The sequence below is a fragment of the Acinetobacter sp. SwsAc4 genome (assembly GCF_013391535.1).
Lineage (GTDB): Bacteria > Pseudomonadota > Gammaproteobacteria > Pseudomonadales > Moraxellaceae > Acinetobacter.
The window spans coordinates 1-57671 of record NZ_JACAXC010000002.1; the positions used below are offsets into that span (position 1 = coordinate 1).

The 57671-nt window shown below is 41.1% G+C and carries 54 protein-coding genes, 2 rRNA genes and 3 pseudogenes; 32 read left to right on the top strand and 27 right to left on the bottom strand.

What is annotated here, in order from left to right:
* The 4 genes from HYG88_RS01310 to HYG88_RS01325 all read left to right on the top strand — a co-directional run.
* A 23S ribosomal RNA gene (locus tag HYG88_RS01310) occupies positions 1 to 84 on the top strand; the annotation flags it as partial.
* Positions 85 to 279: 195 nt separating this feature from the next.
* A 5S ribosomal RNA gene (rrf, locus tag HYG88_RS01315) occupies positions 280 to 394 on the top strand.
* A 252-nt stretch (positions 395 to 646) separates the two neighbouring features.
* Positions 647 to 982, top strand: coding sequence for a hypothetical protein (locus HYG88_RS01320; protein ID WP_256730983.1), 336 nt, complete (start codon positions 647 to 649; stop codon positions 980 to 982).
* Positions 983 to 1015: 33 nt separating this feature from the next.
* On the top strand, positions 1016 to 1327 hold the full coding sequence (locus tag HYG88_RS01325; protein ID WP_178882432.1) for an ankyrin repeat domain-containing protein: 312 nt from the start codon (positions 1016 to 1018) through the stop codon (positions 1325 to 1327).
* A gap of 292 nt (positions 1328 to 1619) precedes the next feature.
* Here HYG88_RS01325 and HYG88_RS01330 read toward each other — a convergent pair whose 3' ends face one another.
* Positions 1620 to 2315 carry a TIGR04219 family outer membrane beta-barrel protein gene (locus HYG88_RS01330; RefSeq protein WP_178882433.1) on the bottom strand — a complete coding sequence of 232 codons (696 nt, stop codon included), beginning with the start codon at positions 2313 to 2315 and terminating at the stop codon, positions 1620 to 1622.
* A 132-nt stretch (positions 2316 to 2447) separates the two neighbouring features.
* Here HYG88_RS01330 and HYG88_RS01335 point away from each other — a divergent pair, with 132 nt between their 5' ends.
* The 3 genes from HYG88_RS01335 (at position 2448) to HYG88_RS01345 (ending at position 5896) form a co-directional block, all read left to right on the top strand.
* On the top strand, positions 2448 to 3890 hold the full coding sequence (locus tag HYG88_RS01335; RefSeq protein WP_178882434.1) for an aldehyde dehydrogenase family protein: 1443 nt from the start codon (positions 2448 to 2450) through the stop codon (positions 3888 to 3890).
* 373 nt (positions 3891 to 4263) lie between these two features.
* Positions 4264 to 5742: a sodium-dependent transporter gene (locus tag HYG88_RS01340; protein ID WP_178882435.1), complete on the top strand. Its 1479-nt coding sequence runs from the start codon at positions 4264 to 4266 to the stop codon at positions 5740 to 5742.
* Positions 5743 to 5752: 10 nt separating this feature from the next.
* The gene (locus tag HYG88_RS01345) at positions 5753 to 5896 is read left to right on the top strand and encodes a methionine/alanine import family NSS transporter small subunit (RefSeq protein WP_087537379.1); all 144 of its coding nucleotides are present in this window, start codon (positions 5753 to 5755) and stop codon (positions 5894 to 5896) included.
* A 55-nt stretch (positions 5897 to 5951) separates the two neighbouring features.
* Here the strand turns inward: HYG88_RS01345 and rsmB are convergent, their stop codons facing one another.
* Both rsmB and fmt read right to left on the bottom strand, forming a co-directional pair.
* Positions 5952 to 7259, bottom strand: coding sequence for a 16S rRNA (cytosine(967)-C(5))-methyltransferase RsmB (rsmB, locus tag HYG88_RS01350; RefSeq protein WP_178882436.1), 1308 nt, complete (start codon positions 7257 to 7259; stop codon positions 5952 to 5954).
* Entirely contained in the window at positions 7256 to 8218 is a 963-nt protein-coding gene (gene fmt, locus HYG88_RS01355; protein WP_178882437.1) for a methionyl-tRNA formyltransferase, read from the bottom strand. Before fmt ends, rsmB begins: the two co-directional genes overlap by 4 nt.
* A 210-nt stretch (positions 8219 to 8428) precedes the next feature.
* On the opposite strand from fmt, the gene ilvD reads away from it, so the two are divergent.
* Together ilvD and HYG88_RS01365 are read left to right on the top strand one after the other, a co-directional pair.
* Positions 8429 to 10258: a dihydroxy-acid dehydratase gene (gene ilvD, locus HYG88_RS01360; protein ID WP_005157126.1), complete on the top strand. Its 1830-nt coding sequence runs from the start codon at positions 8429 to 8431 to the stop codon at positions 10256 to 10258.
* Between the two features lie 164 nt (positions 10259 to 10422).
* On the top strand, positions 10423 to 11709 hold the full coding sequence (locus HYG88_RS01365; RefSeq protein ID WP_178882438.1) for a hypothetical protein: 1287 nt from the start codon (positions 10423 to 10425) through the stop codon (positions 11707 to 11709).
* 30 nt (positions 11710 to 11739) lie between these two features.
* Here HYG88_RS01365 and HYG88_RS01370 read toward each other — a convergent pair whose 3' ends face one another.
* The 3 genes from HYG88_RS01370 to HYG88_RS01380 all read right to left on the bottom strand — a co-directional run bounded on the left by HYG88_RS01370 (position 11740) and on the right by HYG88_RS01380 (position 16719).
* Positions 11740 to 13035 carry a solute carrier family 23 protein gene (locus HYG88_RS01370; protein WP_178882439.1) on the bottom strand — a complete coding sequence of 432 codons (1296 nt, stop codon included), beginning with the start codon at positions 13033 to 13035 and terminating at the stop codon, positions 11740 to 11742.
* Positions 13036 to 13329: 294 nt separating this feature from the next.
* Complete coding sequence (gene ppc, locus HYG88_RS01375; RefSeq protein ID WP_178882440.1) at positions 13330 to 16011, bottom strand: phosphoenolpyruvate carboxylase; 2682 nt, start codon at positions 16009 to 16011, stop codon at positions 13330 to 13332.
* An 84-nt stretch (positions 16012 to 16095) separates the two neighbouring features.
* Positions 16096 to 16719, bottom strand: coding sequence for a TetR/AcrR family transcriptional regulator (locus HYG88_RS01380; RefSeq protein WP_178882441.1), 624 nt, complete (start codon positions 16717 to 16719; stop codon positions 16096 to 16098).
* A gap of 153 nt (positions 16720 to 16872) precedes the next feature.
* On the opposite strand from HYG88_RS01380, the gene HYG88_RS01385 reads away from it, so the two are divergent.
* The 7 genes from HYG88_RS01385 (at position 16873) to HYG88_RS01415 (ending at position 25755) form a co-directional block, all read left to right on the top strand.
* The gene (locus HYG88_RS01385) at positions 16873 to 17973 is read left to right on the top strand and encodes an efflux RND transporter periplasmic adaptor subunit (protein WP_178882442.1); all 1101 of its coding nucleotides are present in this window, start codon (positions 16873 to 16875) and stop codon (positions 17971 to 17973) included.
* 2 nt (positions 17974 to 17975) lie between these two features.
* Positions 17976 to 21104 carry an efflux RND transporter permease subunit gene (locus HYG88_RS01390; protein WP_178882443.1) on the top strand — a complete coding sequence of 1043 codons (3129 nt, stop codon included), beginning with the start codon at positions 17976 to 17978 and terminating at the stop codon, positions 21102 to 21104.
* Between the two features lie 132 nt (positions 21105 to 21236).
* Complete coding sequence (locus tag HYG88_RS01395; protein WP_178882444.1) at positions 21237 to 21614, top strand: hypothetical protein; 378 nt, start codon at positions 21237 to 21239, stop codon at positions 21612 to 21614.
* 143 nt (positions 21615 to 21757) lie between these two features.
* Entirely contained in the window at positions 21758 to 22876 is a 1119-nt protein-coding gene (dnaJ, locus tag HYG88_RS01400) for a molecular chaperone DnaJ (RefSeq protein WP_005219116.1), read from the top strand.
* A gap of 113 nt (positions 22877 to 22989) precedes the next feature.
* On the top strand, positions 22990 to 23811 hold the full coding sequence (dapB, locus tag HYG88_RS01405) for a 4-hydroxy-tetrahydrodipicolinate reductase (RefSeq protein WP_004659711.1): 822 nt from the start codon (positions 22990 to 22992) through the stop codon (positions 23809 to 23811).
* A 95-nt stretch (positions 23812 to 23906) separates the two neighbouring features.
* A complete protein-coding gene (locus HYG88_RS01410) occupies positions 23907 to 24554 on the top strand; it encodes an START domain-containing protein (protein WP_005157093.1) in 648 nt (215 codons plus the stop codon).
* A 298-nt stretch (positions 24555 to 24852) separates the two neighbouring features.
* A complete protein-coding gene (locus HYG88_RS01415) occupies positions 24853 to 25755 on the top strand; it encodes a LysR substrate-binding domain-containing protein (RefSeq protein WP_005157090.1) in 903 nt (300 codons plus the stop codon).
* Here HYG88_RS01415 and HYG88_RS01420 read toward each other — a convergent pair.
* The gene (locus HYG88_RS01420) at positions 25703 to 26113 is read right to left on the bottom strand and encodes a hypothetical protein (protein WP_034602572.1); all 411 of its coding nucleotides are present in this window, start codon (positions 26111 to 26113) and stop codon (positions 25703 to 25705) included. The genes HYG88_RS01415 and HYG88_RS01420 overlap by 53 nt on opposite strands.
* A gap of 90 nt (positions 26114 to 26203) precedes the next feature.
* On the opposite strand from HYG88_RS01420, the gene HYG88_RS01425 reads away from it, so the two are divergent.
* Positions 26204 to 27631 (top strand): PLP-dependent aminotransferase family protein, encoded by a 1428-nt coding sequence (locus HYG88_RS01425; RefSeq protein ID WP_005157084.1) that lies wholly within the window; start codon positions 26204 to 26206, stop codon positions 27629 to 27631.
* Here HYG88_RS01425 and HYG88_RS01430 read toward each other — a convergent pair.
* From HYG88_RS01430 to HYG88_RS01460, 7 genes are all read right to left on the bottom strand, one after another.
* Positions 27628 to 28653: an NAD(P)-dependent alcohol dehydrogenase gene (locus HYG88_RS01430; protein WP_005157081.1), complete on the bottom strand. Its 1026-nt coding sequence runs from the start codon at positions 28651 to 28653 to the stop codon at positions 27628 to 27630. The genes HYG88_RS01425 and HYG88_RS01430 overlap by 4 nt on opposite strands.
* Before the next feature lie 34 nt (positions 28654 to 28687).
* Positions 28688 to 29242: a DNA-3-methyladenine glycosylase I gene (locus HYG88_RS01435; protein WP_005157077.1), complete on the bottom strand. Its 555-nt coding sequence runs from the start codon at positions 29240 to 29242 to the stop codon at positions 28688 to 28690.
* A gap of 32 nt (positions 29243 to 29274) precedes the next feature.
* Positions 29275 to 29523: a hypothetical protein gene (locus HYG88_RS01440; protein WP_005157074.1), complete on the bottom strand. Its 249-nt coding sequence runs from the start codon at positions 29521 to 29523 to the stop codon at positions 29275 to 29277.
* A 9-nt stretch (positions 29524 to 29532) separates the two neighbouring features.
* Complete coding sequence (locus HYG88_RS01445; RefSeq protein WP_218647818.1) at positions 29533 to 30030, bottom strand: M23 family metallopeptidase; 498 nt, start codon at positions 30028 to 30030, stop codon at positions 29533 to 29535.
* Between the two features lie 76 nt (positions 30031 to 30106).
* Positions 30107 to 31144 (bottom strand): A/G-specific adenine glycosylase, encoded by a 1038-nt coding sequence (mutY, locus tag HYG88_RS01450; protein ID WP_005157068.1) that lies wholly within the window; start codon positions 31142 to 31144, stop codon positions 30107 to 30109.
* Positions 31145 to 31295: 151 nt separating this feature from the next.
* Entirely contained in the window at positions 31296 to 32033 is a 738-nt protein-coding gene (locus tag HYG88_RS01455) for a dienelactone hydrolase family protein (protein WP_005157062.1), read from the bottom strand.
* Positions 32034 to 32202: 169 nt separating this feature from the next.
* A complete protein-coding gene (locus HYG88_RS01460) occupies positions 32203 to 32361 on the bottom strand; it encodes a DUF1328 domain-containing protein (protein ID WP_004878181.1) in 159 nt (52 codons plus the stop codon).
* Positions 32362 to 32550: 189 nt separating this feature from the next.
* Between HYG88_RS01460 and HYG88_RS01465 the strand changes: the two genes are divergently transcribed.
* The 6 genes and pseudogenes from HYG88_RS01465 to HYG88_RS01490 all read left to right on the top strand — a co-directional run.
* On the top strand, positions 32551 to 33003 hold the full coding sequence (locus HYG88_RS01465) for a YcgN family cysteine cluster protein (protein WP_034602613.1): 453 nt from the start codon (positions 32551 to 32553) through the stop codon (positions 33001 to 33003).
* A 130-nt stretch (positions 33004 to 33133) separates the two neighbouring features.
* Positions 33134 to 34067 (top strand): annotated as a pseudogene (locus HYG88_RS01470) (serine hydrolase).
* An 82-nt stretch (positions 34068 to 34149) separates the two neighbouring features.
* Positions 34150 to 35424 (top strand): replication-associated recombination protein A, encoded by a 1275-nt coding sequence (locus tag HYG88_RS01475; protein ID WP_162620846.1) that lies wholly within the window; start codon positions 34150 to 34152, stop codon positions 35422 to 35424.
* Between the two features lie 81 nt (positions 35425 to 35505).
* Positions 35506 to 35910 (top strand): annotated as a pseudogene (locus tag HYG88_RS01480) (EamA family transporter); the annotation flags it as partial.
* A 126-nt stretch (positions 35911 to 36036) separates the two neighbouring features.
* Positions 36037 to 37155, top strand: coding sequence for an acyltransferase (locus tag HYG88_RS01485; protein WP_005157052.1), 1119 nt, complete (start codon positions 36037 to 36039; stop codon positions 37153 to 37155).
* Positions 37156 to 37178: 23 nt separating this feature from the next.
* Positions 37179 to 37545: pseudogene (locus HYG88_RS01490) on the top strand (amidohydrolase family protein); the annotation flags it as partial.
* 97 nt (positions 37546 to 37642) lie between these two features.
* Here the strand turns inward: HYG88_RS01490 and purC are convergent.
* Genes purC through dapA form a run of 3 tightly spaced genes read right to left on the bottom strand, consistent with a single transcriptional unit; the run spans position 37643 to position 39910 of the window.
* The gene (gene purC, locus HYG88_RS01495; protein ID WP_004659747.1) at positions 37643 to 38362 is read right to left on the bottom strand and encodes a phosphoribosylaminoimidazolesuccinocarboxamide synthase; all 720 of its coding nucleotides are present in this window, start codon (positions 38360 to 38362) and stop codon (positions 37643 to 37645) included.
* A 36-nt stretch (positions 38363 to 38398) separates the two neighbouring features.
* Positions 38399 to 39001, bottom strand: a complete 603-nt coding sequence (locus tag HYG88_RS01500; protein ID WP_034602567.1) for a hypothetical protein — start codon at positions 38999 to 39001, stop codon at positions 38399 to 38401.
* 15 nt (positions 39002 to 39016) lie between these two features.
* Positions 39017 to 39910: a 4-hydroxy-tetrahydrodipicolinate synthase gene (gene dapA, locus HYG88_RS01505; RefSeq protein ID WP_005157049.1), complete on the bottom strand. Its 894-nt coding sequence runs from the start codon at positions 39908 to 39910 to the stop codon at positions 39017 to 39019.
* Positions 39911 to 40200: 290 nt separating this feature from the next.
* Between dapA and pncA the strand changes: the two genes are divergently transcribed.
* The 3 genes from pncA to HYG88_RS01520 all read left to right on the top strand — a co-directional run bounded on the left by pncA (position 40201) and on the right by HYG88_RS01520 (position 42242).
* Positions 40201 to 40833, top strand: coding sequence for a bifunctional nicotinamidase/pyrazinamidase (gene pncA, locus HYG88_RS01510; RefSeq protein ID WP_005157046.1), 633 nt, complete (start codon positions 40201 to 40203; stop codon positions 40831 to 40833).
* A 91-nt stretch (positions 40834 to 40924) separates the two neighbouring features.
* A complete protein-coding gene (locus HYG88_RS01515) occupies positions 40925 to 41389 on the top strand; it encodes an Lrp/AsnC family transcriptional regulator (RefSeq protein WP_005157045.1) in 465 nt (154 codons plus the stop codon).
* 214 nt (positions 41390 to 41603) lie between these two features.
* A complete protein-coding gene (locus HYG88_RS01520; RefSeq protein ID WP_005157043.1) occupies positions 41604 to 42242 on the top strand; it encodes a YitT family protein in 639 nt (212 codons plus the stop codon).
* 58 nt (positions 42243 to 42300) lie between these two features.
* Here the strand turns inward: HYG88_RS01520 and glmS are convergent, their stop codons facing one another.
* The 8 genes from glmS to HYG88_RS01560 form a co-directional block, all read right to left on the bottom strand.
* Positions 42301 to 44139, bottom strand: a complete 1839-nt coding sequence (gene glmS / locus HYG88_RS01525; RefSeq protein WP_178882445.1) for a glutamine--fructose-6-phosphate transaminase (isomerizing) — start codon at positions 44137 to 44139, stop codon at positions 42301 to 42303.
* A 12-nt stretch (positions 44140 to 44151) separates the two neighbouring features.
* A complete protein-coding gene (glmU, locus tag HYG88_RS01530) occupies positions 44152 to 45516 on the bottom strand; it encodes a bifunctional UDP-N-acetylglucosamine diphosphorylase/glucosamine-1-phosphate N-acetyltransferase GlmU (protein WP_178882446.1) in 1365 nt (454 codons plus the stop codon).
* 21 nt (positions 45517 to 45537) lie between these two features.
* Entirely contained in the window at positions 45538 to 46059 is a 522-nt protein-coding gene (locus HYG88_RS01535; protein ID WP_178882447.1) for a phosphatidylglycerophosphatase A, read from the bottom strand.
* Positions 46037 to 46954 (bottom strand): thiamine-phosphate kinase, encoded by a 918-nt coding sequence (thiL, locus tag HYG88_RS01540; protein WP_005157036.1) that lies wholly within the window; start codon positions 46952 to 46954, stop codon positions 46037 to 46039. Before thiL ends, HYG88_RS01535 begins: the two co-directional genes overlap by 23 nt.
* 15 nt (positions 46955 to 46969) lie before the next feature.
* Positions 46970 to 47419 carry a transcription antitermination factor NusB gene (gene nusB / locus HYG88_RS01545; protein WP_004659763.1) on the bottom strand — a complete coding sequence of 150 codons (450 nt, stop codon included), beginning with the start codon at positions 47417 to 47419 and terminating at the stop codon, positions 46970 to 46972.
* 3 nt (positions 47420 to 47422) lie between these two features.
* Complete coding sequence (ribE, locus tag HYG88_RS01550; RefSeq protein WP_004659764.1) at positions 47423 to 47893, bottom strand: 6,7-dimethyl-8-ribityllumazine synthase; 471 nt, start codon at positions 47891 to 47893, stop codon at positions 47423 to 47425.
* Positions 47894 to 47904: 11 nt separating this feature from the next.
* Positions 47905 to 49026 carry a bifunctional 3,4-dihydroxy-2-butanone-4-phosphate synthase/GTP cyclohydrolase II gene (gene ribBA, locus HYG88_RS01555; RefSeq protein ID WP_005157033.1) on the bottom strand — a complete coding sequence of 374 codons (1122 nt, stop codon included), beginning with the start codon at positions 49024 to 49026 and terminating at the stop codon, positions 47905 to 47907.
* A 210-nt stretch (positions 49027 to 49236) separates the two neighbouring features.
* Entirely contained in the window at positions 49237 to 50517 is a 1281-nt protein-coding gene (locus HYG88_RS01560) for a hypothetical protein (RefSeq protein ID WP_005157031.1), read from the bottom strand.
* Between the two features lie 97 nt (positions 50518 to 50614).
* Between HYG88_RS01560 and serB the strand changes: the two genes are divergently transcribed.
* The 3 genes from serB to HYG88_RS01575 all read left to right on the top strand — a co-directional run bounded on the left by serB (position 50615) and on the right by HYG88_RS01575 (position 53225).
* On the top strand, positions 50615 to 51835 hold the full coding sequence (gene serB / locus HYG88_RS01565; protein ID WP_178882448.1) for a phosphoserine phosphatase SerB: 1221 nt from the start codon (positions 50615 to 50617) through the stop codon (positions 51833 to 51835).
* Positions 51836 to 52261: 426 nt separating this feature from the next.
* Entirely contained in the window at positions 52262 to 52597 is a 336-nt protein-coding gene (gene aciT, locus HYG88_RS01570) for a ciprofloxacin tolerance protein AciT (protein ID WP_005157022.1), read from the top strand.
* Between the two features lie 148 nt (positions 52598 to 52745).
* Complete coding sequence (locus tag HYG88_RS01575; RefSeq protein WP_004659770.1) at positions 52746 to 53225, top strand: hypothetical protein; 480 nt, start codon at positions 52746 to 52748, stop codon at positions 53223 to 53225.
* Positions 53226 to 53272: 47 nt separating this feature from the next.
* Here HYG88_RS01575 and dtd read toward each other — a convergent pair whose 3' ends face one another.
* Positions 53273 to 53713: a D-aminoacyl-tRNA deacylase gene (gene dtd / locus HYG88_RS01580; RefSeq protein ID WP_178882449.1), complete on the bottom strand. Its 441-nt coding sequence runs from the start codon at positions 53711 to 53713 to the stop codon at positions 53273 to 53275.
* A gap of 149 nt (positions 53714 to 53862) precedes the next feature.
* Between dtd and pncB the strand changes: the two genes are divergently transcribed.
* The 3 genes from pncB (at position 53863) to asd (ending at position 56866) form a co-directional block, all read left to right on the top strand.
* A complete protein-coding gene (pncB, locus tag HYG88_RS01585; RefSeq protein ID WP_178882450.1) occupies positions 53863 to 55068 on the top strand; it encodes a nicotinate phosphoribosyltransferase in 1206 nt (401 codons plus the stop codon).
* A gap of 101 nt (positions 55069 to 55169) precedes the next feature.
* A complete protein-coding gene (locus HYG88_RS01590; protein ID WP_178882451.1) occupies positions 55170 to 56018 on the top strand; it encodes a sulfurtransferase in 849 nt (282 codons plus the stop codon).
* Positions 56015 to 56866 (top strand): archaetidylserine decarboxylase, encoded by an 852-nt coding sequence (gene asd, locus HYG88_RS01595; RefSeq protein WP_005157005.1) that lies wholly within the window; start codon positions 56015 to 56017, stop codon positions 56864 to 56866. The genes HYG88_RS01590 and asd overlap by 4 nt, the downstream gene beginning before the upstream one ends.
* An 89-nt stretch (positions 56867 to 56955) precedes the next feature.
* On the opposite strand, the gene HYG88_RS01600 is transcribed toward asd, so the two are convergent.
* On the bottom strand, positions 56956 to 57633 hold the full coding sequence (locus tag HYG88_RS01600) for a hypothetical protein (RefSeq protein WP_178882452.1): 678 nt from the start codon (positions 57631 to 57633) through the stop codon (positions 56956 to 56958).
* Positions 57634 to 57671: the final 38 nt, after the last annotated feature.

Below are 57671 nucleotides of genomic sequence, written 5' to 3' on the forward strand. Positions count from 1 at the left end.
AGACTAGGACGTTGATAGGTTGGGTGTGGAAGCACGGTGACGTGTGAAGCTGACCAATACTAATTGCTCGTGAGGCTTGACTATACAACACCCAAACAGTTGTTGTATTCAAGATAAATTCAATACACAACTTGATTTAGTGTAGAAACTAGTTAAAATGCTGAACACAAAGTTAGACTCAATATCTAATCCGTTAATAACTCTTTGGTTCGTAAGTAAGGCAGACATGAAGTGAAAACACAACATGATCAATAAGACCCCAAAACACCACAACAGTTTGCTGGCGACAATAGCAAGAGTGAACCACCTGATCCCTTCCCGAACTCAGAAGTGAAACCTCTTAGCGCTGATGGTAGTGTGGCACTTGCCATGTGAGAGTAAGTCATCGCCAGCTTTTAAATACGAACACCCCCTACTCAAAAGAGCAGGGGGTGTTTTTTATGGCAAAGAGTTTTATATACTGCTCTTTTATTAAAATTATTATTCAAATTCTATGAAACAATTAGATTGGATATGTAAGAACTAAATATAGATTAGGAAATTATATTCAAGTATGTTGGACATCACGTACAGCATGTTTTGATGCTGAAATTAAAGTAATGGAGGAAAGTTATTTCCTAGAAGTAACTTGTGCTGTAAAGAATATTTGGTAAGAGAATTATTAAATAAGCAGGGGTATTGTTATGCAGCTGATGGAGTTAAGAAGATTGGTAAGGATATAAATACAGAATGTATTAGCTATGATAATCCTAGTTTTATTGAACATTTTGTAGATTTAATTGCTCTAAGAATCCATAAGAAAATGAGAAAAAATTATCCAGAAAACAGAATTTTAGTTATTTGTTGCGAGTTAGATATAGGCTATTTTTCAAAAGAATGGAATATTTTAGAAGAAAAAGTTAGAGCTTTAAATATTGAACATAATTTCAAAGAGATTTTTATATATGATAGCTCTACTGAAAAATCATTTACTATGAGTTAAATTGAGTCAATTTACAGTTTTAGGAAAATGATTATGAAACTCAACTCTTTTTCTCCACTGCCTGAAGATGATGAAGAACTGCATCTCCCTGAACTAGTGTATTGGGCATCCCTTGGTGATGTGGAACAAGTCGAGCAATTATTGGTAGAGGGAATAGATCCAAACCAGACCGATGATGAAGGTTATAGCGCGCTTCAAGCTGCTGCCGAGAATGATCATTTAGCTGTGGTGAAACTACTAATGAGTAAAGGAGCAAATGTCGCTTATAAAGGCGAATATACTGCGCTGCAGCTTGCAGAAATGGCAGAGCATGACGAAGTGGTTGTCTATCTAAAAACTCTTTAAATCACGCATAAAATGATAAATAAAAAGAAGCCCCATCATCCTGACGGGGCTTCTTAGTATTCAACTTCTTGTCGTTTATATTCCTTATGAACGACCGCTTCCTGCGTATCTTGTTATTTTCAATGAGACTTCTTGTCTCTCTATAATTTATATGATATGTGAAAACTTTAGAATGGGATATTCGCCAATCGCTGAGATTGTTGTAGGTTTTGGCGTACATCAATCGGGAATGATGAAATGATAAGCGATAAAAAACGGAATCCATAGATTCCGTTTCTCAGCTTATTAGGATTTAGAAATGAACATCTAAACCGATATAAGGACCTTTAAAATTAAATTTAAGATCGTTTTTTTCGTAGTCATCTAATTTAATGTCTAAGATACGGTAGCCAGCTTTCAAGCCAACATCGACCAGTAGATTATCGATAAAGTTGTATTGTAATTCTGCTTGCGCATCGGTAATTTTAGTATCATTAAAGTTGCTATATAAGAGTTCTGCTTTGGTACTTAGACCAGTAAACGGCAGTTTTACACCCGCCGATCCATAGATCACAGGAACAGTTTTATCGATGTCTGTTTTGCTTAAACCGAGTGTTTTAACATCACCATTGAAACTGGTTGCACCTAAACCAACATCTGCATTTACGATGGTATCCAAGATTTCATAATATAAAATGAAATCGGTATGGTCTATGTTCAAGTCATAAACTGGCTGACCTGCAACTTCATTTTCAGTTTGTGATTTTAAATTCACATAGCGAATTTTTGCATTTGGAATCAGTGGAATTGGGTGCTCAAATGCAAGCGAAACCTGTGCAGATCCCTTACGATCAAGCTCTTGATCTGGTGCAGATGTTTGTGCAGCTATATTGGCTTCACCGTTGTAATTCCAGTAGCTGAGATCGCCTTTTACACCAATCATATCTGCTTGCGCCAGACCACACAGACTTGTCCCTAGAGCAAACATTGATATTTTTAATATTTTCATTCGATTGTCCTAATTCATATCAAAAACCGTAATGAATTGTTGTGAATTCATCAGTGATTGGGCGAATCATATAGTGATATTTGAAAATATACAGTAGTCTAATTTTAAATTTTAATTATGGGATGAAGAATAATGACCGATGCACAAAATGTTGTGGATTATCCTTTGTATGTTGCAGGGAAAGCAGTAGCGACAGGTCAATGGTTAGAAGTTCATGATAAATATACTAATACGGTCTATGCTCGAGTTGCGTTAGCAGATGAAAAAGTGTTGGAAAAAGCAATTTCTGCTTCAGTCAAAGCTGAGGTAGATATGGCGACGCTTAAGCCATTTGAAAAACAAAAAGTTCTATTACATTGCGTTAAACGTTTTAATGAATTACGTGAAGAATTGACAGAAATATTGATTATTGAGGGGGGGAAGCCGCGAGGTGCCGCAAGTGCCGAAGTGGAACGTCTGATAAATACGTTCCAATTGGCTGCAGATGCGGTCACACAACTTGATGATGGTCGAATGTTGCCTTTGGCAGTAACGCCTGCGGCTGCTCGTTTTCGAGGTATGGTTAAGCGTGTGCCAATTGGTGCAGTTTCGCTGATTAGCCCATTTAATTTCCCTTTAAATCTTGTGGCACACAAGATCGCACCTGCAATTGCAGCAGGTTGTCCATTTGTATTGAAGCCTGCGAGTTTGACACCGATCAGTGCATTAATGATTGCCAAGGTTTTGGCGGAAACTGATTTACCAAAAGGCTCATGGTCAGTGTTGCCTTGTGATCGCCAAGCAGCGGATATTTTGGTAACAGATGATCGTTTTAAATTACTCAGCTTTACGGGGTCAGATCAGGTTGGTTGGGACATGAAAGCGCGTGCAGGGCGCAAGAAAGTTACTTTGGAACTGGGTGGCAACGCTGCGGTTCTGATCGATGCAGATACCGTGATTGATGAGGCGCTGATTGATCGTTTGATCAGTGCCGCTTATGGGCATGCAGGGCAAGTTTGTATCAGTGTGCAGCGGATTTTAGTGCATGCTGATCTTTATGTGGAAGTGAAAAAGAAACTGATTGCGAAACTGAAAAAAATTAAAGTAGATGATCCAAAGCTCAATACCACATTGGTAGGTCCGATGATTAAGGAAGCTGAAGCTGTTCGTCTGAAAAAATGGGTTGATAAAGCCGAGAAAAAAGGGGCAAAGGTTCTGACGGGAGGACATTTACAAGGCGTATTATTTGAACCGATTTTACTGGAGAATGTTGATGCCAAACTAGAAATCTATAAGGATGAAGCATTTGGCCCTGTTGCCATTTTAGAAAAATTTAAAGAGTTTGAGCAGGGTATTAATACAATTAATCAAAGTCGTTTTGGTTTACAGGCAGGGGTATATACGCAAAATCTGAATAAAATGCTGTATGCATGGGATCATTTGCATGTTGGTGGAGTCATCATTAATGATGTGCCTACATTCCGTGTCGATAACATGCCGTATGGCGGTGTGAAAGACTCAGGCTTAGGTCGCGAAGGAATTCACTCAGCGATTCGTGATATGCAAGAAGAACGCTTGCTCGCAATTAAACAATAAAATAGAAGTTCAAGCGGAGTTCTGGCTTCGCTTGATTAGGTTGTATACTTGATTTTATAAATTGACTGTAAGGTCAAAATTTCATTCAGTTAAAAAATAATCAGTTATTTAAAAAACATAATTTTTCAGACAGAAATTACAGTAAAAAGAAATAAAAACAGGTATTGTTCGGCTATTAAAAAGCAGAAAAACAAAATCCAATCTTTAAGGAAGATGGTTTGGTTTTTGCTTGTTTGTTCATGAAAATGAGAGGCCCAAAAGGTTGGAATTTCATGCAAGCAAAACAATATTTTTTATGGCACTTTTCATGTCTGTTGGATAATAAAACCTAACGCAGTATGAAAAATGCCAGCGGTATATATTTAGGTGTCATATGGCAGATTCTCGTGAAAACTGGACATCACGATCTGGTTTTATTATTGCAGCCGTTGGTTCGGCTGTAGGTTTAGGTAATATTTGGCGCTTTCCTTATGTTGCCTACGAAAATGGTGGTGGTGCGTTTCTTATTCCGTATTTACTCGCACTAATTACGGCTGGTTTACCTCTTTTATTTTTAGATTATGCGACTGGACATCGTAGTACAGGCTCACCCCCTAAAGCATATCGTGCTTTATTTAAAGGTGGTGAAACACTAGGTTGGTGGCAAGTCTGTGTCTGTATCATTATTGGTTTGTACTATGCTAGCGTACTGACGTGGGCGGGAAGTTATGTGTATTTCTCGATTGGTCAGGCGTGGGGCAGTGACCCAGAAAGTTTCTTCTTTAATACGTACTTACAGACCTCGAAAGCAACTGGCTTTGATTTGCAGTTTGTCAGCCATTTATTTTGGCCAATTGTTGGGATTTGGGCGCTGACCTTAGTGATTTTGTATGGTGGTGTTAAAAAAGGTGTTGAATTATCAAATAAGATTTTCATGCCTTTGTTATTCGTCCTGTTCACAGTTCTGGTAATTCAATCATTACGTTTACCTGGTGCCGCTGAAGGCTTAAATGCATTCTTCACGCCGAACTGGTCTGCGATGATGGACTATAAAGTGTGGCTGGCGGCGTATGGCCATACATTCTTCTCGCTATCCGTTGGCTTCGGGATCATGGTGACATACTCCTCTTACTTAAAGCCGAAAACCAATTTAACAGGTTCGGGGTTGATCGTTGGTTTTGCCAATGCTTCAACTGAGATCTTGGCCGGTATTGGTATTTTTGCAGCATTGGGTTTTATGACTCATACCGCGGGTAAAGAAGTACAAGATGTCGTCAGTGGTGGTATTGGTCTGGCATTTATTGCCTTTCCAAAAATCATTTCAAGCTTGGGTGCAGGTGCAGATTTATTTGGTCTATTGTTCTTCTCTTCGCTTTTTGTCGCTGGTATTTCTTCCATGGTCAGTATCTTGGAAGTACCGATTGCAGCCATGCAAGATAAGTTAAAATGGAGCCGCAAGAAAGCAGTAACCATCATTGGTGGTGGTAGCGCACTCGTTTCAGTTATCTTATTTTCAAGCGTAAATGCGATTAAACTGGTTGATATTGTGGATCACTTTATCAATAACATCGGGATTATTGGTGGTGCATTATTATCCATCATCAGTGTGGCTTGGTTTAAGCGTTCAGCTTTAATCGAACTTCGTGATCATGTGAACCGTATTTCGACGATTCAATTGGGTAAAGGTTGGGATTTCACTTTAACTGTGATCACCTCTTTGATCTTATTAACCACATTGAGCATGACTGTGTTTAACTTGGTCAAAAATGGTTACGATACGTATAGCATGAGCTTGCAAGGTATCTTTGGGTGGGGCAGTGTGATTTTCTGTGCTGTCGTTGCAGTTATACTCAGCAAAATGAAAGATCGCTAGGAGCGCAGTTATGAATACTTCAGCAATCGTAATGATGATTATTTCAATGGTGTTTTTATGGGGTGGACTCGCTTTGTCGATTCGCCACCTGATGAAGAATCCAGAAGATTTAGATGATGTTCTTGAAGAAGTTAAAGATCATCATACGCTTTAAAATAGATTCAAAAAAAGCAGGCTTTGAAGCCTGCTTTTTTTTATTTTGATTATGCCTATGCCAATTTTTTAATTCGGCAATAATAGAAACCATCGCCAGAGTGCGCAGACGGTAATAATTGGCGACCATAGGTCTGTTCAATACCCCAATCCGCATTGATTTTGATTTCTTCGGCATTGGCATGTGCGCCGAAGAATGCCGCCATTTGCTGTTCATTCTCAGCTTTTAGAATGGAGCAGGTGATATACAACAGCGTTCCACCAACTTTGAGTTGTTGCCACATTTGTTGAAGAATCTGTTTTTGTAATTCAACTGTTTGTGCGATATCGGTTGATTGTCTTAACAGACGAATATCGGGGTGGCGACGAATCACACCTGTTGCAGAACAAGGCGCATCCAGCACGATACAATCGACGGGTTCTGGTGTCTGCCAAGTGGTGGCATCAGCGGTAATAATCTCGACATTGTTGTCATTTAAGGCAAGACGTTCTAAATTTTCAGAAACACGCAATAAACGTTTGGCATCATGATCCAGCGCAATCAGTTTTTGAGGGTTAAAGCGCTCAAGAATATGCGCAGTTTTGCCACCTGGTGCAGCACAGGCATCGACAATAACTTTATTATCTAAGTTCTGTAAAAGCATCGTACACAATTGGGCATGTTCATCCTGAACAGAAAAACCACCTTCTTCAAAACCCGGTAAATGGGTAATATTGCCCGTTTGCTCCAAAACAATACCAACATCTGAAAGCGTGCAAGCACGAGCATCAATCTGCTCTTCGTCCAAAATCTCTAAATATTCGTTACGACTGACTTGGCGTTGATTGATGCGGAGAGTTAGTGGAGCGACTTGTTTTAAGGCTTGGCATAGCGGCTCTACTTGCTCAGGCCAATCTTTTTTAAGTCGCTTGAATAACCAGCTTGGTAAACCATGCGTACTATTCAAAGCTGTTTGAAATTCATCTGTTTCACGTGAAACACGACGCAGAATCGCATTCACCAAACCACTCATGGGTTCGAAACCGAGTTGCTTAGCCGCATTTACCGTTTCTGAAATCGCAGCATGTACTGGAATGCGCGTACATAAAATTTGATATAAACCTAGATATAAACAACTTTCGAGTGCTTCATTGTCTAATGGCTTTGTGAGCAATGGTAAGGTAATGGCTTTTAACGAATACCATTGGCGTAAACAACCTAAAGTAAGCTCATGATATAAACCACGGTCACGTTCAGAAACGAGATTGATATGTTGATTTAAAACGGAAGACAAAGATTGCCCATTTTGAACAGCCAAAAGTGTTTTGATCACTTGCGCACGCAGGTTCAAATTTTTTGCAGATGATTGATTCGATTGGCTCATGGGAGAATTTGTCCAAGATGTAATTTTTGGGTTTGAGCTATTTGAACTGGATTGAGGGCTTTAGCACCTGGCCATTGCAAACTGGTTAAGCACACTGTGCTATTGTCGCCACAGGCAACATGTACGCCTTGTTTATCAATTGCTATGATTTCACCCAATTGAGCATCCGTTTTACTGTGTTCAGAAAGGATCGAATTCCAAACCCTTAAAGCATTGTTTTCATCCAGTTGGATAAAAGCCACTGGCCAAGGATTAAAAGCCCGAATATTACGATCGATTTGACTAGCATTCACACTCCAATTAATTCGAGCTTCTGCTTTAATCAATTTATGTGCATAGACGGTGAGTGCTTCATCTTGTACTTCACGTTTTTCGATAAAATCCTGCAAGCTTTGCTCTGATTCAAGCACGGTACAAATCGCCTCTGCACCCTGAATGGCCAGTTTGTCATGCAAGGTTGCAGAGGTATCTTCGGCTGTGATTGGGCAATAGGTTTTATACATCATATCGCCCGTATCTAAACCTGCCGCCATTTGCATGATGGTGATACCTGTTTCAGCATCTCCAGTCGCAATTGCACGTTGAATTGGCGCAGCACCACGCCAGCGGGGTAATAGTGAACCATGGATATTTAAACAACCATATGTAGGGGTATCTAAAACCGCTTGCGGTAAGATTAAACCATAGGCTGCAACCACCATCACATCAGCGCCTAGAGCAGCGAGTTCTTGTCGAGCTGCCAAGCCTTCTTCGGTAGACGCTTTAAAATTCAAAGGTTGGTAAACGGGTAAATCGTGTTCAAGTGCAAGTTGCTTTACAGGCGATGGTGTTAATTTTTGTCCACGTCCTGATTTACGGTCAGGCTGGGTATAAACCGCGATAATCTGGTGCGGGGTTTTTAATAATGCCGCCAATGCGGTTGCCGCAAATTCAGGCGTACCAGCAAAAATGATTTTCACAAAGATAATCCACAGAAAATTTGCCCCAAATTATAAGCCAAAAAGCCACTAGCCCCTAATTAGGTGAAAGGAATTGTCTTTGAACAAAAAAGATAGGTTCGTTGGTCATCAGTTAAACGATAACTTGTAGTATGATTGGAAAAGCTCAGTATCATTTCGCCAGAGAGAATGTCTTATTCATCTCGAGCACACACTTGTTGGGAATACAAAATGCCTGATTATCGTTCAAAAACATCAACACATGGAAGAAATATGGCGGGCGCGCGCGGTTTATGGCGTGCGACTGGTATGAAAGATGAAGATTTTGGCAAACCAATTATTGCGGTGGTCAACTCATTTACCCAATTCGTTCCAGGTCACGTGCATCTTAAAGATTTAGGGCAACTGGTTGCACGAGAAATTGAAGCTTCTGGTGGTGTCGCAAAAGAATTTAATACCATTGCCGTGGATGACGGGATTGCCATGGGGCATGACGGGATGCTGTATTCATTGCCATCACGTGATTTGATTGCGGACTCAGTTGAATACATGGTCAATGCCCATTGTGCCGATGCCATGGTGTGTATCTCGAACTGTGACAAGATTACACCGGGAATGCTGATGGCTGCAATGCGCTTGAATATCCCAGTGGTGTTCGTGTCTGGCGGTCCGATGGAAGCGGGTAAAGTCAAATTCCGTGGTGATGAAAAGGCAATCGACTTAGTTGATGCCATGGTCGTTGCAGCAGATGAAAGCTATACCGATGAAGAAGTGGCTGCGTTTGAGCGTTCGGCATGTCCGACGTGTGGTTCATGTTCGGGTATGTTTACTGCAAACTCAATGAACTGTCTAACTGAAGCTTTGGGTTTATCATTGCCGGGTAATGGTTCTATTGTTGCAACTCACGCTAACCGTGAAAAATTGTTCTTAAAAGCGGGTCGTTTAGTGGTTGAACTAGCGAAACGTTATTATGAACAAAATGACGACAGCATTCTGCCACGCTCAATTGCAACCAAAGCCGCTTTTGAAAATGCGATGACTTTGGATATTGCAATGGGTGGTTCTACCAATACCGTATTGCATTTGCTTGCTGCTGCACATGAAGCAGAAGTTGATTTCACTATGGATGATATCGACAATTTATCTCGTAAAGTACCTGTATTGTCTAAAGTTGCACCTGCAAAGTCGGATGTGCATATGGAAGATGTACACCGTGCTGGGGGTATCATGGCGATCTTGGGTGAACTCGATCGTGCTAACTTACTGAACACCTCTTGCTCAACGGTACATGAGCCTACTCTGAAAGATGCCTTAGACAAGTGGGATATTATCCGCACTGAAGATGCAGATGTTTATGAGTTCTATCGCTCATCACCGGGTGGTGTTCCAACTCAAGTGGCATTCTCACAAAACCGTTATTATTCAACTTTGGATGGTGACCGTGAGAAAGGTGTGATCCGTAATGCTGAACATGCTTTCTCTAAAGATGGTGGTTTGGCAGTCCTTTATGGCAACATCGCTTTAGATGGCTGTATCGTCAAAACTGCGGGTGTGGATGAATCGATTCTTAAATTCACGGGTACAGCGCGTGTTTTTGAAAGCCAAGATTCAGCGGTTGAAGCGATTTTAGATCATAAGATCGTGGCAGGTGACATCGTTGTCATTCGTTATGAAGGCCCACGTGGTGGTCCAGGCATGCAGGAAATGTTGTACCCAACCAGTTACTTGAAGTCGAAAGGTTTGGGTAAGGACTGTGCGTTGATTACTGATGGTCGCTTCTCTGGTGGTTCTTCAGGTTTATCAATTGGTCACGTGTCTCCAGAAGCAGCGGAAGGTGGTGCAATTGGTCTGGTTGAAGATGGTGATACTATCCAAATTGATATTCCGAATCGTACCATTCACCTTGATGTTGATGATGCAACCATGGCACATCGCCGTACAGCTCAAGAAGCCAAAGGTTGGCATCCAGCGGAAGAGCGTAAGCGTAAAGTTTCAAAATCTTTGAAAATTTATGCTTTGCATTCAACCAGTGCTGCGAAAGGTGCAGTACGCGTTCTGTAAACTATTGCTAAGCGACAATGTTTATCATCCCTCTTTATTACGATAAAGAGGGACTTTTTTCTGATTTTATAAGATACTCATTATACTTATTTGCTCACTTGTTTGAATTCAAGTTAGAGAAAGCTTATCCATTCATCACTTTATAATCATTAGAGGCGATCGACATGTCTTTGTTACGTCGTTGGTTTGATCCCATCCGATCGAGTTGGTTCTATCAAAAACCTTCTCGTCAGGCGGTGTTGCCCACGGAACAGGGTTTAAGTATTTACCTGCGTTTAGACGATGTTTATAGCTATCTTGCAGTACAACAGCTTGATCAGCTCAATGAAATTTTGAGTGATGAACTAAAACCTTTAAAAGTGATTATTTCAAGACAGGGTGCTGAGCCTCCTAATGGTATGTCACAACAAGATTGGCAGAGTTATTGTTTGAATGATGCTAAAATTCTCGCCAAACAACATCGGTTTGGTTTCGATGAAACCCCTGAAATACCTAGTCCAGAAGCATTACAACAAGCAGAAATAATTCTAAAAAATACCCCTCTGAGAGAACACAATTTTTTACATTTACTCGAAGATGTATTCCACATGTTATGGCAACAACAATATGGGAAATTACGTACGCTTTATGCGATGGCAAGTCAGCATCAAACACCTCAAGATTATCTTGAACGTATTTTTAAAGATGTGCCTGTTGCAGCCAGTTACTTCGAATTTGGTGAGCGTAAATATCAGGCCGTTGATGATTTATTACGCCTTACACGCCGTTTGAAACAACAAAAATTACTCACCGGAAATCCAATTTTTCTGATTAATCATATCGAATGGCGTGAACACCTGATCAATGACGGTGAGGCGCTGACCGAAGTTCAGGCTCTACATCCCGAGCTGGATCTGTATATTGCACTTGAAGACCCGATGAGTTGGCTATTATTGGCTTATATCAAAGAAGAACTGGCCAATTATTATAATATTCAATTGAGCGTTTATCCGCTGAGCTATCATGGGCGAGATTGGTTTGACTGGAGTTTGGCGACCCGTGTTTCCAAACGTACACAGGTGGCATTCACCCCATTCTGTCGGCCTACTAAAGAAGCAACTTATGAAATGGCAAAACTATTTTATAGCGTGCCTGAAGAAGAACAGATCGATTGTATTCATGAGATATTGCAAAGTGTTTGGACGCGTGGCAAAGATCTTTCTTTCAAAACCCACTTTCAACGTATGCAGAAGCGTTTAGAGATTGACAACATTACCGAACAGGATGTTGAAGCTTTGTTGAAACAGAATGATGAACTCTGTCAGCAAAAGCATCAGCCAGATTTTCCTGTACTGGAATTACGTATAGATGGACAGAGCTATGTTTTTAATAGTTTGTATCGAGTTTGGATGATTGAAAGTATTATCAGCAATGTTTTGGAAGATAAATATAAGCAGGAAAGTCGGGAATAAATAAAAAGGCAGCCGAAGCTGCCTACGATGCTAATGTTTATCTTTTAAACTGAATAACAGGTTCAGGAAAATCGCAGCAAAAGTTGCGGTTCCAATTCCCCCTAAATTAAAGCTACCAAACAGTAATTCAAAGTTACCTGCACCTAAAATAATAGTGACAGATGCAACAATAAGGTTTTTATTATTAGAAAAATCGACTTTATTTTCGATCCAGATTTTTGCACCTGCAATGGTAATTAAACCAAATACTACGATCGAAGCACCCGTAAGGACTGCTGTCGGGATCGTACTAATCACTGCGCCAAATTTAGGAGACAGCCCCAAGAAAATTGCAAATACACCAGCGATTACAAACACAATCGTAGAATAAACACGGGTGACTGCCATCACACCAATATTTTCACCATAGGTGGTCATACCCGGTGCACCAACACTACCCGATAACGTTGTGGCCAAACCATCCGCAACAAAAGCTTTACCCAGTTGAGGTGTAAGATCTTCGCCTGTCATTGAACCGACTGCTTTGATGTGACCTAGATTTTCAGCGACTAAAATCAATGCAACGGGAGCAATAATTAAAATTGCATTTAAATCAAAAGTTGGGTGTGAAAAAGTTGGGATACCAAACCATGGTGCTGCTGCGATTTGGGAGAAATCAATCGGTTTACCAAATCCTAGAATATTTGTTGCAACCACATATACGGCATAAGCAATCAATAAACCCACTAACAGTAATAAACGTTGTAATAAGCCCTTGGTAAATACAGCAATAATGCCCATGCTTAATACAGTGATGAGTGCCATCCACATTTCAAAAGGCTGTCCGGCAACGCCTTTAATAGTAACGGGTGCAAGGTTGAGACCAATAATCATCACCACAGCGCCTGTGACAACAGGTGGCATGAGTTTCTCAATCCAACGCGTGCCTGTGAGCATGACCGCAAAACCGATCAAGGCATAAAAAATACCACAGGCAACAATTCCACCAAGCGCAACTGCAAGGTTTGGATTGGCTCCTGACCCAGTAATATGACCAGTTGCGGCTGCAACGACACCAATAAATGCAAAGCTTGAGCCTAAATAACTTGGAACACGACCACCCGTGATCAAGAAGAAAATAATAGTACAAATCCCTGACATTAAGATGGCAAGGTTAGGGCTAAAGCCCATCAGAAGGGGGGCAAGAACAGTTGCACCAAACATTGCAAATGCGTGTTGTATCCCTAATACCGCACTTTGTAAGGGCGGTAAATATTCATTTGTCGCGACAGGGCGATGATCAATCTTTCCCTGATACGGCTGCCATTTTGGAAACCAATTTGACATAGATGAGACTCATTATGTGATATCAGCGGGTATGATACCCTGTCTTAAAACGAGCTTTCACCTATAAGTCATTGAGAATATTGCCAGATCATGTTTTTTACGTCTGTATTTTTACCTTTTGGTAAAATGTGTTTCAAAATAAACTATCGTATTTATTATTTATTTTATTCGCCTAATTTAAAAAACCTACGGCTAATATTTAAAAAAATTTTCTAAATTTTTTTTCTAAAAATGGAATGTTTTGCCAATCTTGCCATCAACACCTGTGACTTATGTTGATGGCAAGGCTCTTATTTAGCCAGTATTGCGCAAACCTGCCGCAATGCCTGCAATACTGACCATTAAGGCATGATCGACAGGGCTATGCTCGGTTTGATGCTCGGCTAAATACAGACGACGGCGTTTCATTAACTCTGCTTGTAATAAATGCAGAGGCAATAAATATGGTTTACGCACCTGCATGGACTGGTCCAGCACTTCATTATTGCTGAGCAGTTTGGATTCACCTTTTAGACTCAGCAGGGTATCCACCGCATTTTGCAGGCGCTGGCGTAGCTCAATCCCTAGAACTTTTAAGTCCTGATCTTCTGTGAGATGAGATTCATAGTACAACGCAATATCTGCATCAGATTTGGATAAAACCATTTCCAGCATATCAATTAAAGTTTGAAAATACGGCCACTGTTCAAGCATTTCATTTAAGGTGTTTTTGTGTTGTCCATGTACCTGATTGATCGCCGTGCCTGTACCCAACCAAGCGGGCAGCATCAAGCGGATTTGTGTCCATGCAAATACCCAAGGAATCGCTCGAAGAGATTCTATCCCACCACTGACTTTTCGTTTGGCTGGGCGTGAACCAAGCGGTAGCATTTGTAATTCTAACTCAGGCGTGACCGTGCGTAGATAACTGACAAAATTCGGATTTTCACGCACAGTTTGTCTATAAACCTGTACCGATAAATCAGTCATTTGATTCATTAAGTCTCGCCATTGTTTCTTTGGCTCTGGCGGTGGCAATAACGTTGCTTCTAAAGTTGCCGCTGTATAGATTTCCAAATTTTGTAGCGCGATGCCTTCTAAAGCAAATTTAAAGCGAATCATTTCACCCTGTTCAGTGACACGAATTGCTCCAGAGATTGAGCCTGGTGGTTGTGAGAACAATGCTTGTTGTGTTGGCGCACCGCCACGACTGATTGAACCGCCACGACCATGAAATAGAGTCAATTGCACCCCATGTTGTCGAGCGACAGCAGTGAGTTCTTCTTGCGCACGATATTGCGCCCAGTTCGCAGACATAAAGCCCGCATCCTTTGCCGAGTCTGAATAGCCGATCATCACTTCATGTTTACCCTGAATATGCTGTTTATACCAATGCATATTGAATAAGGTATGCATGGTTTTGGCTGCACCATCAAGATCTTTTAAGGTTTCAAATAAGGGCACCACTCGAAGAGGATGTTGGATACCAGCTTCTTTTTGTAAGAGTAAAACAGCTAAGACGTCACTTGGATATTCTGCCATCGAAATAATATAGGCACCCAAGCTCTCAGCTGGTTGTTCAGCCAAAGTGCGCATGGTCGCAAAGACTTCGAGTACATCAGGATGTTGAATCAAGCTGCCTTCGGGTTCATTGAAATATTTAGGCAGTAAAGGACGTTTACTTTGTAGTTCCTGAATAAGGAAGTTTTGACGAGCCTGTTCAGTCCATGATTCAAAATTGCCTAGACCTAGATATTCAGTAATCGCTGAAATGGCTTGACGATGCCGCCCTGATTCTTGGCGAATATCGAGTTTGAGTAACTCAATTCCAAAGCAATTGACACGGTAAATGAAATCCAGCAACTGGCCATTGGCAATTTCGGCTAGATTGCTATCAATCAGGGAGCGATAGCAGAGTAATAAGGGCTGTAATAATTCATCTTTATTTCGAATGATCTGACTATCATCAGCTTCATGGCCTTGTAAGCGTTGGCCTAAACAATAGCGGGTGGCTTTTAAACGTTCACGGGTGTCGCGCAGATATTCACGATACGGTTCAGGGTGTTCATAGCCTAATGCTTGAGTCAGTTCCTCAGAACAACTTTGAATGGACAGTTCCCAACGCAGATTTTCAATATCACGCAAATACAAATCAGCAGCTTGCCAACGTGATAACCATAATACTTCTTGGGTGACTTGATGGGTGACATTGGGATTGCCATCACGATCACCGCCCATCCATGAGGCAAAGCGAATTGGCGCGATATTGAGCGGTAAGTTTTGTTCACAATGCTGTTGAGTCAGTTCATTCAGCTCACGAATAAACTTAGGTACGGCATTCCACAGAGTTTGTTCAATTGTTGCAAAGCCCCACTTTGCTTCATCGACAGGGGTCGGGCGATGTTGGCGAATTTCGTCTGTCTGCCAAGCTGAACTGACCAATTGTTTCAGGGTGGCGATGGTTTGTTGGCGTTCACGAGGTGTTAGTTTTTGCTGATCCAGTTGAGATAGGCAATCGGTAATATCATCATATTTTTGAATCAAGGTACGACGACTGACCTCAGTTGGATGCGCTGTAAGTACCAATTCAATTTTTAAATCGCAGATTTGTTCGAATAATTGTTTTGAGTTGATCTGTTCAGTTTTGAATTTTTCAAATAAATGTGACAAAGGATTTGGATTAGGGGCTTGTTCGTCAAACTCAGCCTGACGACGATTACGCACTACATGATATTGTTCCGCAATATTGGCGAAATTGAGAAAATGTGAGAATGCGCGAGTCAGCGGCAAAATCTCTTCATCTTTTAAACCGAGAAACAATTGTTCGAGCTGTTTTTCTGCTTCGATCTGGCCGTCACGTGCACCTTTGGCTAATGTGCGAATTTGTTCAATCTGATTAAACAAATCTTGCCCAGCATGTTGCTTTAAGGTCTCTCCAAGTAAATTGCCGAGTAAGCGGACATCTTCACGTAATGGAGCAGTGATTTGTTGAATCATTCTAATTCTCCTGTTGTTCTCACTCGACTATAGCGCGATTGGGAGACATTCCAAGAGCAGAACGTAAAAAAATGTGAATTTTATCTAATTTTTAGGTTGATATTTAAGCAAAAAAATCTCGATGGCATGTTGAATGATCTGATCGATTTCATTCGCTGTGGGCACTGGGGCTAGACCCAGTAACACTTGTTGATGACGGATACCTAACATCAGCGAGATGATCAGCTCTGTTGGCTTGAGTGGCGCGTCTGCCTGAATAAATTTAAAGGCGATGGCTTGCTCAAAAAAATCACACCACACATGACACATGCGGGTATGTGACGCATCAAAAAACTGTTGGGTTAATGGACTTTGTTCCGCTGCCAGTTCAAACAGCAGGCAATCCAGTTTCAGTGCTTCAGGCAGGTAAATAATGCTTAAGGCACGCTGACACATTAAATATAGTGCCTGCCTAAAGTCGGACTCAGGTGTGAGTTCAAACTGTTTCGCCCGAATCGATTCTTCACAGCTTTCTTCAATGGCGCAGATAAACAGGTTAGCCTTGTCCTGAAAATGGTTGTACACCGTGAGTTTAGTCACGCCTGCTTCTTTGGCAATCTGATTCATATTGGTGGCGTGGTAACCCATTTTTAAAAAAATAGATTTTGCAGCCTGTAAGATTTTGGCTCTTTTTTCTAAATCTTTAGGGCGACCACTGAGAATTTGCACGTTAGCTGTCTCATTTAATTCAATTCAAAATCAAAATGCTAGATTTAATTTTTAATTAGTGTACTCATGAGTATATTAATTAAAAAATAAACAATCTATCATAATGTTCATATTGTGCCTTAAAAAATCAATTTGAATAAGAGCGAAACAGAGATGAATCTGCTAAATCATGTAATTGTGGGGTTGCTCGTACTCAGCAGTGTCACTTTAACGGCATGTCAAAAAGAGGTTCCCAAGACTGAGGAAATACCTTATGTCATGGTGACGCAGCCGAATACGAATCATATCGATCAAAAAAGTTATGCAGGTGATGTTCAAGCCAAGCAACAAACCGCATTGGCATTTCGTGTTGGGGGACAAATTACCGAACGTTATGTTGATGTGGGTGATCGGGTCAAAGTCGGACAGGTTTTGGCTAAACTAGATGTCAAAGACGCACAATTGCAAATGAACGCTGCCAAAGCGCAATTGCAAAGTGCTGAAGCAGCAGCAAAAATTGCGGCTCAAGAATATCAGCGTTATCAACAGTTATTACCTGTCAATGCAGTGAGTCGCTCACAATTTGATGCGGTGAAAAATCAGTATGAATCTGCTCAAGCAGGGTTACAGCAAGCGCGTTCTAATTATGAAGTGTCTTCAAATCAAACCGGTTATAACCAACTTATTTCGAATAAAAATGGCGTGATTACTCAACGTCAAATTGAAATTGGACAAGTAATTGCGGCAGGTCAACCTGCCTATCAACTCGCAATTGAAGGTGAGCGAGAAGTCGTGTTTGGCGTACCTGAGCAGGCCGTCAGTACCATTAAAGTCGGGCAACCTGCTTGGGTCACTTTGTGGTCACAACCTGACGCACGTTTTGCGGCAAAAGTCCGTGAAGTGTCACCCGCTGCAGACCAATCGCGAACATTCACCGTGAAAGTTTCATTGCTTGAAGGGCAATCGAGTATCCAACTGGGGCAAAGCGCTCGGGTATTCTTTGTCGCAAATGAAAATAATGTATTGAGTGTGCCTCTATCCAGTGTTACTGCCAATAATCAACAAGCCTATGTCTGGGTCGTGAATAGTAATCAAACTTTACGTAAAGTCCCAGTGACGTTGGGTACTTATGGGCGTGACAGTGTGCCTATTCTGTCAGGTCTAAAAGCTTCAGATTGGGTTGTGGTTGGTGGTGTGCATCTATTGCGTGACCAGCAAAAAATTCATCCTGTAGATCGTGATAATCGCGCAGTCACGGTTAAAACAGGAGGTTAAGCATGAAATTTAACCTTTCAGAATGGGCGCTTAAGAATAAGGGCATCATTCTCTACTTTATGCTGTTACTCGGCATTGTCGGAGTGATGTCGTATTCCAAGCTGTCACAGAGTGAGGACCCACCCTTTACGTTCAAAGTGATGGTAGTACAGACCTATTGGCCAGGCGCAACCGCACAGGAAGTTGCAACGCTGGTGACAGATCGTATTGAAAAAGAACTGATGACCACAGGGCAATATGAAAATATTCGGGCATATTCACGGCCTGGGGAATCTATGGTCACGTTTATTGCTAAGGATTCCTATCGTTCTGAGCAGATTCCTGACGTTTGGTATAACGTGCGTAAAAAGGTCAATGACATTCGCCATCAATTGCCCAATGGCGTGCAAGGCCCATTTTTTAATGACGAGTTTGGCGATACCTTCGGCAATATCTATGTTTTAACGGGTAAAGATTTTGACTATGCGGTAATGAAAGAATATGCCGATCGTTTGCAACTACAACTGCAACGGGTCAAAGATGTCAGCAAGGTTAATTTGGTGGGTCTACAAGATCAGAAGATCTGGATCGAATTATCCAATACCAAAGCTGTTCAGCTCGGTGTCCCTGTCACAGCCATTCAGGAAGCGATTCAGAAGCAAAATGATATGGCAGGTGCAGGTTTCTTTGAAACAGGTACAGACCGTATTCAAATCAGAGTTAGCGGACACTTACATAGTGTCGATGACCTGAAAAAAATGCCGTTGTTGGTGGGCGATAAAACCATTCAATTGGGTGATGTTGCTGAGGTCTATCGCGGCTTTAGTGAACCTGCTCAACCACGTATGCGTTTTATGGGTGAGAATGGGATTGGCATTGCGGTGTCCATGCGTAAAGGTGGAGACATCATTGCATTGGGCAAAAATTTAGAAACCGAATTTAACAGTCTACAAAAAAGCTTACCTTTGGGCATGAAACTGCAAAAAGTTTCAGACCAACCTGTTGCAGTACAACGTAGTATTCAAGAGTTCTTAAAAGTTTTAGCTGAAGCGGTCATTATCGTTTTATTGGTCAGTTTCTTCTCACTCGGTTTTCGTACAGGGCTTGTTGTTGCATTGTCGATTCCATTGGTTTTAGCAATGACCTTTGCTGGGATGAGTTTATTTGATGTCGGCTTACATAAGATCTCATTAGGCGCATTGATTCTTGCGCTGGGTTTGTTGGTCGATGATGCCATTATCGCCGTGGAAATGATGGCGATTAAAATGGAACAGGGTTACAGTCGATTAAAAGCGGCAGGTTTTGCATGGCAAACCACCGCTTTTCCAATGCTCACAGGTACATTGATTACCGCAGCAGGTTTCTTGCCAATTGCCACGGCACAATCTGGAACAGGTGAATACACACGTTCTATTTTCCAAGTCGTGACGATTGCATTGATCGTTTCATGGATTGCTGCTGTTTTATTTGTTCCTTATTTAGGTGAAAAATTATTACCTGATTTCACCAAACAGAATCAACAAGCGGCATGGTATTTACGTTTATGGGCAAGGTTACGCAAGCAACCTGCACCAGTGGTTGAGTCGCATGGTCAGCATCATGATCCTTACCAATCCAAGTTCTATCAATCCTTCAGGCATATTGTCGAAATCTGTATTACCTATCGTAAAACGGTGATTGCTATTACGGTCGGTATCTTTGTATTGTCTGTTGCGATGTTTAAGTTGGTACCACAACAATTCTTCCCACCATCGAATCGTGCAGAAATTCTGGTGGACTTAAAACTGGAGGAGGGGGCTTCACTAACGGCGACAGAACAAGCAGTACATAAGGTAGAACAATTCCTATCCAAACAAAAAGGGATTGATAATTATGTCGCTTATGTTGGAACAGGTTCACCACGTTTTTACTTACCTTTAGACCAACAACTCCCACAAGCCAGTTTTGCTCAATTTGTAGTCTTGGCTTCTTCTCTTGATGATCGTGATGAAATCCGTCGTTCTTTAGAGACGCAAATCAAGCAGTTGTTGCCTCAGGTACGTACCCGTGTGTCCTTGCTGGAAAATGGTCCGCCTGTGGGTTATCCATTGCAGTATCGGGTCTCAGGTGAAGATCTGGCAACGGTTCGGGCAGAGGCACAAAAAGTGGCTAAGGTGCTGAGTGAAGACCCAAATACCACCAATGTGCATCTGGACTGGGGTGAACCAAGCAAAATTATTGCAATTGAAATTGACCAAGATCGTGCTCGTCAAATGGGTGTTTCCAGTGTTGATTTGGCTAATTTCCTAAACGCTTCTGTGACAGGGGCGGTGATGAATCAATATCGTGAAAAACGTGAACTCATTGAAATTCGTTTACGTGGTGATAAGTCGGAACGTGTTGAAGTGGCTTCGTTAGCAAATTTAGCTGTGCCAACCACCAAAGGAACCACTGTACCTCTAGCGCAAATAGCAAAAATTGAGTCACGTTTTGAAGAAGGTCTGATTTGGCATCGTAATCGTCTACCAACGATTACAGTCCGCGCGGATATTCGAACCAATTTACAACCTGCAACAGTAGTTCAGCAATTGGCAGACAAAATGCAAGCTTTACGTGCTGATTTACCCAATGGTTACTTAGTGGAAGTCGGTGGTACGGTTGAAGAGTCTGCAAAAGGTCAAAATTCGGTGAATGCAGGCATGCCATTATTCTTGGCTGTGGTGATGACTTTGCTGATGATTCAATTACGTAGTATGTCACGCGCAACGATTGTTTTATTGACAGCACCTCTTGGTTTGATTGGCGTTGTTGCATTCTTACTCCTGTTTAATAAGCCTTTTGGTTTTGTCGCGATGTTAGGGACAATTGCTTTATCTGGAATGATTATGCGGAATTCATTGATCCTGATTGATCAGATTGAGCAGGACATTCAGGCAGGGCATGAACCGTGGGACGCGGTGATTGGTGCCACCATGCGCCGTTTCCGCCCAATTGTGTTAACCGCACTTGCCGCAGTACTTGCGATGATTCCATTATCACGCAGTATTTTCTTTGGTCCGATGGCGGTTGCGATTATGGGTGGCTTGATTGTGGCTACCCTGTTGACCCTGTTTTTCCTGCCTGCACTCTATGCGGCGTGGTTTAAGGTCAAGAAAGCAACACATCTATCATAATTATTTTGTGAATAAAGGTGCGAAATATTGAAAATTTCAATATAGTAGCACCTATATTTTAAGACCAAAAAATAATTGAATTTCATTGCATGACTGGTTTAGCAAAATGCAGTGAATGAGGTGATCTAGAGCATGGGGCAAGACAATATTGAGCAGCATCGCCGTTATGTGGCGATTTCGTACGTGTTCATGTTTCTTGCATTATTTACAATCGTGTTTGCAGTGTTTGCGTATCTGCTGGCACGAAAAGTTGCGACTGCGAATAATGCTGAAGTATGGATACACGCGCATGCACTGTGGATTATGCGTAATGTGCTGCTGTTTATTCTAATGGCTTTCTTTGCTGCCCTGTGGTTTATTCCACTGTTCTTTTTTGTCTGGAACAGCGCCCTCTGGGTGACCGCCATGACGGTTGTGGGTGTGGTGTTTAGCTCAATTGCATGGCTATTTCTGTTGAATGCATGGATCAAAGGTGTTGCTAAGTATTTTAAAAATAAAGCGGTATTCTAATTTTATCGCTTTTTTATTGTGCTAGACCTTGTAAATTTATAGTAGTGCCCATACTAAGGCTCTGTTGACTTTGTTAATAAAATGTCAACAGAGCTTATTTATTTGTAGAGATTGAACCAATTCCGTGAGGAGCATCGCCAACCATGGCTAAACGTGATTATTATGAGGTTTTAGGCGTTTCGAAAACCGCAAGTGATGATGAGATTAAAAAAGCCTATCGTAAGTTGGCGATGAAATATCATCCAGATCGTAACCCAGACAATGCTGAAGCGGAAGAAAAGTTTAAAGAAGCAGCAGAGGCTTACGAAGTACTTTCTGATGGCGAAAAACGCAGCATGTATGATCGTGCTGGCCATAGCGCTTTTGAGGGCGGTTTTGGTGGCGGCGGTGGCTTCGGTGGTGGTTTTAGTGCAGAAGACATCTTTAGCCAATTTGGTGATATTTTTGGTGGTGCTTTCGGTGGTGGCGGTGGTCGCCAACAACAACGCCAACGTCGTGGCTCTGATCTTCGCTATGTGATGGAATTGACGCTTGAAGAAGCAGTCAAAGGCGTGAAAAAAACGATTACTTTTACTGCACCAGCGCCGTGTGAAACATGTGATGGTAAAGGTTCTAAGAATCCAAATGATGTTGAGACGTGTCGTACCTGCCATGGTGCTGGTCAAGTACGTATGCAGCAAGGTTTCTTCTCAGTTCAACAAACTTGTAGTACTTGCCGCGGGCAAGGCAAAATTATCAAAAACCCTTGTAATACCTGTCATGGTTCGGGTGTTGCCGATCGTCAACAAACGCTTGAAGTCACTATTCCTGCTGGTGTGGACAACGGCGATCGTGTTCGCTTAACAGGTAAAGGTGAAGCGATTCGTGATGGTCAAGCGGGTGATTTATACGTTGAAGTCGTAGTTCGTGAACACGAAGTCTTCCAACGTGACGGTGCAGATCTATATATGGATGTGCCAGTCAGTATTGCCGATGCTGCATTGGGCAAAGAAATTGAAATCCCGACGCTTGATGGTCGCGTCAGCTTAAAAATCCCAGAAGGTACTCAAACAGGTAAGCTATTCCGCTTACGTGGTAAAGGTGTTCGTCCTGTACGTAGCAGCATGGTCGGTGACTTATTGTGCCGTATCGTGGTAGAAACACCTGTGAATTTAAACAGTCGCCAACGTGAATTGTTGAAAGAATTACAAGCGTCGTTTGATGGTGATGGTCATGCTGCATCACCAAAGAAAAAATCTTTCTTTGATCGCTTGTTTGATTAATTAGCATCAATAAAAAACCTGCTGCGGCAGGTTTTTTTATGGGAATTTTTTAGCGTAGGCACAGAGTTTTGCTATAGTAGCTCAATTGTTTAAATAAAAGACTAGGAAAAATTATGTCGACTTCTCCACGCATTGGAATCTTGGGTGCAGGCGGACGCATGGGGCGTATTCTGATTCAAGCAGTACAACAAGCAGGCTACCAACTCGCAGCAGCTGTTGAACGTCCAGAAAGTAGTTTGGTGGGTGCAGATGCAGGGGAACTTGCAGGGATTGGCAACATCGGCGTCAAGATTGTGGGAAGTTTAAGTGAAGTTTTAAAAGACTGTGATGTCGTGATTGATTTCACTGCGCCTGTTGCCACTGAACAACACTTAAAGTTATGCCGTGAGGCAGGTGTTGCAATGGTGATTGGCACCACAGGGATGTCGGATGAACAAAAGGCTTTCTTAGATGAAACCGCAACACAGACTCCAGTCGTTTATGCTGCTAACTATTCAGTTGGTGTGAATGTTTCAATCAAATTATTAGAGCTTGCAGCGAAAGTGTTTGGTGATAGCGTTGATATCGAAATCATCGAATCACATCACCGTCACAAAGTGGATGCGCCATCTGGTACTGCATTTATGATGGGCGAGGCGATTGCAGATACTTTAGGTCGTGACTTGAAAACGGATGCTGTGTATTGTCGTGAAGGTCATACAGGTGCTCGTGAGCGTCAAAGTATTGGCTTTCAAACCATTCGTGGTGGCGACATCGTCGGTGAACATACCGTGATGTTTATTGGTGAGGGTGAACGTGTTGAAGTCACACATAAAGCGACCAATCGAATGAATTTTGCTTCAGGCGCTGTTCGTGCGGCTGCATGGGTCGTCGGTCGCGAAGCTCGTAAATATGATATGAAAGATGTTTTAGGCTTTAACGAGATTGAAGTTTAAAAGGTACTTTTTTGTACTATAAAAGAGCTTGTTGAGCTTTCTTTCTGATAGAGATACAACAAGCTCTCACCATCATTACAACAATTGAGCATGACATGAATAAAAAGCATATTGTTCTTGCTACACTGCTAAGTGCGACAAGTTTAGTCGTCAGTGCCGCAGAAGCACCTAAACTGAGTTTACATCGCAATAATATTAAAGTTTGGACCTACCAAACAGAGAATAATCCGGTCTTTCAGTACAAAGCAGAAACGACTTTTGATGTGCCTTTGGAACGGGCAGTTGCGGTAGTACTTGATGTTGAGCGCACACCCCAATGGGTGCCTTATGTTGCTAAGGCACAGCTTTTGTCTCGGGATGAAAAGAAAGGGGAATTTACCCTGTATATGCTGTTAGATTTCCCATTTCCTTTGAAAGACCGTGACTTGGTCATTAAAGGCAAAATGAATAAGAATGCTGATGGCAGTATTAGTATTAAGAATAACGCGATTAAAAATAGTTACCCTGAACAACCTGATGTGATTCGTTTGAATCAATATACAGGAGATTGGACGTTCCAAAGACTTGCCAATAATAAGGTTAAAGTTATGACTAGTGGTTATGCCGACCCAGCAGGTTCGATTCCATTGAGTTTTGTGAATATGTTTGTGCAGCAGCAACCGTATCAAATGCTGATGAAGATGAGGAAAGAAATTTACAACCCATTATATGCACAGCCACATTTGCCTGAATTGCTTAAATAAATCTAAGAGTGAAAAGCCTGATTCAATCAGGCTTTTTTATGCACTGATACATTAGCCAGCTTGCCACCGAAGGGATGAGCAAACTCGAAAAAACCATCCCTATCCAGACCAGCATCCGGATGATAAAGGTCGGTGAAGCAGGATTAAACTCAACCAAATTGAGCGATACACAGATTGTTCGCTTAATCTTTTTCACTATTCTGTTGATGGCTGCAATTTTGCGATGATTATTGTTGCTAAAAAATAGATGAATTTGCAAAATATAGTTGACTAAATATCAATAATTAACGAGGTGGCAATGAAATCTACGGTAGAAGAACTACTTGCTTTTATGACCATTGTCGATACAGGATCGTTTATTGCTGCTGCTGAGCGGCTTGGACAGACGGCATCGGGAATGAGCCGCTCTCTCAGTCGTCTAGAGTCAAAGCTTGGAGTCACCTTGCTAGAGCGCACGACTCGAAAGTTAAAACTGACCCAAGAAGGACAACAATTTTTACAACATGCGCGTAAAATTCTCAGTGATTTAAGTGCAGCTGAAGAAGCTCTAGAAAAATCGGATCAGGATACCTCGGGTGTGATTCGGATTGACTCAGCCACGCCGTTTATTCTGCATGTCATTACGCCATTGGTACATAAGTTCAGACAAAGTTATCCCAATATTGAGATTGAGCTGAATAGTAATGATTTAGTGATAGATCTATTAGAACATAAGACTGATGTGGCGTTTCGTTTTGGTGAATTACATGATTCCAGTCTGCATGCGAAATTGGTGTGTAAAAGCCGAATTTATATTGTAGCCAGTCCTGAATATTTACAGCGTAAGGGGAGACCTGTACAAGCTCAGACATTAATTGAGCATGATGTGATTGGCTTCACCCGTCCCACTTATATCAATACTTGGCCCATTAAAATTGATGGTGAGTATTTTCAAGCCCAACCGAAAGTAAAAGCATCGAGTGGCGAAACTGTTCGACAACTCTGTTTGCGTGGGCAGGGCATTGCCCGATTATCAGAATTTGAAATCTGGCAGGATATGAAAGAAGGGCGCCTTGAAGCACTATTTGAAGATCAGATTGAGCAGTCTTATCAAAGCATCCATGCTGTGTATTATCAACAAGCGCATTTGCCGAAACGGGTTCGCTTATTTATTGAGTTTTTGACTGAGCAGTTAAGTCATGGATTTTCTGTTTGCCAATAGCTGTTTCGGCAAGTTTGAGTTCTAAAACTTGAACAAGTTGTCCAGTCGGTTGTTGTACTGCAACTTTGACCTGTTGCTGTTGTTGCGTGCATTCAATTTTGACCGTTGGCAGAAAGTTACTTGAGAGCATCAGGCCATTTTCATTGGGTTTCTTATAGGTCAGTTTGATGATACGGGTCTGCTCAGGGGCTTCACTTTTCTCCATTTTCCATAATTCATAGGTCGATTGGTTTTGAATTTGCAGATATCCCTGTGAGAGTGATTTACACACTTGTTGTTGCTGATAAGTGGACTGGTCAGTCAGATTGCAGCCTGTAAAAAAAATTATAGAAAATATAAATAAGATATTGTTTTTCATGTTCTTATCCTTTGTTAGTTGATTTTTATAGCTTAACGGTGTTGTATTAACCAATACAGATACAGAAATTTATAAAAAAGCAGTACAGATATGACTTTTCAATATCAACGCCTAGCAGATCAATTGGCTCATAAAATTTATCAACATGAATTACAGCCACAGCAAAAGTTAAGTTCTTTAAGGGAATTTGCTCGTCAGCAAAGTATTAGTTTGAGTACCGCACAACAATGCTACGAACTGTTAGAAGCCAAAGGACTGATTTATGTCAAAGCCAAATCAGGCTATTTTGTAAGTTCAAGACAATATCAAAGTGCTGCCCCTAAAAGTCCAAGCTTTGAGTCCAAAGCACGGCAAGTCTCGAATTTAGACTTACAGAATCAGATTCAAACAGCATCGATTCAAAATCATTTAACTCCTTTAGGGGCTATTCAGTTGTCGCCCCATTTAATTCCTGTAGATGGGCTACGTCGTTCCTTACAGCGTGCGCTTAAACACTGTCAGCCCGAAGATTTTTTATATTGTAATAAACAGGGACATGAGCAGTTACGTAAGGCTTTATCAGATCATTGGCGTGAAGATGGGATTTATGTCGCTACGGAAGATATTTTTATTACCAATGGCTGTATGCCAGCTTTGTCCTTGTTAATTCAGCAGATCAGTCAGGAAGGGGACAGTATATTAATTCCAACACCTACCTTTAATGGCCAGTTGCAAATGTTGGCAAGTCTTAAGCGTAAGATTATTGAGATTCCAGCAGATCATCGTGGTATTGATCTTGAACGTCTTGAGTTTTTTATGAAACAGGGCGATGCCAAGCTGTGTTTACTCACTGCTAATTTTCAAAATCCATTGGGCTACTGTTTAAGTCATTCACAGAAGCAAAAAATTGCTCAACTTGCGCAGCAATACCAATGTTTTATTTTAGAAGATGATATTTATGGTGAATGCAGTTTCCAAAAAGAGAGACCTTTGCCGATTCGTTATTGGGATCAACAAGGCTACGTAATTTGGTGTGGTTCAGTCTCGAAGTCACTGTCTACCGCCTATCGTGTAGGATGGTTTTGCTTGGGACCACAATTGCAACACTTACGACCACAACTCTTATCAAATAACGTCGGTGTCAATACACCCTTACAGTTAGGCTTGGCTGATTTCATTTATAGTCGTGGTTATCGTGAGCATTTGGATGAGTTAAGACCGAAGTTGATGCAACAAGTCCAACAGTATCGTGCTTATATTTTGGAAGTATTTGGTGGGATTCCAATCGCCTTGAGTCAATCAGAAGGGGGTTATGCTTTGTGGTTGCAACTGCCAGAAAATATTACGGGCTTAGAGTTATATTATTTAGCGCAGCGCCAAGGGATTAATATCGTACCAGGGGAAGTGTTTGGTGAAGATCAGCGTTATCAGCACTTCATTCGCTTAAATGCAGGGCATGCGTTGACCACCGAAATCCGCCAAGCAATTCAACAGTTGGCGGATTGGGTGAGAGAGCGTATGTCGTCGGTTTTAAATTAATCAAAGTCTGCTTTAAGTACGATACGATAACGTGCTTGACCTGAATGCAGTCGTTCAATGGCTTCATTGAGTTGAGACATTGGAAATAGCTCAATTTGTGGCGCAATATTTTTACGTGCGGCAAATTGTAGTAGTTGACGCAGTGCTAAAGGTGACCCAGTTGGTGAAGCTGTAACCGATTTGGCACCACTCATGATAGTACCTACAGAAACTGGAATAGGCTCTAAGGTAATACCCAAGAAATGCATACTACCATTCGGTGCCAAGGTATTGAGATAGGCTTGCCAATTCAGCGTTACATTGACGGTGCTAAGCAATAGATCAAATTTGCCACGTTGTGCTTTGATCGCTTGAGCATCACGACTATTCACCACATGGTCAGCCCCCATGGCTTTGAGCTCTTCAGTTTTGTCTGGATTTGAACTAAATGCAGTAATCTCACAACCCCAAGCTTTAAGTAGCTTGATGGCCATATGCCCTAAACCACCAATCCCAATCACACCGACGTGATGTGTTGCTTGGATCTGATGTTTAAGTAAAGGATCAAACACGGTAATGCCGCCACAAAGCAATGGTCCTGCACTCTCAGGATCCAAACCCTCTGGTAGAGGAATGGCCCATTGCCAACCTGCGCGAACTTTTTCTGCAAAGCCACCCGCATGACCAACGATAGTCGCAACGCTGCCACCCGTACATAAAACTTGATGACCACCAATACAAGGATCGCATGCTTGGCAACTTTCAGCTGTCCAACCAATGCCAACACGTTGACCAAGTTTCAGTCCTTTGGCTTCTGAACCGAGTGCGATAATTGTGCCAATAATTTCATGTCCAGCGACAGCAGGATAAACGGATGAATGCCATTCATTATTGATCACAGACAAATCTGAGTGACATAAACCGCAGTATTCAACTTTAACTTCAACCTGATGTGGCTTTAATTCACCTGCATCAAATTGATAAGGAACCAATTGCTCGCCTGCTTTCATTGCAGCATAAGCACGAATTTGGTTATTGCTCATTCGATAACTCCTTGGAAAGCAAAATAAATTCGTATTATTTAAAATGACAGTGATTTTCGTGATCGTTGACCATTCCTACCGCTTGCATAAACGCATAACATGTTGTGGGACCAACAAATTTAAAACCACGTTTTTTCAGTGTTTTTGAAAGTTTTTGACTGATTTCGGTTTGTGCAGGTGCATCACGATAATGAATGACATCGTTATTTGAAGTCTGATGGTCAACAAAGGCCCATAGCCAATCAGATACATCACCAACTTCATTTTTGAGTTGCTGCCATGCAATTGCATTGTCTCGAATCGCTTTAAGTTTACCTAGATGACGAATTAATCCTGCATCACTCAGTTTGTCTTCGAGTTGATCATCAGTAAACTCTGCAATCTTAGTAATTGGATAGTGAAAGAAGTGTGAACGGTAATTCTCGCGCTTTTTTAGCACCGTAATCCATGATAATCCAGCTTGTTGACCTTCAAGACAAAGCATCTCAAATAATCGATTTTCATCTTGTTCTACTTTGCCCCATTCTTCATCGTGGTAGCTAATATAGAGTGGATCATTGGAGCACCAGCCACAGCGTTGAATCGTCATATTTGATGCTTCCTATTGTTATTCATATAAAATCATGAAAGTGTGAATGCCACCCATTCATTTGGGCGAGTGTCCCAATAATACAGTTCAGCTGTATTTAAATCAGTAAATTTCAGCCAAAAGTCCTTGCCTGATTTATCTGCAAAACCTGTGCTGATCAGTAGGGCATCTTCAGTAATTTCCATGATCCAGCCCTGATAGCTGGTGCCATTGATAATGATTTTCTGCTGATTACCTGATTCTGCAAATTCAACCAGACGTTCAATCAATGCTTCTGACATGCTGTATTCCTAACGTAAGTATGGGTATGGATTGACTGCGCCACGCCCTTTGCCATTGAGATAAATGCCATAGTGTAAATGTGGGGCGGTATGGCGAGCATTGCCTGTATTGCCCACATAGCCGATCAGGTCACCTTTGCGGACATAATCCCCAACATTGAGACCACGTTTGTGACCATCCAGATGTGCATAATAATGCCATGAACCAGCAGGTCCAAGAATCCAGATCACCTTGCCGCCTAGATTATTATTACGTAAATCAGCCACTAAGCCCTCAGTGGCACTATACACTTTCGTACCACGTTCCGCCATGATGTCAATGCCTTCATGACTACGCCCCTGACTGCGTGCTGCGCCCCAGCTATCTCGCAATTGAGTTCGACTGATCCCCTTGACGGGAACGGGCAGGCGACTGTCCAGACGCATCATCTGGAGCTTGTTCACCTGTGTATTAGGCAAGGGCACGGGCTTCTTTGGTGCAGTGGTACAGGCTGAAAGGATCAGCATCAATAGGGCAAGAACCGTATGGGAAATCAGGTAACGCACACAAACTCCTTGCGTTCGAATTTACAGCATGCAGGTTTTAGGCCTTTTGTTTGGCTGTAATCAGTTTTTTCATGGCCGTTGGAATGCCTTTGGCAATCGCGGCTTCTGGACAGAGCCATATTCCATTCAGTTCAATGCTGAGCTGTTCTTTTTGGTCATGTTCCACGTGGAACAGTTGTTCATGCAGTATCCATGTAAAGTGAGTAAAACTATGACTAATCTGTAGTGATGATACTTGAGCTTGCAGCTTAAATTGTTGTTCAATCTGTTGTAATTCAGTTGCCTCTTCAATGATAGGCAGACAATACAAACCTCCCCATAGACCGTGGGCTTCACGTTGTTGCCAAAGCCACTCACGACCTGCTTGAATTAGGAGCACATTCGCCGTTTTAACAGGGACAGGTTTTTTTGCTTTTTTAAATGGGAGTTCTTGTTCTAAACCTTGTTGATAGGCCTGACAGTGTTGTTGCATTGGGCAGTATAAACACAAAGGCTTTTTCGGTGTGCAGACTGTAGCACCCAAATCCATGATTGCTTGGGTGTAATCATGGTTACGTTCTTTCGGACACAGCTGTTCCGCAATTTGCCATAAAGCACGCTCATGCTGTGGCTTGGATAAATCATCTTCAATCGCAAAAAAACGTGCTAAAACTCGTTTCACATTGCCATCCATAATGACGCCATATTGTCGTAAGCCAAGAGACATTAATGCACCAGCGGTTGAACGGCCAATGCCTGGTAATTCAATCCACTGTTCTAATGTTTCAGGAAACTTTCCTTTCTGCTTTACGATAACAGCGGCTTTGTGCAGATTGCGTGCACGGGCATAGTAGCCTAAACCAGCCCAATAAGGGGCAACCTCATCCCAACTGGCCTGACCAAGATCGTCTACGGTTGGAAATCTTTCGATAAAGCGATCAAAATATTGCAGAACAGTTTTAACTTGAGTCTGTTGTAGCATGATTTCTGATACCCACACTTTGTAGGGATCATCAGCGACTTGCCATGGTAAATCGTGGCGGCCATGTTGGTCGAACCACGTGAGTAGTGCATCAGAAAATGAGAAATCAGACATGAATCAGAACAATCAAAAGCAGAGGCTTAGTATAATGAAAATATAATCGTGGACTTATTTAAATGATAAAAACATTTGTTCGTGTGTAGGAGACATAAATGCCACCTACACAGAATGAAGTCTTTGTGAAAGTTTATGCCAATATTTTGAATCAGGTTAAATGTTTATCTAGTAATTCATACATGGCTTCTAATCCTTGATGTTCAGCTTCGGCGTTATAGCCTAAGTCAACATTATTTGCTTTAGCTCGCTCATCTGCGAGGGGATTACTAAAGCCATGTTTGGCATTTTCAAAAATAATCACTTCATGATCGACTTCTGCATCGTGCATTTCCTGACGGAAGCTTGCGACATCATCTAAAGAAACCATGGTGTCGATCTCACCATGTAATACAAGAATTTCAGCCTGAATCTTTCCTTTTTGTGCAGGTGCTTTCGGGCTTAAATTCGCGTGGAAGGTCACTACAGCTTTCAAATCGGCACCAGATCGCGCCAAATCCAGAACTACTTTACCACCATAACAAAAACCAATTGCTGCCAATTTTTCAGTATTGACCTCTGGTTGTGCTTTTAAAGCATCTAAGCCTGCTTGAGCACGCTCAACCACGGTGTCTACATGATCAAATGTTTGCATCATCCATGCAGATGCTTGAGGAACATCAGAGGTAACTTTTTTGTCTCCATACATATCAATTGCGAGAGCGGCAAAACCGTGTTCTGCAAGTTCACGCGCACGTTGCTCGGTATATTCGGTACGTCCCCACCACTCTGGAGCAACAATAACTCCTGCAACTGGTACATCTCGGATAGGTGTCGCAAAATAGCCAATAAGGCGTTGACCATCTGGGGCGGTATATTCAATTTCACGCGTTGTAATTGGAAAGCTCATTTTTTAATCCTGATCTATATTTTCAATGCTTTGATTAAAGCATAAAACAGCAAAAAATTGATGATGCTAGCGGAAAGACAAATTTTTATTCGGCTGAAATGATGATAATAAAAAAAGAAGAATACGGCGATTCTTCTTTTTTCTTTCTGAATTTTTATTTCTGTTTAAACTAAACTTTACCGCGTGATAAGAAACCCACTACAGCAAGAATAGCCGCGACCACTAATAAAATGACGGCAAAGTCTTTGGATAAACCAGCAACACCACCAAAACCTAATAAACTGGCGATTAATGCAATCACTGCAAAGATAATAGCCCAACGGAACATATTACTTACTCCTAAATTTATCGTTATGAGATTACTATAGCGTGTATTTTTCGCACCAAATGTGGTGTTTCTGTGGTTGAAATGTTCAATAACTTAAGTATTGTTAATCGCTTAAGTCGCTTGGAAAACGGCTTGATTGAGAATAAATGCTATAATCAACACAAATTTTTAAAGCCTAAAACATTTGCCATGTCTACCGAATTGCGCGCTAACTTTTGGAAACTATATCCACTTGATCAGTTGAATAATACTGAGTGGGAGGCATTGTGTGATGGTTGCGGTTTATGTTGTTTGGTTAAGCTTGAAGATGAAGAAACGGCAGAAGTCGCATATACCAAAGTTGCATGTAAATTATTAGATTGTAAAACGGCACGTTGTTCTGATTATCCGAATCGTCAACAGCATGTTGCAGATTGTATTCAATTGACACCTGAACGATTGCAAACAATTACATGGTTACCTCCTAGTTGTGCTTATCGTCGTTTGAATGAAGGTAAAAATTTACCGTCATGGCATTATTTAAATACGGGTTCACGTCAGAGTGTGATTAAAGCGAAGAAATCGGCTGCTGGACGCTGTATTTCAGAACAAGATATAAATGAAGATGATATAGAAGATTATGTCGTACGTTGGGTACGTTAGATCTTGATATATATTTCTTATAACTGTGTTTTTTATCAATAAAAAACAATACTTTAGCAGTATTTTATCTATACATTCCCATATGATGAACACTGAGAGTTCGATGTGGTTTGAGAGCCTCTTTGTTTGAATGAAATGGGTTTGGGAAATAGACATGATCGCATCAAGAATGCTTTTTTTACTTGCAGGGCTTTTATTCTGTAATTCTTCGATTTGGGCAAAACCGCTCAGTGAGCAGCAAGTTAGGGAAATTGTAGATCAACAATTTAAACCATTATTAGATCAATATAAGATTCCTGGATTAGCGGTCGGTGTCACATTCGATGGTAAGCATTATTTTATCAATTATGGCTTGGCATCAAAATCAAACCAACAACCCGTAAGTAACCATACTTTATTTGAACTTGGCTCAGTCAGTAAGACCTTTAATGCAACTTTGGCGGGCTATGCACAGGCGCAAGGGCAGTTATTATTGTCGGATCATCCCGCCAAGTATTTCCCAGAATTAAAAAATACCGCAGTGAATAAAGCTACGATTTTAAATTTAGGTATATATACTGCAGGTGGCTTTCCGCTGCAATTTCCAGATGAAGTTGTTAGTCAGCAGGACATGCTTCAATATTTTCAAAGATGGCAGCCAAAGACCAACGTTGGTACGGCACGACAATATTCAAATTCACCCACAAAAGCTAAAACAGTCTTTAAGAGCAGCGGTTGAAACAACGCATGTGGGATATTTTAAAGTTGGTGCGATGACCCAAGGGCTAGGCTGGGAGCAATATGCTTATCCTGTTAAGCTTGAAACACTTTTACAAGATAATTCCAGCAAAATGGCTTTAGAAAGTCATATCGTCACACCGATCAAACAACCAAAGCGTGCTCCAGCAGCAACATTGTTTAATAAAACTGGTTCAAGTAATGGCTTTGGTGCCTATGCTGCATTTATTCCGCAGCAGAAGATTGGAATTGTGATGCTCGCTAACACTAATTTTCCGAATGAAGCTCGAATTACTGCAAGCTACCATGTCATGCAGCAGTTACTTCAAAAGAATACTGCGCAATAGAATGTCGCGTGGTTGCAGATTCAAATTGTAGATTTGAACCAGACGCAATAGACTAGGATAAAACAGTATAAAGTCCGTGATGATGTCAGATACGCATATTCCTTTACCTGAACGCTTACGCCCTCGTGATTTGTCAGAAATCATCGGGCAAGATCATTTGCTCGGTGAGCATGCACCGTTACGCCAAATGATTGATCAGGGGCATTTGCCTTCGATTATCTTTTGGGGGCCGCCAGGGGTGGGTAAGACTACAATTGCTTTGTTATTGGCACAGGCAGTTGATCGCCCTTTTATTAGTTTATCTGCATTAAGTACGGGCGTAAAAGAGCTGCGCGAAGTGATTGCGGAAAGCGGTGATTTACTGACATCAGTAGTGTTTATTGACGAGATCCACCGCTTTAATAAGTCGCAGCAAGATGCCTTACTGAATGCAGTTGAAAAAGGCAAAATCACTTTGATTGGTGCAACCACAGAGAATCCATCTTTTGAAGTGAATAGTGCACTGCTTTCTCGTTGTCAGGTTTATACCTTAAATAGTTTGGATGCTGATGCGATTCAAACCCTGATCAATAAAGCCATTCAAAGTGATAAGTTTTTGAAAGAGCGTTTTATTCAGATTGAAGAATATGATGCGCTGATTCAATTTGCTGCGGGTGATGCACGTAAAGCGCTTAATTTGATTGATTTAATTGCCAGTACTTTTGAGCCTGATATTGAAAATATCGTGACCAATGCAATTGTGGTTAAAGTCGCACAGCAGAATATTGCACGTTATGACAAATCAGGTGAGCAGCATTATGATTTGGTTTCGGCCTTTATCAAGTCGATTCGTGGTAGCGATGCGGATGCGACCCTATATTGGATGGCACGCATGCTCAAAGGTGGTGAAGACCCTGTTTTTATTGCACGTCGAATGTTGATTGCAGCATCAGAAGATATTGGCAACTCGAATCCGAATGCCTTGTTGTTGGCAGGTGAGTGTTTTCGTTCAGTACAAGCGGTCGGTATGCCTGAAGCACGAATTATCTTAGGTCAATGTGCTGTATATCTCGCAACCAGCCCGAAAAGTAATAGTACCTATCTCGCCATTAACCGAGCTTTGGAGCTTGCCGAAAAAACTGCGAATTTACCTGTGCCGTTGCATCTACGTAATGCGCCAACCAAATTGATGAAGCAACAAGGTTATGGCGTGGATTATCTCTATCCGCATCATTACCCTGAGCATTTTGTTTTACAGGAATATTTGCCGCCTGAGTTGAGGGGTACGAAGCTGTATGAGCGTGCCTTAAACAAACGTGAAGTTGAAGCCGAACGTTTGCAGCAACGCCGTTGGCAGCAGGAACAACAGCAGCAATAAAGATCTGTTTAAATAGATGAGTTGTATTTTCACATTTCACCTAGTCAAGTTCCCAAAACTGTAAATGGGAATTTTGCTGCGGTTTTATATTCGATTTATTTCAACATGAACTCAAAAAAAGCCACATTCGTTGGATTGCTTGCGATCTTCCTTTGGAGCATGATCGTTGCTTTGATCAAGGATGTCAGTTCGCATTTTGGTGCAGTCGGTGGCGGCGCATTTGATTTTGATTGGTCATCTTCCACGTCCTTACTTTTTGCCGCTGCCGCTATGGGCTTTGGTTATGCTGCATGGAATGTCGGGATTTTGCATGGCAATGTCACGTTGTTGGCAGGTGCTTCGTATTTCATTCCTGTATTCTCAGCTTTTTGCTCTGCAATCTTACTCAGTACGCCACTGACGATTTCTTTTTGGTATGGTGCTTTTATGGTGTGTATTGGGTCGATCTTATGTTGGTATTCGACTCGAGTGAAATCATCAACTTAGTTTAAGTGTATAGCGGAATTATTATTTAAGTGCTTTATAGTCACTATATTTTTGTAAGAGGCTACTAGACACTTCATATAAAAGATCGCATTATCGCGGCATATCACGGATGATAAAGTTCCATCAATGTCCACCCAAAAAATTAATGCTGCGGAAAGTATTCGGGGTCTGGCCTGCCTTGCAGTGGTGTTGTCGCACCTGTCGCTGACATTCTTTCCACAACTGCATAATTTTGGAGAAAGTGCGGTTCCGCAATATAATTTTTTCGCCCTGTTGCATAACTCACCACTGGCATTTTTCTATTCAGGAACAGGCGCAGTTTTTGTGTTCTTTGTCCTGAGCGGCTATGTACTGAGCCTGTCCAACTTAAACAAGCCCAATGCCACTGAGCGATTAAAAAAGTCATTGCTGAAACGCTATCCACGTTTGGCTATTCCCGCGTTTATCTCTTGTATTATTGCCTACCTCGTGTGTTTCCTTCCTGTTGATGTTTCGCATGTTTCTGAATGGGGAGCCGCTTTGGCAAATCCTTATCCAAAATTAAGTATAGCTTTGTATGAGGGCAGTATCGGAGCGTTTTTATTTGGGGACTCAAGCTATAACTGGGTGTTGTGGACGATGCAGATTGAGCTGCTCGGTTCATTGGTAATTTATTTCGCCAGTTATTTTTATAGCAAACGACCGATGCTTGCAGGTCTGTTCTTGCTGTTGAGTATTGCGACAGCCTATACGATTTCACAAACAGTATTACTCGGTATCCTGAGTTTTATTTTAGGTATGGGTTTACTTCTATATGCATCAGAATTAGCAACAGGGCTATCTGTGTTGCTATTCACGCTGGGGCTATATTTCTGTGGTGCGCATAATGAAAGTCTGAGTTATCGGATTTTTGCTCAATTTTTAGGTGAGCAAACCTACGATTATCTGAATTTTATTGGCGGTTTTTGTATCGTGTATGCGGTATTAAAAGGCAAATGGTTAGCACAATTTTTTGATTCACCATTTTTAGTTTTCTTAGGCAAGATCTCATTTTCTATTTATTTAATTCATCTTGCTGTGATTTATGCTTTAACAATTCCTTGTTTTAATCTATTTCATATTCAATTGGGTTTTTCGTATTGGGTAGCGGGTCTGTGGGCGAGTTTGTTTACAGTGATGATAAGTATTGTTTTAGCTACTCCCTATAGTCGCTATGTGGATGATATTGCAATTAAAGTCTCTAGTAGCCTTACAAAGATATTTTAATTTCACAGTATTCATTTCGTCCTCAAACGATTCGTGACGATCAACTGGATCAACTGAAAGCCTTGGATATTATTCCATCTTTCTTCTCATTGCATACGTTCTATTGGGGAGGATTGGCATCGTCAACAAACCTTAGGTGAGGCGAGAGCAGCACGTATTTCACCGACTGCAAGTGCTTTGAAGAAACAGCTTATTTTTACAGAGCATCATGATGCACCAGTTGTGTCGCCGAATAGTTTGATGATGTTAGATGCAACTGTAAATCGAGTGACACGCAGTAATTATGTATTAGGTGCAGATGAGTGCGTGAGTCCCTATATGGCTTTAAAATCTATGACGGATTGGGCAGCTTATCAATATTTTGAAGATGAACATAAGGGCACGATAACTTAAGGGAATCTGATTTATCAGAAACTGGGAAATTAGATAAACCAATAAAAAACCAGCCTAATCAGGCTGGTTTTTATTAAGAACGGCAGCTTAAGGCTTAGATATTATCTAAGTTAATGCCTAAACGTGCAGCAACTTCTTCATAAGCCTCAACCACACCACCTAAACCTTGGCGGAAACGGTCTTTGTCTAATTTTTTCTTGGTGTCTTTATCCCATAAACGGCAACCGTCTGGAGAGAATTCATCACCCAATACGATACGATCGTGGAATACACCGAATTCAAGTTTGAAATCAACAAGAATCATATTACCTGCATCGAATAATGCTTTCAGTACATCATTCACTTGGTAAGTCAGTTCTTTCATTTTTTCAAGTTGAGGTGCTGTTGCCCAACCTAAAGCAATTGCTTGAGATTCATTGACCATTGGGTCGCCAAGCGCATCATCTTTGAAGAACAATTCAAATGTTGGTGGTGTTAACTCTTTACCTTCTTCAACACCTAAACGGCGGCATAATGAACCTGCTGCGTAGTTACGAATAACACATTCAACAGGGATCATTTGTAATTTCTTCACAAGCACTTCTGTTGGAGAAAGTAACTTTTCAAAATGAGTTTCGATACCCGCTTCAGCCAACTTTTCCATGATGAAGGCATTAAAACGGTTGTTCACCTTGCCTTTACGATCTAGTTGCTCGATTTTTTCGCCATTGAATGCTGATGCATCATCACGAAAGACTAAAATCAGGTGATCAGCATTATCTGTTTCATATACAGATTTTGCTTTACCAGTATAGAGCAAGGTTTGTTTTAACATGGGGGAACCTTTTGAAAAAGTATGCCTAGTAAACGACTAGGCTGGCCAATTTTGGTAAATCTGGGTTAACACTTCAGCTGCAACGGCAGGGTCTGCAAATGTTGTATCAAGTTTGAATAGCGCAACTGTATTGCTTGAGCCTACAGCCGATAATTTAAGTAGGTAATTTTGATCACCTACTTTAATCGTTGCTTCATAGCCATTTTCTGCTTGTGAAATAACTTTGTAGTTGAGGCTGCTCAAGGTTGCAAAAGTATATTGCCATGCACTTGCTGTCGGGCCATCAACTTTGAGTAATGGGTTTTTATTCCCATCAGTGACAAGCTGTGGACGACCCACTGTTGAAGCGGTTGCTGAAGTATTATCGGCTGAATTTTGCATCGCTTTTGGACGAGGCAATGCATAGCGGTTGCCACTTTCATTTTCAAGCTTTGGTGCATGCTCAATTGCAAGTGGATCAACCGTAGGCGCTGGATACAATGGCGTAAATGGTCTTGCCGTTATGCCCTCAGGAAATTTGAGTGGTTCAAGTGCTTGTGCTTTTTTATAATCTAAAGAATGATTATTGAGGGCAAAACGACCACAACCAGCCAAACTTAAAGCTGAAATGACTAGGACAACACCAAGACGTAATTGCATCATAAATTGCTCGTATTAAATAATTCCCGCAGCTTTTAAATCTGTGCGGAGCGGTTCACGATATTGTTGTGCTAGAGCGGTTAATGGTAGGCGAATACCTGTACCAATTGAGCCCATCTCATGCAATGCCCATTTCACAGGAATTGGGTTTGATTCGCAAAACAAAATATTGTGTAGATTTGCAATTTGTTGATTCAAGCTTTGTGCTTTTGCTTTATCTCCAGCTAACGCAGCTTCACAAATTTCGCTCATTTGCTTTGGTGCAACATTGGCTGTTACAGAGATATTACCTTTTGCACCCAGTAAAATCAGTTCCCAAGCAGTTTCATCATCACCTGAATAAACAGCGATTTTATTATTTAAACCTTCGATGAGGGCTTGACCACGTGGTACATCGCCTGTTGCATCTTTAATACCAATAATGTTTTTAACATCAGCAAGACGAATAACGGTTTCGTTTTGCATATCGACACCAGTACGACCTGGTACATTATAAAGAATTTGTGGAATATCAACGGCTTCAGCAATTGCTTTGTAGTGTTGATATAGGCCTTCTTGTGTTGGTTTATTATAATATGGCGTAACGAGTAAGGCCGCATCAGCACCTAATTCTTTTGCAGCTTTAGTCAATTCAATCGCTTCACGCGTTGAATTTGCACCTGTGCCTGCGATAATTGGAATACGTTTGTTGGCTACACGAATCACTTCTTTGATGACTTGTGTGTGTTCTTCCATGCTTAATGTAGACGCTTCGCCCGTCGTGCCGACCGCAACAATACTATGTGTACCTTGTTGAATATGCCACTCAACGAGCTTCTCAAGACTCTTCCAATCTACGCTGCCATCTTCAAACATAGGGGTGACGATTGCGACAATTGAGCCTTGAATATTCTGTGCTAGCTGAGTCATTTTAAAAAACTATCCTATTTTCCCATCCGAGATTGAATTAGTTGAAACGAAATATTGGATGGTTGCAGTATTTTGATTGGTCATCCAACAATTCGATCGGGTTGAATGACAATTACGCAAATTATGACTGATCGGAGGCATAAGAACAATATGCTTTAGTCAAACTGTGGAAAACTTTAATTCATCTTTATCTTGAATCGTTTTCATCTTTTGTAAAAGTGAAAACATGAGTAGCCAGAACATAATCAGCAGGGTATTGTAAAAATACAAGCTTAAAACTGGAGCATGCTATGCAGACACAAACTCATCATGTCGCATTAATTGTTGTTGATGTCCAAAATGGATTTACTCCTGGGGGGAATTTGGCCGTTGCAAAAGCAGATCAAATTATTCCGATTATTAATCAACTTGCAAAAAAGTTTGAGCATATCGTGCTGACACAGGACTGGCATCCTGAGCAACATATTTCTTTTGCAGATAATCACGACAATAAAGTACCGTTTGAAACTATTGAATTGCCATATGGTACCCAAGTGTTATGGCCGAAACATTGTGTTCAAGGCACTCACGATGCGGAATTTCATCCTGATTTGGATGTTCCAACTGCACAACTGATAATTCGTAAAGGCTTTCATCCAGATATTGATAGTTATTCTGCTTTTATGGAAGCAGATCGTAAAACTCCAACAGGTTTAAAGGGTTATTTAACAGAACATCAAATTGATACAGTATATATCGTAGGGATTGCCACAGACTTTTGCGTGGCGTGGACCGCCTTAGATGCTGCACAGATGGGCTTTAAAACTTATGTGATTGAAGATGCCTGTAAAGCGATTGATTTGGATGGTTCACTACAAAGCGCATGGCAAAGAATGTTAGAGCAAGGGATTGAGCGTATTCAATCGACTACAATTTTGTCATAAGCTTGAGCCGCTTGATCCAAAGGCGTTAAACTTATAAAACTGATAAATCAATATCAGTTAAACTCTAACTTCAGACAGAATTGAGCGTTTTATGTCAGCTGAACTTGATGATTTTGATCAGAAAATTATTCATTATTTACAAATGAATGGAAGATTAGCTAATCAAGAATTAGCAGAATTGGTGGGATTATCAACTTCTCAATGTTCACGTCGTCGTATTCAGCTTGAACAAAATAAAATTATTACGGGTTACTATGCGCAAATCGCATTAAGCGCAGATCCGACACCGATCATGGGTATTATTGAAGTGAAATTGCAAAACTACAATGATGCGACACACGATCGCTTTGTTGACTTTCTTTTAAATGAACCTGCGGTGAAAGATATTCATAAACTCACAGGAAGTTATGATTTTGCACTGAAGGTTGCAGTGAAAAATTTAGATGAAATGGTCAAATTGATTGGGATTTTGTCATCTAGTAACTTTGGCGTCAGTAATTTAAATACATCGATTGTGTTGGAAAAATTAAAAGAAAATGGGATCGCGATTAAGTAAAAAATCTTTCTCTTAGATGAATACCATTCAAACTGAAGCATTCGACGTTGTTGCATAAAGATTATTCAAAAAAGGATATTTTGAGTATAAATTGCATTTATGGTGAAAATATAAGAATAAATTGCGAAATTTTAATAAAAATGATCAAATATACCATGTCTTTCTTTGAAAGATCTTTCTCCCTGCTGTTGTTCTCCTATTGAGTTCTATCCTTATGAATACCGATCAGAATATATCTTTGGTCAGTCCAGTCATGCCCGTGATTGACCAACACTCTAAGATTGAAGATGGATTGGCCATGTTAATTGGTACATTCATTCTATCGTTTGCCATGAATTTATTGCAGCAAGCAGGGATTATGACAGGTGGTACAGCGGGCTTATCGTTGTTGATCCACTATATTACCGACCTGAAGTTTGGCATCTTATTTTTCCTGATCAATATTCCATTTTATTATTTTGCTTATAAAAAAATGGGCATGGCATTGGTCGTCAAGACATTTATTGCCGTTGGATTATTAGCTGGTTTTACTGAAATTATTCCTCATTTTTTTCATTTATCTAGTGTAAATCCAATTTATGCTGCGATTTTTGCGAATGTGTTGATGGGGGTAAGCTTTCTGATTTTATTTCGCCATCGTTCAAGCTTAGGAGGAATCAACCTCTTGGTTCTATATTTACAAGAACGCTTTAACATTCCAGCAGGTAAAGTGCAGATGGGAATTGATGTTACCATCTTATTAGTTTCGTTGTTTTTCGTAGATTGGAAATTGATTCTAATTTCAATTTTAGGGGCTGTTATTTTAAATTCAATTATTCTTTTGAATCATAAAAGCAGTCGGTATGTGGCTTAAATCTGATCATCAATGGCAATAAAAAAGGAGGGCTAACCCTCCTTTTTTTATTTTGTAATTATTCGACTGTTACGCTCTTGGCAAGGTTACGTGGTTGGTCAACGTCGGTACCACGTAATACAGCCACATGATACGAGAGCAATTGCACAGGAATACTGTACACAATTGGTGCTAACCATTCATTGACAGCTGGAACATGAACGACATGTTGGCGATCTTTACCATGAATACCACTGTTTTCATCAGCAAAAACAAATAGTTCTCCACCACGAGCTTGAACTTCTTCCATATTCGATTTTAACTTATCGAGCATTTCATCTTGTGGAGCCAAGATCACGACTGGCATCTCATTGTCTACTAAAGCCAATGGACCATGCTTTAATTCGCCAGCCGCATATCCTTCAGCATGAATGTATGAAATTTCTTTCAGTTTCAATGCGCCTTCTAGAGCGATAGGGAAGTGTGTGCCACGTCCTAAGAACAAGCAGTGGTTTTTCTCAACGAAGAGTGCTGATAGACGCAGAATTTCAGTATTGCCTTGTAAAGTATCTAAAATTACTTTCGGGCAATGCCATAGCGCTTCTGTAATTTCCTTCAATTGAGCATCTGCAAGACGTTGTTTAACTTGACCAATTTTTAAGATCAACAACATCAATGCTGCAAGTTGAGTGGTAAAGGCTTTGGTTGATGCAACGCCGATTTCAGGACCTGCAAGCGTGAGTAAATGATGATCTGTTTCGCGAACCATTGATGAAGTGGCAACGTTACAAATGGTCATGGTACTAATGTCGATGTTCTGAGCTTGAGCGCGTTTTTGTGTTTCGCGTAATGCAGCCAACGTATCCGCAGTTTCTCCAGACTGAGAAATACAGATATACAGTGTATGAGCAACAATGACAGGCGTGCGATAACGGAATTCACTGGCAATCTCAACTTGGCAAGGTACACCAATCAATTGCTCGAACCAGTATTTTGCAATCATACCTGCATGGTAGCTAGTACCGCAGGCGATGATTTGTACTTGCTGAATTTTGTCAAAATCCGCATTGGCATGTTGAAGAAAATCTTCACGCAAATTATTGCCATTCAATGCTTGTGAAATCGTTTGTTGAATCGCTTCTGGTTGCTCATAAATTTCTTTGAGCATGAAATGCTTATATTCGCCTTTTGATGCATTGCTGACGGTTGCATCCAATTCTTTGATTGGACGTTCAACACGCGTTCCATTGACAAAAACTTCAATACTCGTACGTGTTAAGCGCGCAATATCACCTTCTTCGAGATAGACGAAGCGATTAGTAACAGGTAATAAAGCCAATTGGTCTGAACTAATAAAGTTCTCGCCAATACCTACACCAATCACCAATGGAGAACCTTCACGCACAGTGATCAATTCATCAGGGTGTGCGGTATGCACAATACCTAGCGCAAAAGCGCCTTTTAGGCGAGGAATAACTTTTTGTACAGCTTCAAGTAAGCTATCAGTTTGCTTTAAAGCATCGTTGACAAGATGAGCAACAACTTCAGTATCTGTTTGTGAGGTAAAGATATAACCTAGCGCTTGTAATTCATCTTTAAGCTCTTGGTAGTTTTCAATAATACCGTTATGTACAACAGCGACATCACCTGAAACATGTGGATGAGCATTATTTTCAGTCGGTTTACCATGGGTTGCCCAACGGGTATGGGCAATACCTACATTACCAGTCAAATGCTGTTCAGATACTGCTTCAGCTAAATTTGCAACTTTACCTACACGACGTTCGCGTAAGATTTGTTGATTATTCAATAACGCTAAACCCGCAGAGTCATAACCGCGATATTCAAGACGTTTTAATCCTTCAATCAGAATATCAGTTACACATCGTTCAGCAACGCCACCAACAATACCACACATAATTTTATCCTCTTATTTTTTCAGCTTTTGGGGGCGCTGATAATTTGCTTTTTCAAACTGTTTTGATCGTTCGACAGCTAAACTATGCTCTGCCACATCTCGAGTTAAAGTTGAGCCTGCACCTGTGGTTGCACCTTGAGCAATTTTAATTGGTGCAACCAATGAGTTATTGGTACCAATAAATACATTGTCTTCAATAACAGTACGATGTTTATTTGCGCCATCATAATTACAAGTGATGGTCCCTGCACCAATATTACAATCAGCACCAATATCTGCATCACCTAGATAAGTTAAGTGATTGGCTTTAGAACCTAATCCAATATTTGAATTTTTGACTTCGACGAAGTTGCCAATATGCACATCATTCGCAAGATTTGCTCCTGGGCGAAGACGGGCGAAAGGACCGATTTGGGTGTTTTCTCCAACGATCGCATTTTCAAAAATGCTATAGGCTTGAACTTTAGTGCCTGCCGCAATACGAGTATTTTTTAAAATACAGCCTGCGCCAAGTTGAACGTTGTCACCTAATTCGCAATCACCTTCAATAATGACATTGACATCAATTTGTACATCTTGACCACATTTCACAGTTCCACGTAGGTCAAAACGATTTGGATCAATTAAATGTACGCCTTGTTGCATCAATTCTTTTGCTTGTTGTTGCTGAAATTGACGTTCCAAAGTTGCAAGTTGTAGGCGGTCATTCACACCTTCAACTTCAAATTCAAGCTCAGGTTGAATTGAAGCAATTTCTAAGCCATCCGCAACGGCCATTGCCACGATATCCGTGAGGTAATATTCACCTTGAACATTGTTGTTCGAAAGCTTTGGCAACCATTGATGTAATTTGGCATTACTTACACAATAAATGCCAGTATTAATTTCTTGTATTAGACGCTGTTCGTCAGTGGCATCTTTATGCTCAACAATCGCTTGAATCTTATCTGCTTGACGAACGATACGACCGTAGCCTGTTGGATTTTCAACATTTAGGGTGATCATACCAATACCAGATTGGCTAGAAGCTTCAAGCAACTGCTCAAGCGTGCTTTGACGAACCAGAGGCACATCCCCATATAAAATCAAAGAAATACCATCTTGAGGTAATACAGGGAGAGTCATTTGAACAGCATGACCTGTTCCTAACTGTTCTGCTTGTTCAACCCACTCTATTTGTTCAGCAGCAAAGCTTTGCTTAACGAGTTCACCACCATGACCATAAATCGTAATAATATTTTGGGCATGTAATTTTTTCGCCGTTTGAATGACGTGACCGAGGAGGGGGCGGCCTGCAAGTGGTTGTAATACTTTTGGTAGTTGTGAACGCATTCGCGTTCCTTTCCCCGCTGCAAGAATAATAACAGTTGTTGACATAACTAACTCTAATTCAATGGCTTAAGTCAAAAAATAAAAAAGAATCATAAAAATACAAAGCGCAGCCCAAAGACCTGCAATGATGTCATCAAGCATAATCCCTAGACCACCAGTAACTTTTTGGTCTGCCCAACTAATCGGAAATGGTTTCCAGATGTCAAATATACGGAAAAAAATAAAACCGACAATGACCCATAACCAATTTAATTGCTGTAGATAGAGCAAGGGTAGGAGCGTAATAGATTGTCCTGCAAATTCATCCCACACAATTCGACCATCATCGTGTACATGAATGACTTTGGCTGTTTGCCCACAGATGTATATGCCCACCAAAGACATCATAAGAATTGCTAAAACACTCAAATTAAAACCGAGATATAACCATAATGGTGTAAATAACAATGCAAATGCAGAACCAAATGTTCCTGGTGCTTTAGGACTGAGACCAGAACCAAATCCAACCCCGCAGAAAACGATGCAGCGATCGAACCAAGTCATCTGTTTGAAGTGAATGGGAGGCTTATGCAAAATGTTGGTATCCATGAATTTGTAGTGGGTAATTTTCACCCATATACTCAAATAACAATCCAGTTTGTTGGGTAATTTTACCAATTATTGTAAGCGGAACATCTAATTGTTGTCGCGACAGTTTTTCAAAATTTTGCGGTGATATTGTAAAGCACAGCTCATAGTCATCCCCACCTGCAAGCGCATAATGCCAAGCTTGTCTCAAATCTAATTCTTTTAGTGACTGATCTATCGGAAGTTGCTCAAGCTGTAATGTTGCACCTACTTTTGAGGCGTTCAGAATATGTCCTAAATCTTGTGCGAGTCCATCTGAGACATCAATCATACTTGAGGCTAAACCTTTTAGCTGTTGCCCCAAATTACAACGAGGTGTTGGATAATCTAAGCGTTGTTGTAGAGGATGTCCTAAGTGTTTTAATCCAAACGCGGCATCACCAATCTGTCCACTAATACAGACATAGTCGCCGACTTGTGCACCAGCACGCGTGATGGCTTGACCTTGTTCAATCCAGCCCAGTGCCGTGACCGTGATGGTCAGTTGGGTACTTTGAGTAGTATCGCCACCGATTAGGCTAACACCAAATTGATCGCAACAATCAAAAAGACCCTGACTAAATCCAGCCAACCAGTCATGATCAACGGTAGGGAGGCTGAGTGCGAGTAAAATACTATGGGGTTTTGCACCCATTGCGGCGAGATCAGATAAATTGACCGCGACACTTTTCCAGCCAATGGCATGGGCAGAGGTATCTAAGGGAAAATGTCGACCAGCAACCAATGTATCTGCACAGATCACGAGTTGTTGTGAGGGAGGAGGGGTAACAATGGCTGAGTCATCACCGATACCTAAACTGACATCAGATTTTGATGTACGTTTAAAGTACCGCTCAATAATTGAAAACTCAGCCATGCAACATCAAGCCTATTATTTTGCTTGTTGTTTTTCAGCTTCACGAAGCTTTGATGAAAGACGGTCTAATACACCATTGATGTATTTATGGCTGTCTGCACCACCAAAGTGTTTTGCTAGCTCAATTGCTTCATCAAGTACAACGCGGTATGGAACTTCGAGATGATCTCGTAATTCATAAGCACCAAGTCGTAAGGTTGCAAGTTCTACACCATCTAGTGCAGTTAACTCACGATCAAGTACAGGGATGAGTAACTCATCTAAAGCTTCATGTTGAGCAACCACTTGAGTGAGCAATTCATGGTAATAGTTAAGGTCAACTTTGTGCATTGCATTTTCAACACGGGTACGTGCTTCAATTTCATGGACAGGGTTATGACTCATTTGCCATTCATAAATCCCTTGTACAGCAAAACGACGTGCTTTGCGTTTCGCTGCATAAGCGGCCTGAAGTGTTTGCGACATGCTTTAAATTGCCTTTAATAAGTTAACCATTTCGATTGCAGTCAATGCAGCTTCGCTACCTTTGTTTCCTGCTTTCGTACCTGAACGTTCGATTGCCTGTTCAATGCTGTCTGTCGTTAAGACACCATTGATCACAGGCATTGTGCTTTCAAGTGCAACTACACCTAAACCTTTCGCACATTCACCTGCAACAAAATCAAAATGTGGTGTACTACCACGGATCACTGCACCGAGTGCAATGATGGCATCAAATTTGTTTGAAGCCGCTAATTTTTTTGCAACGATAGGAAGTTCCCACGCACCTGGTGCGTGAATAACAGTAATCGCATCTTCTGAAACGCCATGACGTTTTAAAGTGTCGATCGCGCCTTCAAGTAAATGTTCAACTACGAAGCTGTTGAAACGTCCTACTAAGATCGCATAACGACCTTCGCTTGCGAGATGTAATAAACCTTCAATTCGGCGAATTGCCATAGCAACCTCGATTATTTTGCTGTGATTTGATCGGCAGTGATATATTCCACTACCTCTAAATGAAATCCTGATAAAGCATTGAAACGAAGTGGAGAACTCAACAACTTCATTTTCTCAACACCAAGATCACGTAAAATTTGTGCACCGACACCAATTGTTTGATATTGCTGGGAAAGGGCAGCATTGGATTTCAATGGCTTTGGCTGATTCAGGTGATGAATGGCATGACCTAAATCTTCCAAGTGATCTTGTCCAATCCAAACCAATACACCACGGTCACTTGCAGCAATCGTTTTCATTGCAAGATCAAGATTCCACGCTGCCGAACCATCGGCCTTATTTAATTTTAATAAGTCGCGAACAGGATTAAAACCATGTACACGAACAGTGGTGATGCCTTGTTTTGGTTCGCCTTTTACCAAAGCTAAATGGATATCTGGATTACCAATTTCACGATATTTATACAGTTCAAATGTACCGTATTCAGTATCAATGGTTTCTTGAGACAAACGTTCAACAGTTTGTTCATTGGTCATGCGGTAATGGATCAGATCCGCAATTGTACCGATTTTTAAACCATGTTTTTCTGCAAAAACTTCTAAGTCTGGACGGCGTGCCATGGTACCGTCTTCATTAATAATTTCACAGATAACAGAGGCAGGCTCTAGACCTGCTAAACGGGTGAGGTCGCACCCTGCTTCCGTATGACCTGCACGGTGCAATACACCGCCTGGTTGAGCCATCAATGGGAAAATATGACCAGGTTGAACGATATCGCTTGGTTTAGCATGTGCTGCAACTGCGGTGCGAATTGTATGCGCGCGTTCAGCAGCGGAGATACCCGTACTGATTCCTTCGGCTGCTTCAATTGACAGCGTGAAGTTAGTGGCATGTTGTGCACCGTTTTGATCTACCATTAGCGGTAAATTAAGCTGTTTACAGCGATCACGACTCAAAGTTAGGCAAACTAGGCCGCGCGCATGCGTAATCATGAAGTTAATATCTTCAGGGCGAACATGCGTTGCAGCGATGACCAAGTCACCTTCATTTTCACGATCTTCATCATCCATCAGGATGACCATTTTGCCTGCACGAATATCTGCGACAAGCTCTTCAACACGACTCAGCGGCATTCGCTTTCACCTTTTATGCTGCCTTTTAGGGCACTAGTATTCGATAAATCTGGTGTAGTTTACCGTATTTTAATAAATTTCGCCTGTGCTTCTTTATCAATTAAAAAAGTGAATCAAGCAAATAATAAAGCAACGCTTTATCCTAATGAGCATTTATAGCCCTGTAAGGGAGCGTTGCATTTTGAATTTGAACCGATACATTCGATCGAGCTAAGATTCAGTCGAAGCTTTTACTTTTTTACCCATCAAAATTTCAGTGCGCAGGTTTTGTGCCACGGTGGCACATTGCTCATTCATGCCATTAATCATAAAGGCATGACGAGTCATAATACTACTCGGATTGGGCATCACAACTAATTCATAACTGTTTTGAACCGTTTTGAGTTGCTCATGATTGAGGTGTAAAGCTGCTTCCTTGGCTTGTAAGTGTTGAGTTAAGCGCTTGGCTGCCTCAATCGCATCTAATTGCATCGCGTCTACAGCACTAGCAACAGCACCGCGTGTTTGTAGTGCAAAACGTTTATCTTCACGATAACGCTTATATAAAACATCTGCCAATAACTGGAAAACAGCACCAATCATCATCAGACATTCTAATGCATGGGGATGTTCTGATGTCGTCGACAAGGTTGCGCCTTCAGCATTAAATTCTTGAACGACGTTCATTTGTGCAGCGTCGAGTTGGTAATGCTTCGCACAGAGATCAATGCTTTTATCCAAGAATAATTGACAGAGTTTAAAATAAGGCACAGAAACGGATTGGTTGACACTGCTCAACAGTTGTTTTGGATCATAAAACTGGATATTCAGTGCGACGGTTTGATGATCTAAATTGACTTGTTGATCTGTTGTTGAAGCTTTTTCAATACGTGATTTTGGTTGAGCTTTTGCCTGTTGCTGTGCTTGTGCAACTAACGTGACTGTATTTTGCTTCTCAAGTGCGAGAGCCTGAGTTAAACGTTGAATTTCATGTTTAAGATGATTTTCTTGGTTAATACGAGCTAAATATTCACTACGGGTTGGACGTGCAATGGCACGATACGCCAACCAGATCAACCCATGAATAAATAAAGATGCCAAAATCGCCAGCCACTGCGTGCGTAAGATTTCACCAATACTTGGTTGGATAAGCGTAATTTCAACCGTTCCAACTTTCTTTTCATTTTGTAGTGCATCTCGAACAAAGACTTCACCTTGACGCGTCTTTGCCATACCACTGGTTGCAAGGACTTGTTTATTGGCATCGAGGATACGAATGGATGCGACACTTGGGTTGGTTGCATAACGGTTGGCCACCAGTGCCAATGAGACCGTGTTGGCAGGTTCCAGTTCTGAAAGGCTATCTGCCACAAGCTGACTGGTCATCAGTTGTCCCTGACTGGTGCGGTTTTCATTGAGTTGATGTGTCGTTGCAATCACCAGTAAAAAGGTATGCAGTGCAAAACTTACGATCAGCAGGCTAGCAAATAGCCCTTGGCGTGGCGCATTCAAGTTAAACTTCCAAGATAAATAAGAGTCAAATAGATTCAGGTCAGGTTATGTTATGATTCTTACATACAATAGTTGTCGCTCAAACACGAGTCAATTCATGCGTGAAATCATTCTTATATCCTTTTTAGGACCAGATCAACCGAATCAGTTTACTCGATTAATGCAGGTACTTTCCGTGCATTCTTTGCAAATACTCGATGTGGGTCAGGCTGTTATCCATAATCAACTCACTTTAGGAATTGTTGTTGCTTCGGATAATGAGACTGCAACAGCATTAGCAATGAAAGAGATTTTGATTTTAGCACATGATATTGGCTTAACTGTGCGATTTAAACCAATCTCCAACGCAGAATATGAACAATGGGTGAGTGAAGGTGGGCGTACACGTTATATCGTGACGGCACTTGCACCAGAGCTTACCGCTGCGCATTTGCAGGCAGTCACTAAAATTGTATCGAGTCAGGGCTTTAATATTGAAACAGTAACACGCTTATCTGGTCGTTTAGATCTCGATGCAGAAAGCCAATTTCCACGCCGTGCCTGTGTCCAGTTTGGTTTAAGTGGACAAATGTTGGATGCACAAGCAATGCGAGCTGCATGTTTGAGTTTATCAGGTGAGCTGAATATTGATGTTGCGGTACAGGAAGACAATGCCTATCGCCGTAACCGCCGTCTGGTTTGCTTCGATATGGATTCAACCCTGATTGAGCAGGAAGTGATTGATGAGTTGGCGCTAGAAGCAGGTGTCGGTGAACAGGTCGCTGAAATTACTGAGCGAGCCATGCAGGGGGAGCTGGATTTTCAGCAAAGTTTCCGCGCCCGTGTTGCCTTGTTAAAAGGTCTGGATGCTTCGGTTCTACCAAAAATTGCAGAACGTTTAACTGTGACCGAAGGCGCAGAGCGTCTGATTTCAACCCTGAAAGCCTTGGGATATAAAACGGCAATCCTGTCAGGTGGATTCCAGTATTTTGCTGAATACCTACAGGCCAAGCTCGGAATTGATGAAGTGCATGCCAATATTCTGGATGTACGGGATGGCCTAGTAACAGGTGAGGTCAAGGGCGCAATTGTTGATGGCGCACGTAAGGCTGAATTATTGCGTCAATTGGCAGACAAAATGGGAATCTCATTAGAGCAGGCGATGGCTGTTGGTGATGGTGCTAATGATCTACCAATGCTATCAATCGCAGGTTTAGGCGTGGCGTTCCGCGCTAAACCACTGGTGCGTCAAAATGCCAATCAGGCAATTTCAAGTGTCGGTCTGGATGGTGTCCTGTACTTGCTGGGAATGCATGACAAGGACCTGAACCGTGCTTAAAGACGGATTGTTCTAAAAATGCCCAAATTGTTTAAGCTTTATCCAATGCCGTTTTTCAAGCGGCATTTTTTATTTTAAATACGTCACAATTCCGTCATATTTATGTCTAAATGTATAGAAAAACAACGATAAAAAAATTCTGAAAAAAGTTTCTGAATAATTAAAAAGATCGATATTTTTTTGTAATGACACGCCGTAATTGATGCTATATAGCACTTTGAGACTTTTGTAATTTTAAAAAATGTAATGACAAAAGCATATTGCGACACCTTGTGTCGTATGGTTAATTTCAAGCTCTTTTTTTCTATAAAAAACCCTCCATAATGCATAAAGACGTTAATGCAACACCGAATATTGTTTAGAGATTACAGAACAAATATGAGGTTTGGACACGATCCAAACCACCTTTTAAAGACGGAGGTTTCTATGGAAGCAGCGAATTTCACCATGTGGGTTGGATTTGGCTTAATCGCTGTCGCAGTTATTGCTGTTTTCTTTTCTCCTTATCGTCGTTGGTTAGGCTTTATGCTAGCGGGTATGTTGAGTTGGGGATTATTAGAAGCGGTGCGCTTTGGTATGCAAACCATGTTCGAAATGTCGGTCGCCTATAGTTATTTGACAGCCTTAAGCCTTGCGATGGTAACGGTTACATTCATACTTTTACGTGAAGACAAACAAACACAAAAGCAATTGGCGAAACGTCAGTATATTGAACATACGCCAGTCTATAAGGATGACCAACAACAATGTTCTAGCCGATAATTTATAATAATTTTAACTACAACAAAGGCATGCTCAGCATGCCTTTGTTGTGCTAACTTTCTGCAACAAAGCTTTTACAGACCTATCGACAATTGTGCTAGGATACGGTTGTCTTAATTTTCATCATTATACTGTAGGCATAAATGTCATGAAGCTTTCTTCTTTACCTGTGATTCAGTTACCTATCGTTGATGTAAGCACTGACCCACTTGATCTATTAGTGGCAGGTTTGGCGTTACGTATGAAGCAATTGGCACGTACCAGCCCGAAGTTTATTGAATTGGTTCATGATCGTGAATTTCGTATTCAAATTGGTACAGATTTAGGTTTGGCACGTCAGATTATTGTCAATCGTGGCAAAATTGATACGGTTGCGGGTAGTCCTGAAAAAGCTGATTTTATTTTGCAATTTGCTTCAAGTGAGCAAGGCGTAAAAACTTTGGTGAAGGGTGATCCAACTGCATTCATGACAGGTATGCAAGATGGCAGCATTAAAATGGAAGGTGACTTCAGCTTGTTAGTCTGGTTTAACCAAGCAGCTAAATTGATTCCACCGAAAGTGCCAAAACCAGTAAAAGAAAAAATTCGCCAAGCACGTGCATTTATTAAAGAAAAAACAGGTAAATAAACCAACCTGAAAAAAACTCCCTAAAAGGGAGTTTTTTTATGTCTCATTTATTCAATTTCTAAATTAAAAGTCACTGGTCCGTCATTGATTAAATGAACTTTCATATCAGCAGCAAAAATACCTGTTTGGACATGAGCAAATTGTTGACGTGCATACTCAACCAATTGCGCATACAAAGCTTTCGCTTCGGCTGGCGGCATGGCAGGTCCAAAGTCAGGGCGTAAGCCTTTTTGTGTTTGCGCCATCAAAGTAAATTGTGAAACCAATAAAAGTCCACCCTGAGCTTGGCTTAGATTCCACCCCATTTTGCCTTGTTCATCATCAAATATTCGATATTTTAAAATCTTATCAATAAGCTTTTGTCCTTGCTCTAAAGTATCGCTTTTACCTAGACCTAAGAATACGAGTAAGCCGTGCTGAATTTCGCCAGTGGTTTGACCCTCAACCACGACTTTCGCTTCTAAAACTCGTTGAATTAATGCGCGCATAAGATTAAAAAATAGGTGAAATAGAGTGAGGCAGTGTAACAGACACCGCATATAAAAATGAGTTGTGCAGCAAAAGTCTACTATTCAATCCCAGCCATTTGGTTGTATAACAACTGATATTGCAAAAGAATTGGTCAAAACCATCGCCTATGTCTGCCATTATTCAATCTTTACTCGACACCGACCTGTATAAATTCACCATGCTGCAAGTGGTGCTGCACCAGTTTCCACAAACGCACAGTGTCTATCTATTCCGTTGCCGAAATCTGGAGGATACCGCCTATCCGTTGACGGAAATTCTGGACGACCTCAATCATCAGCTCGATTTGTTGTGTGAACTGCACTTTAAAGAGGATGAATTGCAGTACCTCCGTTCACTGCGTTTTATCAAGAGTGACTTTGTTGACTATCTAGAACTGTTTCAGCTCAAACGCCGTTTTATTCGGGCCAGTATTGATGCGGCAGGGCGGTTAGATATTCGGATTGAAGGGCCAATGGTACAGGCCATGATGTTTGAAATCTTTGTTCTGGCAATCGTCAATGAACTGTATTTTCGCCGCATCCGTAGCGATGAGGTCTGGGTTGAGGGTGAGCGCCGATTACAGCACAAGTTGGTCCAACTGCAACACTATGCCCAGCAACAGCAGGACAATGATCCGCCATTTTTGGTTTCAGATTTTGGTACTCGCCGCCGTTATAGTTTTGACTGGCAAAAGCATGTAGTGCAGGCGTTTCATGAGGCTGCACCGCAAGTGTTTCGTGGAACCAGTAATGTTCTACTTGCTAAAGAGCTGGGTATTAGCCCAATCGGGACCATGGCACATGAGTTTTTACAAGCGTTTCAAGCTTTAGATGTCCGATTACGTAATTTTCAAAAAGCGGCTCTAGAAGCATGGGTACAAGAATATCGTGGTGATTTAGGCATTGCTTTGACCGATGTGGTTGGAATGGATGCTTTTCTACGTGATTTTGATTTGTACTTTGCCAAACTCTTTGATGGCTTACGTCATGACAGTGGCGATCCCTATGAATGGGGGGATAAAGCATATGCGCACTACCGCAAATTAAAGATTGATACCAAAACCAAAATGCTGACCTTTAGTGATGGTCTAAATTTAGAAAAAGCATGGCTATTGCATCAATATTTTAAAGATCGTTTTCAAGTTAGTTTTGGTATCGGGACGAATCTGACCAATGATATGGGTCAAAAGCCTCTGAATATTGTATTGAAGTTAGTGGAGTGTAATGGTCAATCGGTGGCAAAAATTTCCGATAGTTCAGGTAAAACCATGACTGACAATGAAACTTTCCTTGCATATTTAAGACAGGTGTTTGAGATCGAAGAGGTCAGCTAATCTATAGCTGATTTTCTGCTAATTGAATGCAAAAAATCAGACAAAGATAAAAAGTCGGCTATGTTAAAATTGATTCAATGCGGATAGAAAATAGCATAAAAATGACTGATGTAGATTTTAAACTGGGTTTACTGATTGAGCCTAGAGAACTTGTACCTTATTTAGGACATGAGCTGATTCGTGTCGTTGATTTAAGCCGTGCATCGGTTTATGAACAATTGCATATTCCTCATGCCATTCATTTACAGCCTAAATTCTTGGTTGCACAGCATGAACAGGCGAATGGGGTATTACCTGATCTAGCAGGTTTACAAGCTCTCATCGAAAAATTAAATATTTCATCTCAACATCATATCGTCGTTTATGACGATGAAGGTGGGGCGTGGGCAGGGCGTTTAATCTGGAACTTACATTGTCTTGGTTTTAACCGCACCAGTTTGATTAATGGTGGGATTCATGCTTGGCTGGGGGCAGGCTTACCAACCACAGCAGATATAGATAAAGTCATCCCTGTGAGCGAGCTTGTACAAGTTAATTTGAATAGCGTGCAACAGTATCGAGTTGAATACAATGAATTACTTCAGCAGGTTCAACAACAGAATATTCAGCTCTGGGATTGCCGTACTAATGAAGAATATACTGGACTACGTTTAGCTGCGCGACGCGGTGGTCACATCCCAAATGCATTGCATTTTGAATGGAGTACTGCCCTAAACCGTGAAAATCATCTAAAATTACACCCACTTGAACGCACTCAACAACGTTTGGAACAATTAGGCTTTAATTTACAACAACCTGTGGTGGTGTATTGTCAGTCACATCACCGTTCGGGTTTGGCGTATATATTGGCAAAATTACTCAATTGGCAAGTGAGAGCCTACGATGGTGCGTGGAGTGAATGGGGCAATCGCCTCGATAGTCCTATTATTTCAGGGGAGTCACCATCTTGAGTTTTTCAGCAGACCTAAAAAAACAACTTTTTATCAAAGCACAAAACTTAGTACCTCAACATCAACTGAGCCGTGTTATCGGCAAAGTGGCAGCCAGTGAAAATGTTTTGGTAAAAACTGCTGTGATTCAGGCATTCAAAGCGAAATACGGCATTGACATGAGCATTGCTGAGCAGACTAATCCGAATCAATATAAATCATTTAATGAGTTCTTCACCCGTGCATTGAAGGAAGGTGTACGCGGTGTGGACGAGCGTGCAGATAGTATTGTTTGTCCTGCAGATGGTGCAATTTCTCAGTTGGGTAAGATCGAGGCAGGTGATATTTTCCAAGCCAAAGGTCAAAGTTTTTCTGTAGAGAAATTGATTGGTGATCCGCAACTTGCAAAGCCATTTGTAGATGGTCAGTTTGCAACTGTTTATTTATCACCAAAAGATTATCACCGTGTACATATGCCATTTGCAGGTACATTGACTGAAACTTTATACATTCCAGGAGAGTTGTTCTCAGTTAATCAAACGACTGCTGAAAATGTACCAGGTTTGTTTGCGCGTAATGAGCGGATGGTATGTTTGTTTGATACAGAACTTGGTCGTATGGCGGTGGTTTTAGTTGGTGCGATGATTGTGGCTGGGATTGAAACTGTTGCAACAGGTAAGGTAAAACCTTCAGGTAAAGTTGAATTACAGCATCATCAAATGCAGTTAGATAAAGGTGCTGAGTTAGGTCGTTTCTACTTAGGTTCTACTGCTGTGGTTTTATTTGAAAAAGATAAAATGGTGTGGGAAGAGCAGTTTAAAGCCAATTCTACTGTAGTGATGGGTGAGCGTTTAGGTCACTCGGTTTAATTTAGAGTTGAGTTTAAAAAGCCCCTAGATAGGGGCTTTTTGTTTTACGTATTTCGCATAAGGCGTATTATGTTGGTTTTAGAAAATATTTAAAATAAAAACTTATAGAAAAATTCTTTTTCATCACTTATCTTTAAGTTTAATAGGTTATCCAAGAGAGCTTCTTTAACCAAGTCAATTATTATTAAGACCTCATCAAAAAATCGCTTTGAATTAATTTTAGAGCAGTAAATACTTAATTCATTTTCAAAAACACCATTCCAATCAGTTGATGGAAATTCAATGGTTGTTGCTAATGTCGGTTCAAGTCTAAGAATAGTATGATATTGTCCTGCATATTGCGCACGACTAGTCAAACTCCCATCATGGATTAGTCCATTCCTTAGAGCCAATAAATATTGGATAGTTTTTTCATCATATGTATGCAAATCTAGAATCTGTTTTATTCCATTTTTTAATGATTTATTTGGATCATTAACAATACTACCCAACTGATCTAAAATCATAAAACAACCAAGTAATGGTGTATAAGTTCTAGTTCGATTATTATTGTAAGAAGCTCTAATATTTTCTACTAAATCATGCAAGCTTGTACTAACTTTACGATTTTTAAGTTTAGTTACATTCCAGTTCACATTCAAATAAGTATAAACTAATTCATGAATTGATAACTCCTCTAATTTTTTATTAGAAAAATATTCATTAATTTGGTGAGGCATGGCATTTTTGAAGTCATTAAATGAGTTTACTCTATTGGTATTAGACATAATAGTTCGCCAAATTAAAAAAATATATTACTATTATT

What these genes read in the sequence shown, in the direction of transcription:
- HYG88_RS01325 (WP_178882432.1), top strand. Translation starts at nt 1,016, where the DNA reads ATGAAACTCAACTCTTTTTCTCCACTGCCTGAAGATGATGAAGAACTG.
- HYG88_RS01330 (WP_178882433.1), bottom strand. Translation starts at nt 2,315, where the DNA reads ATGAAAATATTAAAAATATCAATGTTTGCTCTAGGGACAAGTCTGTGT.
- HYG88_RS01335 (WP_178882434.1), top strand. Translation starts at nt 2,448, where the DNA reads ATGACCGATGCACAAAATGTTGTGGATTATCCTTTGTATGTTGCAGGG.
- HYG88_RS01340 (WP_178882435.1), top strand. Translation starts at nt 4,264, where the DNA reads ATGGCAGATTCTCGTGAAAACTGGACATCACGATCTGGTTTTATTATT.
- HYG88_RS01345 (WP_087537379.1), top strand. Translation starts at nt 5,753, where the DNA reads ATGAATACTTCAGCAATCGTAATGATGATTATTTCAATGGTGTTTTTA.
- rsmB (WP_178882436.1), bottom strand. Translation starts at nt 7,259, where the DNA reads ATGAGCCAATCGAATCAATCATCTGCAAAAAATTTGAACCTGCGTGCG.
- ilvD (WP_005157126.1), top strand. Translation starts at nt 8,429, where the DNA reads ATGCCTGATTATCGTTCAAAAACATCAACACATGGAAGAAATATGGCG.
- HYG88_RS01365 (WP_178882438.1), top strand. Translation starts at nt 10,423, where the DNA reads ATGTCTTTGTTACGTCGTTGGTTTGATCCCATCCGATCGAGTTGGTTC.
- HYG88_RS01370 (WP_178882439.1), bottom strand. Translation starts at nt 13,035, where the DNA reads ATGTCAAATTGGTTTCCAAAATGGCAGCCGTATCAGGGAAAGATTGAT.
- ppc (WP_178882440.1), bottom strand. Translation starts at nt 16,011, where the DNA reads ATGATTCAACAAATCACTGCTCCATTACGTGAAGATGTCCGCTTACTC.
- HYG88_RS01385 (WP_178882442.1), top strand. Translation starts at nt 16,873, where the DNA reads ATGAATCTGCTAAATCATGTAATTGTGGGGTTGCTCGTACTCAGCAGT.
- HYG88_RS01390 (WP_178882443.1), top strand. Translation starts at nt 17,976, where the DNA reads ATGAAATTTAACCTTTCAGAATGGGCGCTTAAGAATAAGGGCATCATT.
- HYG88_RS01395 (WP_178882444.1), top strand. Translation starts at nt 21,237, where the DNA reads ATGGGGCAAGACAATATTGAGCAGCATCGCCGTTATGTGGCGATTTCG.
- dnaJ (WP_005219116.1), top strand. Translation starts at nt 21,758, where the DNA reads ATGGCTAAACGTGATTATTATGAGGTTTTAGGCGTTTCGAAAACCGCA.
- dapB (WP_004659711.1), top strand. Translation starts at nt 22,990, where the DNA reads ATGTCGACTTCTCCACGCATTGGAATCTTGGGTGCAGGCGGACGCATG.
- HYG88_RS01410 (WP_005157093.1), top strand. Translation starts at nt 23,907, where the DNA reads ATGAATAAAAAGCATATTGTTCTTGCTACACTGCTAAGTGCGACAAGT.
- HYG88_RS01415 (WP_005157090.1), top strand. Translation starts at nt 24,853, where the DNA reads ATGAAATCTACGGTAGAAGAACTACTTGCTTTTATGACCATTGTCGAT.
- HYG88_RS01420 (WP_034602572.1), bottom strand. Translation starts at nt 26,113, where the DNA reads ATGAAAAACAATATCTTATTTATATTTTCTATAATTTTTTTTACAGGC.
- HYG88_RS01425 (WP_005157084.1), top strand. Translation starts at nt 26,204, where the DNA reads ATGACTTTTCAATATCAACGCCTAGCAGATCAATTGGCTCATAAAATT.
- HYG88_RS01430 (WP_005157081.1), bottom strand. Translation starts at nt 28,653, where the DNA reads ATGAGCAATAACCAAATTCGTGCTTATGCTGCAATGAAAGCAGGCGAG.
- HYG88_RS01435 (WP_005157077.1), bottom strand. Translation starts at nt 29,242, where the DNA reads ATGACGATTCAACGCTGTGGCTGGTGCTCCAATGATCCACTCTATATT.
- HYG88_RS01440 (WP_005157074.1), bottom strand. Translation starts at nt 29,523, where the DNA reads ATGTCAGAAGCATTGATTGAACGTCTGGTTGAATTTGCAGAATCAGGT.
- HYG88_RS01445 (WP_218647818.1), bottom strand. Translation starts at nt 30,030, where the DNA reads ATGCTGATCCTTTCAGCCTGTACCACTGCACCAAAGAAGCCCGTGCCC.
- mutY (WP_005157068.1), bottom strand. Translation starts at nt 31,144, where the DNA reads ATGTCTGATTTCTCATTTTCTGATGCACTACTCACGTGGTTCGACCAA.
- HYG88_RS01455 (WP_005157062.1), bottom strand. Translation starts at nt 32,033, where the DNA reads ATGAGCTTTCCAATTACAACGCGTGAAATTGAATATACCGCCCCAGAT.
- HYG88_RS01460 (WP_004878181.1), bottom strand. Translation starts at nt 32,361, where the DNA reads ATGTTCCGTTGGGCTATTATCTTTGCAGTGATTGCATTAATCGCCAGT.
- HYG88_RS01465 (WP_034602613.1), top strand. Translation starts at nt 32,551, where the DNA reads ATGTCTACCGAATTGCGCGCTAACTTTTGGAAACTATATCCACTTGAT.
- HYG88_RS01475 (WP_162620846.1), top strand. Translation starts at nt 34,150, where the DNA reads ATGTCAGATACGCATATTCCTTTACCTGAACGCTTACGCCCTCGTGAT.
- HYG88_RS01485 (WP_005157052.1), top strand. Translation starts at nt 36,037, where the DNA reads ATGTCCACCCAAAAAATTAATGCTGCGGAAAGTATTCGGGGTCTGGCC.
- purC (WP_004659747.1), bottom strand. Translation starts at nt 38,362, where the DNA reads ATGTTAAAACAAACCTTGCTCTATACTGGTAAAGCAAAATCTGTATAT.
- HYG88_RS01500 (WP_034602567.1), bottom strand. Translation starts at nt 39,001, where the DNA reads ATGCAATTACGTCTTGGTGTTGTCCTAGTCATTTCAGCTTTAAGTTTG.
- dapA (WP_005157049.1), bottom strand. Translation starts at nt 39,910, where the DNA reads ATGACTCAGCTAGCACAGAATATTCAAGGCTCAATTGTCGCAATCGTC.
- pncA (WP_005157046.1), top strand. Translation starts at nt 40,201, where the DNA reads ATGCAGACACAAACTCATCATGTCGCATTAATTGTTGTTGATGTCCAA.
- HYG88_RS01515 (WP_005157045.1), top strand. Translation starts at nt 40,925, where the DNA reads ATGTCAGCTGAACTTGATGATTTTGATCAGAAAATTATTCATTATTTA.
- HYG88_RS01520 (WP_005157043.1), top strand. Translation starts at nt 41,604, where the DNA reads ATGAATACCGATCAGAATATATCTTTGGTCAGTCCAGTCATGCCCGTG.
- glmS (WP_178882445.1), bottom strand. Translation starts at nt 44,139, where the DNA reads ATGTGTGGTATTGTTGGTGGCGTTGCTGAACGATGTGTAACTGATATT.
- glmU (WP_178882446.1), bottom strand. Translation starts at nt 45,516, where the DNA reads ATGTCAACAACTGTTATTATTCTTGCAGCGGGGAAAGGAACGCGAATG.
- HYG88_RS01535 (WP_178882447.1), bottom strand. Translation starts at nt 46,059, where the DNA reads ATGGATACCAACATTTTGCATAAGCCTCCCATTCACTTCAAACAGATG.
- thiL (WP_005157036.1), bottom strand. Translation starts at nt 46,954, where the DNA reads ATGGCTGAGTTTTCAATTATTGAGCGGTACTTTAAACGTACATCAAAA.
- nusB (WP_004659763.1), bottom strand. Translation starts at nt 47,419, where the DNA reads ATGTCGCAAACACTTCAGGCCGCTTATGCAGCGAAACGCAAAGCACGT.
- ribE (WP_004659764.1), bottom strand. Translation starts at nt 47,893, where the DNA reads ATGGCAATTCGCCGAATTGAAGGTTTATTACATCTCGCAAGCGAAGGT.
- ribBA (WP_005157033.1), bottom strand. Translation starts at nt 49,026, where the DNA reads ATGCCGCTGAGTCGTGTTGAAGAGCTTGTCGCAGATATTCGTGCAGGC.
- serB (WP_178882448.1), top strand. Translation starts at nt 50,615, where the DNA reads ATGCGTGAAATCATTCTTATATCCTTTTTAGGACCAGATCAACCGAAT.
- aciT (WP_005157022.1), top strand. Translation starts at nt 52,262, where the DNA reads ATGGAAGCAGCGAATTTCACCATGTGGGTTGGATTTGGCTTAATCGCT.
- HYG88_RS01575 (WP_004659770.1), top strand. Translation starts at nt 52,746, where the DNA reads ATGAAGCTTTCTTCTTTACCTGTGATTCAGTTACCTATCGTTGATGTA.
- dtd (WP_178882449.1), bottom strand. Translation starts at nt 53,713, where the DNA reads ATGCGCGCATTAATTCAACGAGTTTTAGAAGCGAAAGTCGTGGTTGAG.
- pncB (WP_178882450.1), top strand. Translation starts at nt 53,863, where the DNA reads ATGTCTGCCATTATTCAATCTTTACTCGACACCGACCTGTATAAATTC.
- HYG88_RS01590 (WP_178882451.1), top strand. Translation starts at nt 55,170, where the DNA reads ATGACTGATGTAGATTTTAAACTGGGTTTACTGATTGAGCCTAGAGAA.
- HYG88_RS01600 (WP_178882452.1), bottom strand. Translation starts at nt 57,633, where the DNA reads ATGTCTAATACCAATAGAGTAAACTCATTTAATGACTTCAAAAATGCC.